The following is a 40465-nucleotide window of genomic DNA, read 5'->3' as shown; positions in this document are numbered from 1 at the left end:
CGCCGGGGTGTTTGTTTGGTTGTTTGTGGGGGGCGCCCCCTTTCATTAGTTGGGGGGGTGGCTCTACTCCGGGGGGGGGGGGGGGGCCCCCCCCCCCCCCCCCCCCCGCCACCGCGCCACCGACGGAAAACCGCCGAGCTGGGTCAGCCGGCCCGCGAGCTTCGCGGCGATCACGTCGGGGTCGAGTTCGCCGTCGACCGGCAGGAAGGCGCCGCCCCCTGGCAGCCGCTTGCCGGTGATCACGGGCGCGTCCGGCTGACCGTAGAGCACGTCCTTGATCGCGATCTCGAGGAACGGCCGCTTCTCCTCGACCACGATGATCTCGTCCAGCCCCTCGGCGAAGCGCCGGACGACGGTCGGTTCCAGCGGGTGGATCATCCCCAGCTTCAACAGGCGGACACCGCGGCCCGCCAGTTCGGCGTCGTCGAGCCCGAGGCCGCGCAGCGCCTGGCGCACGTCGAGGAAGGTCTTGCCCGCCGCGACGATCCCCAACCGGTCACCCACGCCGCTGTGGGTGATCCGGTTGAGGTCGTTCGTCACGGCGTAGCGCCGCGCGATCTCGAGGCGCGCGCCTTCGCGGCTGCGTTCGAGCACGCCGAGCGTCGGCTGCAGCACGTGCGCGGTCACCTCGTGGCGGTAGACCGTCCCGTCGACGGTTCGGTCGGGTTCGACGGGACGGACGCGGTCGGGGTCCAGATCCACCGTGCCCGATCCGTCGGCCACATTCGTCGCGATCTTCATGGCGACCCACAGCCCGCAGGCCCGCGACATCGCCACTCCGTGGAGCCCGAAATCCAGGGCCTCCTGGGGATCGGCCGGGTACAGCGTGGGCAGGCCGAGATCGGCGAGCAGCGCCTCGGACGCCCCGGGCACGGTCGACGACTTCGCCGCGGGGTCGTCGCCCACGAGGGCGAGCACGCCGCCATCGGGGTGGGTGCCCATCATGTTGGCGTGCCGGATGGCGTCGGACGCGCGGTCGAGTCCGGGCGACTTGCCGTACCAGAGGGCCATGACGCCGTCGACGCGCTTGTCGTCCTGCGCCGACGCCAGCTGGGTGCCCTGCACAGCGGTCGCGGCCAGCTCCTCGTTGACGCCGGGCCGGAAGACGATGTCGTGCTCGTCGAGCAGCGCGGCGTTGCGGGCCAGTTCGGTGTCGTAGCCGGCCAGAGGCGAGCCCTCGTATCCGGAGACGAATGCGGCGGTGCGTCTACCCGCGCGCAGGTCGGCGCGCCGCAATTCCAAGGGCAGCCGCGCGAGCGCCTGGATACCGGTGAGATGGACGGCGCCCGTCAGTCGGGTGTATCGGTCCGACAGGGCTACCGGCGCTGGATGTTCGGTCACATCGATGGCTTTCTACGAAGTCGGTCAGGACACGGATTCACGGACACCGCGGGCCCGGCGCAGGGCGAGGGCCAGATCGGCGACCGGCGTTTCGGACGCGTGGTCGGTCAGCCAGGCGATGTGCCCGTCCGGGCGTACCAGGACGGCGCCCGCGGAACCGATACCGAGCCTGCCGGGGTCGAGTTCGAGATCCCGGCCGACGACGAAGGCGCGGACCGGCACCGGCCCCGCCGCCTCGACCGCCGCTGTCGCCCAGGGCGATCCGGCCGCGCCGGCGATCACGGTGAACCACGGGCCGAGCAGGTCGAGGGTGGAGATCGTCGTCTGTTCGCGCACGGCCCACACGTGGGGCAGCCGGGCGCCGATGATCGCGGAGCCGATCGGATCTACGGCGATCTCGTCCTCGCCGTAGACGTAGGCCAGTTCCTGGTCGAGGTCGTCGAAGTGCGCGCGGTGCTGGGGGATCGCGGCCGCCAGCCGGTCGCGTTCCCGCTGTGCCACGGCTGGATCCGGGCTGTCGAGCCGCTGGGCGATCTCGACGGTCAGCGGACCCACTCCGGCATCGACCATGCGCAGGGCATTGGCGACACTGTGTTCGGTGTTGCTCACCGCGACCGCGCGCCGCTCGCTCTCGTAGCTGTCGAGCAGGGAGTCCGGCGCCCAGCCTGCGAGGACGGCGGCGAGCTTCCAAGCCAGGTTGTCGGCGTCGGCGAGGCCGGTGTTCATGCCGAGCCCCCCGGTCGGTGGGAATTGATGGGCGCTGTCGCCGGCCAGCAGGACCCGCCCGGCCCGATAGGTCGCCGCAGTGCGGGCCGCCATCGTCCAGGTCCCCACCGAGCGGATGTCGACGGCGAGATCGGAGCTGCCGACCGCGGTGCGCACCAGCTCGACACAGCGGTCGGCGGTGTAGTCCGTCAGCGATTCCCTGGCGGGGTCGAACGGCCGGTTCAGGGTCCAGCGATGGTCGCCGTCCATCCCGATGAGCACGCCCGGCGACCGCGCGTTGATCAGCCAGATCAGCAGTGCGGGATCGTCGTCGGTCCAGGGCGAGAGGTCCGCGTGGAAATAGATGTTGAGCTGCCTGCCCAGCTCGGGCAGGCCCGCCATCCCGATGCCGAGCTCGTCACGCAGGGTGCCCGCGGCGCCGTCCGACGCCACGACGTAGTCGGCGTGCACGATGCGGTGCCCGTCCGCGGACTCCAGCTCGACCACGACCTCGTCCCCGACGTCGGTGACCGCGCGGACCTCGGTCTCGAAGGCCAGGGTCGCCATCCCCTGAGCGCGCAGTGCGTCGAGCAGTCGCTGCTGCACGCGATCCTGCGCGCACGAGGTGATCATCTCGGGAGACGCGTCGCTGCGGCGCAGGATGCGATCCCGGCCGCCGTCGGCGAGATCGATCCGGCCGAGCACGGAGCCGGCCAGGGTCTGCTTCCAGACGATATTGAGCATCCACTCCGGCGTCACCGCGTCGGCTGTGACGGCGTCGGCGATGCCCCAGGAACGCAGCAGCTCCATCGATCGCGTGTTCACCACGTGCGCGCGCGGGTGCGGGTTGACGCCGCCGAACCGTTCACACACGAGGCTCGGAACTCCGTGTCGCCCGAGGACATACGCTGTCGCCAGGCCAACGGGGCCGGCGCCCACGATGAGCACCGGTGTCCGGTCGGGCGCGCTCACGGCCGCCGCACCAGGTCGGCGAACGGCTCACCGGCGGCGAAGCGGGCGACCAGATCGTCGGGGTCGAACTCGACGCCGATGGGGTTGGCCGCGAAGGCGCCGGAAGCGAAGAAGTCGTCCAGTTCCGCATCGGTGGCGAAATTGTCGATCTGCAATTCGATGTGATTGCCGTCGGGGTCCTCGTAGTACATCGAGGTGGTCGGACCGTGGTTGATGGTCCAGAACGGCTGTATGCCGGCCGGCTTCAGCCGCTCGTAGGTGGCCAGCAGGTCACCGAGCGAGTCGTAGGTGAAGGCCACGTGGTGCAGCCCGGAGTGCGCGTCGGTGGGGCGCTGAGAGGCGCCGGTCGCCAGGAAGGCGACGCGGTGGTGCTCCTCGTCGTAGGTCACGAACGCCAGCAGGTCGGTGCCGAAGACCAGGCGGCCTTCCAGGACCTGCGTGTACCAGTCGACCATCTCCGATAGCCGACCGGTCCGCAGGACGACGTGCGCGAGTTTTGCCGGTGATGCCATGAGCGGACTCTCCTTTGAGCCGGGAACATCTCTTGAATGCGATACAAGAGAAGCTAGGCGCGCTCATGAATGAAAGTCAAGAGACCGCGGTCAACTCGGGCTGACGGCCGCGGCGGCGAGGGCGCTGATCAGCAGCTCGATCAGCTCGTCGGTCGGCCGATCCAGGCGGCGGACGCTGACCAGAAGTCCTTCGAACAGCACATGGGCGAGGTCGGTGATAGAGGCCAGGTCGGCGCTGTCGCCCACGCGCCGCGAGACCGCCGCGAACAGGCGCTGCTCGAGCCAGTCCTGCATCTGTTCGTAGACCGCGCGCAAGGAGGCCGTCTCCGCCATCCGTTCGTAGGCGACGCGATGGAGGGCGCGATAGGGCTCCATGCGCAGCAGCAGCGCGACGAGTTCGGCGCGCGGATCGCCGGCCGTGGTCGCGTCGGCCTCGACCTGTGCGCGCTCGGTCTCGAAGATGGCGGCGATCACGGCGGCGAAGAGGTCGTCCTTGGTGGGGAAGTACCAGTGCACCGCCGCCGGGGCGATACCGGCCGCCCGGCCGACCGCCGCCACGCTGGTGCCGCGATAGCCGTTGTCGATGAAGAGTTCGCGCGCCTGCGCGACCAGTTCGGCCTGGCGTTCGGCCTTGGGGATCTCCTGGCGATTCTTGGGCATGTGGCTACCCTATGCCCGCTCTTGACTGGCGACCAAGACTGCTCTTAACTGGCAATCAAGAGAAACGGGCCGGTGGGTAGCCGGCGAACGAGGAGGTTCGACATGCGTCTCTACGCCACCGACAGCGGGCTTGCCAGGGAAGATCGCCCCGGCGTGCTCGCCGTGCTCGATCTGCCCTACCCGGACGTGGGCGCGCTGCTGCGCGGACCGGGGATCGAGGTTGCCAGGACCGCGCGCGTGCTGCGGGAACTGCCGCTCGATCCGGCGACGCTGCGCTCCCCGGTGTCACGACCGGGCAAGGTGCTGATCGTCGGGTTGAACTACGGCAGCCACGCGGCGGAGGCGCTGGAGATGTTCGCCGCGCTGGGCAAAGCGGACATGACCCTGCCGAGCGAACCGAACCTGCAGGTGTGCGCCGGGTCGGCGGTGACCGGACCGGTCGCGTCGATCGTGCTGCCCGAGGTGGCGGCCGACCAGGTCGACTATGAGGGGGAGGTCGCCGTCGTCATCGGGACGTCGGCGAGTGCCGCGCCCGTCGACGAGGCATGGGGACATGTGGCCGGGCTGACCGTCGTCAACGATGTGTCCGCCCGCGACATCCAACTCCGCGCGATGACCGGGGACCCGACCGCCTCCATCGGTGTCGCCAAGAGCTTCGACACCTTCAAACCGCTCGGGCCCTGTCTGGTCACCGCCGACGAGTTCACCGCCGCCCCCGATCTCGCGCTACGCACCCGGGTGAACGGTGAAGTGCGCCAAGATGATCGGACGAGCGGATTCCTGCACTCCATTCCGGAGCTGATCGCGTATCTGTCCCGCTATCAAACCCTCGAACCCGGTGACGTGATCTGCACCGGCACGCCGCGCGGCGCCGGGGTGTTCGCCGAGCGCTACCTGCGCCCGGGTGATGTGGTCGAGGTCGAGGTCGAGCGGATCGGTGTGCTCACCAACCGCGTGGTGGTCGACGCGTGAGCGCCGCAGCCGTCCCCGGAATCGCCACCGCCGTCGCCGAACTCGCCCGGCTCGAGTCGGTGCCGCTGGCCGCGCGCGCTCTCCCGAACAGCACCTACGACCTGCTCGCGCGCTCCGCGAAGCGTGTCGGCGAGCGACCCGCGCTGCGTCTACTGCCGGGCGGGCAGCGGTGGGATCGGCCCGAGACGTGGTCGTACACCGAACTGTTCGGCCGCGTGACCCGCGCCGCGAACCTGTACGCGGCGCTCGGTCTCGAGCCGGGCGGCGTGGTCGGCCTGCTCCTGCCCAATACCGGCTCGACCTACGCGGCCCTGTTCGGCGCCCAGGCGATCGGGATCGCCAACCCGGTCAACCCGATGCTGGCCACCGAGCACATCATCGACATCTTCCGGCTCACCGAGGCGCGGGTGATCCTGGCTCCCGCACCGGAACTCGACGCCAGGACGTGGCGCACCGCGTGCGAGGTCGTGGCCGCGCTGCCCGGGCAGCGGGTGCTCATCTCGGTCGGCGGCGCCGTGCCCGATCCGCCGCCGGAATGGGTGGGCGATTTCGACGACCTCTGCGCGCGGCAACCGGCCGAGCTGACGTTCGACCGGATGCCGGGGCCGTCGGACATCGCGGCGTACTTCCACACCGGCGGGACGACCGGCACTCCGAAGGTCGCGCCGCACACCCACGCGAACCAGGTCTACCTCGCCTGGGCGCTGGCCCGGCACGGCGTCTTCGCCGAGGACGCGGTGGCGCTCGCCGGATTGCCGCTGTTCCATGTCAACGCGGTGCTTGTCACCGCGCTCGCCCCGTTCTTCGCGGGGCGGACCGTCGTGTCGCTCGGCCCGCTCGGTTACCGGGACCGCGCGGCGATGGCCGACTTCTGGCGGATCGTGGAGCGCTATCGGGTGAGCGTGTTCTCCGGGGTGCCCACCGTGTTCGCCGGTCTGCCGCCGGTGCCGGGCGACGTGGACATCTCCAGCCTTCGGGCCGGAATCGTCGGCGCGGCACCACTTCCCAGCCGCGTCAGGACGACGTTCGAAGCCATGACCGGGGTGCCGTTGCTGGAGGGGTACGGGCTCACCGAAGCCACCTGTGTCAGCGTCCTCGCGCCGATGACCGGCAGCGAGCCGGGCACGGTGGGCCTGCGACTGCCCTACCAGCGGATCAAAGCGGTGCGCGTCGACGACGACGGGCTGCCCATCGGCGACCGCGACCCCGGCGAGGCGGGCGTGCTGGCCATCCAGGGGCCCAGTGTGTTCCCCGGGTATCTGCGCGCCGGTCGGGCGGGCGTGGCGCCGGACCCCACCGGTGTGGTGGTCGACGGCTGGCTGCTCACCGGTGATCTGGGCCGCGTCGACGCCACCGGACTGGTCACGCTGTCGGGACGGGCGCGCGACGTCATCATCCGCGGCGGGCACAACATCGACCCGAGACCGGTCGAGGAATCGCTGCTCGCGCATCCGGATATCGAAGCCGCCGCGGTGGTCGCGCGTCCGGACAGACACGCGGGCGAGGTCCCGGCGGCTTATGTCGTGCTGCGTCCCGGCGCCGGCGCCGAACCGGCGCAGCTGCTGTCCTGGGCCGCCGAAAACGCACCCGAACCGGCCGCCGCCCCGAAGTTCGTCCACCTCATCCCGGAGATCCCCGTCACCGCCGTGGGCAAGGTGCACAAGGTGCCGTTGATCCACGACGCGGTTCGGCGGGTGGTGACGCGGGTGATCGAGGACACCGGGCTTACGGGCACGGTCGAGGTCACGGCGCGCGACGGTCGCGCGCACGCGGTGATCCGGTTGCGGCCCAGCGCTTCCCCCGCGGATGCGGACGAACTGATCGGGCGGTTGAACGCCTACGCCCTCTCCCACTCCGTCGAACGGGACTCGGCTGAGCGCTAGGGCGAGGAAACCGGTGTCGACGGGGTGTCGGAGCCGGTGAGCAGGCGCAGGGCGTCGGCGGAGGACGCGTCGCGCGGGGTGTAGACCTCGAGGCGGTGGTCGGGGCTGTCGGGTTGCAACCACACCTGGTAGTCGACGTCGACGCGGCCGACGGTGGGATGGCGCAGGTCCATCGGGCCGACGGTGCAGTCGGCGACGTCGCCGGTCGCCCACAGGGTGGCGAATTCGCTACTGCGCATGGCCAATTCGCCGATCAGTTCGGCCAGGTGCGCGTCGTTCGGGTAGCGGCCCGCGGTGAGGCGCAGGTAGGCGACGTGGATGCGGGCCAGCTCGGTCCAGTTGCGGTACAGGTCGCGGGTGAGCGGGTCGAGGAAGAACAGGCGCGGGATCGACGGCCTGTGCGCGGGATCCGCCGGCGCCGTGAAGTCGAGATGTTCGGCGACCAGGGCGTGGCCAGGCCGGTTCCAGGCGAGGACGTCACCGCGGCGGCCCAGCACGACGGCGGGCATGGTCTCGCCGAGCGAGGCGAGCAGGGCGATCACCCGCGGATGCGGTTGTTCGGGGTCGTCCCGGACCAGCCGCGCCACGGCGCTGCGGCCCGCGAGATTGCGCAGATGCGTTGTCTCGGCGGGATCGAGCTGCAGCACGCGGGCGAGGGCGTCGATGACCTGCGGCGATGCCGTGCCCGCCTGGTCCTGTTCGAGGCGGGTGTAGTACCCGGGACTCACCCCGGCGAGCTGGGCGAGTTCTTCCCGGCGTAGGCCGGGCACGCGGCGGGTGACCCCGAAGGTCTTCAGACCGATCCGTTCGGGGGTGATCCGATCGCGCCGGTTCTTGAGGAACGTGCCGAGGGTCTCCAACTCCATGCCCTCGATCGTAGGGACCGGCCGCGCGGCCGGGGTATCCCTGTGAGGTATACCCACGACAGGTGTCTGGTTGCCCCTGGCGTGCCGTTCCAGGGTGGGTCCATGAATCGCCTCAAGACGACGTCCACCGAGCCGCGGGCCTGGCTCGGACTGCTGGTCGTGCTCGGCCCCGTCCTACTGGTCGCGATGGACGGCTCGGTGCTGTTCCTCGCCATGCCGGCCGTCACCGACGCGCTCGCCCCCACCGCCGACCAGTCCCTGTGGATCCTGGACAGTTACGGCTTCGCCGTCGGGTCACTGCTCATCGCGTTCGGCACCATCGGCGACCGGTACGGCCGCAAACGACTGCTGCTGATCGGCGCGGCCGTGTTCGGCGTCGGCTCGGTGGGCGCGGCGTTCGCGACGGGTCCCGAACTGCTGATCGCCTTCCGCGTGCTGATGGGGGTGGCGGGCGCCACGCTGCTGCCCTCCGCGCTCGCGGTGCTCGGCACCCTGTTCACCGATCCGCGCCGGCGGGCGCAGGCCATCGGGATCTTCGCGGCGACCTTCGCCGCCGGCTTCGCCATTGGGCCCGTCGTCGCGGGTCAGCTGCTGAGCCGGTTCTGGTGGGGATCGGTGCTGTTGATCAATGTGCCGGTGGTCCTGCTGTTCCTGGTGTTCGCGCCGCTGCTGCTCGGTGAGGTGCGGACCACGGGTGTCGGTCGGGTCGACGTGGCCAGCGTGGTCACCTCGGCGGCGGGTCTGCTCGGGGTGCTGTACGGGGTGAAGCACATCGCGGCGGAAGGGTTCTCGCCGGGCTCGCTGGTGATCGGGCTCGGTGGCGCCGCACTGCTCGGCTGGTTCGGGCGCAGGCAGGGGCGTATCGAGAACCCGCTCGTCGACTTCGGGTTGTTCCGCAATCGGGTGTTCGGCATCGCCATCGTCACCGGGTTCCTGCCGCTGGCCGCGTGGTCGGCAACCGCCTACCTGGCGGGTACGTACCTGCAGTCGGTGCTAGGTCTCTCGGTCGCCGACGCGGCGCTGCTCGCTGTTCCCGGCGCCCTCGTCCTCACCGCGGCCGCTGTGATCACCCCGGCGATCGTGGCACGGATCGGCCGCTCGGCCGCGCTGATCACCGCGCACTTCAGCATCGCCACCGGCCTGTTCCTGCTCCTGCCGACCGGCCAGGACGGCGGGATCGGCTGGTACCTCGCCGCGACCGCCGTGGCGGGAATCGGTTACGGCATCTCGTTCAGCGTGGTCGCCGACATCGCGGTCGCCGCGGTCCCACCGGAACGCGCCGGTTCGGCCGCCGCGCTCGCCGAAACCGGCAACGAACTCGGCAACGCCCTCGGCATCGCCCTGTTCGGTTCCCTCGCCGCACTGCTGTTCCGCCTGCACGGCCCCGACCTCGCCCCGACCCTCGGCGAGACCCTGAGCCGCCCCGGGGTCGTTCCCTCGGTGCTCGCCGACGCGCGCGCCGCGTTCGTCGACGGACTGCATGTGGTCGCGCTGGTGGCGGGCGCCCTGCACGCGATCCTGGGCGTGATCGCGCTGCGCGTTCTGCGGGATGGTGCTGTCGCCGAGAGTGATTCGGCGGGTATCGAGGTAGAGCGCCGATCTCCGCGCGGTGATGATGGCGTCGTCGTGAGCACTTCGGTGAAGGTGGCGAAGACCGCTCCGTCCTCGCCGCGAGGATGAAGTCGCGGCCGGTATCTCCCCTGAGGCGCCGCGGCCTTCGGCGGCGCCGTCGCCGAGGTCTCGGGGATCGGTCTACTCGAGGAACGGTGTTCGTCCGGCGGTGCACGAGGTGTCCGGTGCGGGAACCTCCAGGTCGACGAGGTAGCGCTCGCGGAGGGTGGTGACGCAGTCGCCGGTCGGCTGGTGGCCGTAGCCGTCCGTGACGACCACCAAGCGAGCGGTGCCCATCGCGGATGCGGCGCGGCGGGCCGAATCCACCGGGGTCGCCGGGTCGAAGCGGTTGTTGAACAGCAGGGCCGGGGCGGTGGAGTGCTGGGTCCACGGGCCGGGGTAGCGCTGGGGATAACCGTCGGCGGGCGTGGGCCAGGCGGCGCAGGGCTGGCGCAGGTAGAGCCAGAACGGCCCGAATACCGGTGCGGTAGTAGCGGATTCGCGGGCGAACTCCGGCCAGCGGTGCGGCTCACGCGGGAAGGCGTTGTCCGCGCACGACAGAGCCACGAACGAGGCGAGGAACTCGGGGCTCATCTCGGCGGCCGCGAGAACCTCGCGCACCACCTCGGGCGATCCGGCCGGGCCCCGCTCGAGCTCGGCGAGCAGCGCGGCCAGCGCCGGCCAGCCGCGATCCGGGTCGTACAGCAGGGTGGCGTACGCCTGAACGATCTCGCCGTACGTCACACCCACGGCGCTGACCCCCGCACCGACCCGGATCGGCGCACCCGCGGCCCGTTCCAGCAGCGCGGTGTCACGCGCCACGACCTCTTCGGCCGACGCACCCGCGAAGGCGCAGCGCTGGGGTCCGGCGGCGGCGCACGAGCGGAGGAACTCGGTGCGGACCTCCTCGGTGCCGAGGGCGGTCGTGTCGATGTGTGCGCGGGTGTCGGTGGTGTAGGCGGTGGGGTCGACGATCGAGGACAGGGCCAGTGCGCGGACTCGGTCGGGGAACAGGGAGCCGTAGACGATGGCGAGGTAGCTTGCGTACGAACCGCCCTCGAATGTCAGCTGTTCGGCGCCGACCGCGCGGCGGAGCAGATCGAGATCGCGGGCCGCGTCCACGGTGGTCAGGTGGGCGAGCAGCTCGCCGCTGTGCTCGGTGCATCCCGCCGCGAGTGCTCGGCTGCTGTCCTCGGCTGCCCGGCGCTGCGCGTCGTCGACGGGCGGGACGGTCATACCGCGCCAGAAGTCGTCGGCCGCGGCCGAGTCCGGGAAGCAGCGCACCGGCGCGCTGCGGCCGACACCGCGCTGATCGAAGGTGACCACGTCGAATCGCCTGCTCAGCTCGCCCGGGAACAGCTCGCCGCCGGCGGCCCAGTCGATCCCGGAACCGCCCGGCCCGCCGGCCGCTGTGAACAGGGTCCCGATGCGGCGGGATGGGTCGCCGGCGGGTTGACGAATCACCGCGAGCTCGAGCGTCGGTCCGTCCGGGCGGGCGTAGTCCAGCGGCACCGGCACGCGGGCGCACTCGTAGCGGCGCAGTTCCTCCTCGGCACACGGCGCCCAGGACGCCCGGGGTGTCGGCACGGCGTCGGCCTGCGCGACCAGATCGGCGACCGGCGTCCGCTCGGTCGTCGCGCAGCCGGTCGCGACCAGGCACACCGCCGCGAGGACGGCACCGGCGAGGGACTTCATCGACATGCGAATGATCGTGTCGCCGAACGCGCTCGCTGTCGTCATCCGTTCGGCGGACCCGGCACCCGGAGACGGGTCGGGGTCAACCGAGCTGGGTCATGCCCGCCGCCACGACCTGGGCGACATCGAGCAGGTTTTCGGAGGTGGGGAACGGGACACCGTCGAGTGCGTGCAGCCGGTCGGTGCTGGCGATGGTGAACATGGCCGATACCCAGGCCGCCGCGCAGGCGTGCAGGGTGCTCGGGCGGATCGGGGTCGGCACACTGGCCTGCAGCACGCTGGCGGTGACGTCGAGGAGCTGGTCACGCAGGCCACGCAGCCGGCGCCGCACATCGGGATGGGTGTCGGCCTCGCGCCACATGATCACTCGCAGCACCGAGGAATGGTTGTCGCGGAGGTTGATCGCGGTGTCGAGGTTGACGAGACTGGCGGCCGGATCTCCGGGGGACACCACGGCGTCGAGGTCGTCGATGGGTTGATCCGGCACGCGCTCGCGCATGAGCGCGGACAGGATCGCGTTCTTGGTGGGGAAGTAGTAGAAGACCAGCCCCTTGGGCACCCCGGCGGCCGCGGCCAAGGCCGCGGTGGGGGTGGCGTCGAAACCCTGTGCGGCGAACAGGTTCTCGGCGGCATCCAGAATGAGTTGCCGGGCGTCGCCATCGCGTTTCGCGTCGCGGCGCCCGACGCGTCGGCCCGGCATCAGTGATGCGGAGCCATCTTGTGCAGGCGCTCGTTCATCGCGGGCAGCGCGGCGACCGCCACCACCGCCGTGACGACCCCGACCACCCAGGCGGTCCAGGACGCGCCGCGGAAGGCGGTGAAGTCCATCGCCCACGGCGAGATGAAGAGCAGCACGCCGAACAGGCCCATCGCGTAGTCGGCGCTGGACATGCTCGCCCTGGCCATCTGGATCAACCCGGTCGCGGCGATGAGGACGCCGAGCACGATGAGGCTCCAGCGGGCGTTGTCATTGGTGTCGACCCACAGGGGTGACAACGCGGTGAATGCGCCGAGCACAACGGCGAGTAAGTCCTGTGCGCGGCTGTCGGTGAACATGGGGATGCCTCCTCGATGAGACGAAAATACTTCTGACCTCGGTCTACTCCTGATTGACCGCCCGGTCGATACCGGAACCGCGACGGTTGCGTTGCGACGTGGGTATCACTCGTGACCGGGCGCACTGGTACAAACATCTGGGGGCCGTAGTGGCCACCGACACAGAGACACAGCATGGGCGGACGGTCTCCAGCGGCGATGGCTCGCGCGAGCCGGTCGACCCCGCACATGCCGAGAGGACACACGTATGAGCGCGCCCATCGTGATCGTCGGAGCGGGCCTCGCGGGCCTGCGCACGGCGGAGGAGCTTCGCCGAGCCGGGTACGAAGGCGGCGTCGTGCTGCTGGGCGACGAGTCGCGCCCGCCCTACGACCGCCCGCCGCTGTCGAAGCAGTTCGTCCGCGGCGAGACCGACGACACGACGCTGCGTCCGCCGGAGTTCTTCGCGGAGAAGGACATCGAGCTGCGCCTCGGAACCGCCGTCACCGGGGTCGACACCGCCGCGCGCACGATCACCCTGGCCGACGGTTCCACGCTGGCCTACGACCAGCTGATCATCGCGACCGGCCTGCGTCCGCGCCGGATCCCCGGCCTGCCCGAGGTCGCGGGCCTGCACGTGCTGCGTGCCCACGAGGATGCCGAGACCCTGCGGGCCGAACTGGACGGCGCCGGTCGCGCGCTGATCATCGGCGCCGGTTTCATCGGCTGTGAACTGGCCGCCAGCTTCCGGGCCGCCGGCATCGCGGTCAGCATGGTCGAGCCGCAGCCGACGCCGCTGGCCTCGGTGCTCGGCGAGCGCGTCGGTGGCCTGGTGGCCCGGATGCACCGCGACGAAGGGGTCGACCTGCGCTGCGGCGTCGGCGTCGACACACTGCGCGCCGACGACAGCGGGCATGTGCGCGGTGCGCTGCTCACCGACGGCACCGATATCGACGCCGACCTGGTGGTGCTCGGGGTCGGCTCGGTTCCGGTCACCGATTGGCTGGCCGGTTCCGGCATCGAACTGGCCGAGCCGGCCGCCGGTGGGGGTGTGCTCGCCGACGAGGTCGGCCGTACCTCGGCCGAGGGCGTGTGGGCGGTCGGCGACGTCGCCGCCTGGCAGCACGACAGCGGCGAACGCAAGCGCGTCGAACACTGGACCAGCGCGGGCGAGCAGGCGAAGCTGCTGGTCACCGCGCTGCTCGGCGGTGCGGCCCCGACCGCGGCCAGGGTGCCGTACTTCTGGAGCGACCAGTACGACGTCAAGATCCAGGCGCTCGGCGCCCCGTCGCCCGCCGACGATGTCACCGTGGTCACCGACGACGGCCGCAAGTTCCTGGCCTACTACTCTCGCGACGGCCTGCTCACCGCCGTCCTCGGCGCGGGCCTCACCGGCCAGGTGATGAAGCTGCGCGCCAAACTCGCCACCCCGACCCCGGTCGCCGACCTCCTCGCCGCCGCGGGCTGACAACGCGCAGGGCGCCCCGCACCGGCCGGGCGCCCAGCCGGCTACCTCATGACTCTGGTGGCCGACCTCTTCGTTGCGGTGGGCTGACAACGCGGCAGGGCGCCTCGGATCGGCCGGGCGCCCAGCCGGCTACCTCATGACTTCGGTGGCCGACCGCCTCCTCACCGTGGGCTGACGACGTATCCGGACGTCCGGGCAGGCCTCGCCTGGATCGAGGGCGGGCGGTGCGTCACGTGGCGATGTGGGCGGGGCGGGTGGGTTCGTCGGCCTGTAATACGGTGGACGCGTGATCGTCGCGCTTATCGATTCCGGCCTCGGCCTGCTGCCGACGGCCGCCTGGTTGCGCAAGCTGCGGCCCGACGCGGACCTGCTGCTGCTGCTCGATCCCGATGGCGCGCCGTGGGGGCCCAAGCCGGAAGACTGGGTGGTCGAGCGGGTGCTCGGCGCGGCGCGACAGGCGCTCGAACTCGGCGCCGAAGTGATTGTGCTGCCGTGCAATACGGCCAGCGTGACCGCGCTCGCGCAGGTGCGCGCGGCGGTGGGGGAGTCGGTGCCGGTGATCGGGACCGTGCCCGCGATCAAGCCGGCTGCGGCGCAGTGCCGGTCGGTGGCGGTCTGGGCGACGGCGGCGACCACCGCCAGCCGCTACCAGGCCGACCTGATCGCCCGCTTCGCCGGTGACGCGAAGGTCGTCGGCGTGGCCTGCCACGGACTGGCCGACGCGATCGACCGCGGCGACCTGCCCGCCATCACCGATTCCATCGCGGACGCGGCCGCCCGCACCCCCGCCGACGTCGAAGGCGTCGTTCTCGGCTGCACGCACTATCCGCTGGTCATCGATGCCATCGTCGCGGCACTGCCCGACGGCGTGCGCCTGTTCGACAGCGCCCAGGCGGTCGCCGCCCAGACGATCCGCAAGATGGACGAACTCGGCCGCCCGACCACCGGCACCGGCACGGTCACGGTCCGCACCAGCGGCAGGCCGGGCGACCTGCCGTCCAGCGCCGCGACGTTCGACTCGGGCCGCCTCCTCGGCGCCACCGCCCGATAGCCCCACCGAGGCCGGACACCGCCGAGGCCGGACACCACCGATCGCCGACCGAGGCCAGAACGCCGGGAGTCGTCGACGCAGACCCGCGTGCGGCGGGACCAGGCCGATCCGCTACGTGTCGCACGACCACATCCGCCGCGACCGTCGGTGCCCCGGTGTTGAATGACGAAGGCTGATGCAGCTCGTCGATCGGAGGTAGGTCGTGTCCGGTGAACCCACTGCCGCGCAGGTGCGCGCGGCGCTCGCCGAACAAGCCGACCCGGCCGACGCGATCCATCTGCAACGGTTCTTCAAGACCGGTCCCGGTGAATACGGCGAAGGTGATGTCTTCGTCGGCGTCCGCGTGCCCGCCACGCGCAGGGTGGCCAAGAGGTTCGCCACTCTGCCGCTGACGCAGATCGGCGACCTGCTCGACAGCCCCGTGCACGAGGAGCGGCTGGCCGCGCTGTTCATCCTGAACGCCCGCTTCGCCGCCGCGTCCAAGCCGCGCACCAGGGACGACGAGGCGCGCGCCGAGATGGTCGAGTTCTATCTCGACGCGGTGCGCCGCGGCCGGGTGAACAACTGGGACCTGGTGGACTCCTCGGCCGAGTACATCGTCGGGGCGTGGCTGCTGGACAGAGACCGCGCGCTGCTGTTCGAACTGGCACAGCGGGATTCGCTGTGGGAACGCAGGGTCGCGCTGCTGTCGACCTTCGCCTTCATCAAGGCGGGAGATCCGAGCACGACGCTGGACCTGGCCCTGCTGTTGCTCGACGACCGCCGCGACCTCATCCAGAAGGCGCTCGGCTGGATGCTGCGCGAGATCGGCAAGCGGAACGACCCGACGCTGCTCACCGACTTCCTCGACGCGCACGCGCCCGAGCTTGGCCGCACGGCGCTGAGCTACGCCGTCGAACAGCTGACCCCGGAGCAGCGCACCGCCTACCCGGCGATGCGCTGAACCCCGCTCAGAACTGGATCTTCAGGCGGTCGGTGACCGGCCGCGCCTGGCAGCCGAGGATGTAGCCGTTCTCGATGTCCTCGGGGTCGAGGATCTCGGCGTTCTCCATCTCGACCTTGCCCTCGAGCACGGTGCACGCGCAGGACCCGCACTCGCCCTCCTGGCAGGAGTAGGGCACGTCCAGGCCCTTGTCGAGCATGATGTCGACGAGGGTCTGCTTGCGCGGCCACGACAGCTCGTGCACCTGGCCGTCGAGTTCCACCTCGACGGTGGCGGCGTCGGCGGCCTCCTCGTCACTGATCTCGACGGGGGCGTGATCGGCGAACGGGTCACCGGCCAGCGAGTTGAACACCTCGGCGTGGGTGCGGTTGCGCGGCACCTCGAGGGTGGCCAGCGCGTCGTGCACCAGGTCCATGAACGGCTTGGGCCCGCACATGAACGCCTCGTAGGCGGTGTAGGGCCGGACCAGAGTGGCCAGCATGTCCGCGGTCGGCAGGCCGAGCAACGGTTCGAGCCAGTGGATGACGGTGAGCCGCTGCGGATGCTTGGCCACGAGCTCGCGCAGTTCCTCGGCGAAGATCACCGAACCGGCGTCGCGGTTGGCGTAGACGAGCACGATCTTGCCCGAGCCCTGCGACAACGCCGACTTCAGGATCGACATCACCGGCGTGATCCCGCTACCCGCGCCGAACAGCAGCAGGTCCTCGTCCAGGTTCTTCGGGGTGAACACACCCGACGGCGGCAGCACCTCGATCTGGTCGCCCGCGGAGATGTTGTCGCACAGCCAGTTCGAGCCGTATCCGCCCTCGGTGCGCTTGACGGTCACCTTGGGCAGGTCGTCGGTGAAGGGCGAGCTGGCCAGCGAGTAGCAGCGGGCGACCGAGCCGGTCTGGTCGCTGGGGATGCGCAGGGTCAGGAACTGGCCCGGCGTGTACTTCATGCGTTCGCGGAGGTCGGCGGGCACCTCGAAGACCACGGAGTGGGTGTCGGCCGTTTCGGCGATCACCGCGGCGACCCGCAGCACCACCGAGCGCGAACCGTGCGGAACCTCGACTGTGGTCATGTCGTCCTCTCGAACAAAACTAGAACGTGTTTCAGTTTCATGCTAGGTCGGGACGCGCCTGCAGGGCAAGCTGTGCCTCGAGTCCGGCGACCAGCACCTCCATCCCGAAGTCGTAGGAGTACTTGCCGCGCAGGTCCGCCATGTACTTCGTGGCCCGTGCCACCGCCTCGGGTAACAGCACGTCGGCGGGGGCGGAACGGTCGCGCGGGTTCACCCGGCTGCGTCCGAACAGGTAGGTGTGGATGGTCGCATACGCGGCCAGCACGTTGCGGTCGCTGAACCCCGCGTCGAACAGGATCTCCATCACAGCATCGATCAGGTCGAGCTGTTTGCCGAGCATCTGTTCCAGCAGGATGTCGCCGAGGCCGGGATGCCTGCGCAGTCTATCGTCGATCTGATCGATCAGATCGCGCAGGCGCTGCTGCCACGGTCCCGACTCGCGCGCGGGCTTGCGCACCCCCACCAGCGCGGCGCTCGCGACCAGGTCGAGCAGCTCGCGCTTGTCGGCGACGTAGTAGTACGGCGCCATCGGCGAGACGCCGAGCTCGCGGGAGAGCCGCCGCATCGACAGCTTCTCCACCCCGTCCTCCCGGACGACCCGCAGCGCCGCCTCCACGATCTCCGATTCCGAGAGGGTGGAATTCGCCCCGCTGCCCGCCCCTGCGTGGTTCCGCAACCTATGCCTCACCTCTACTGCCATCAGGCCGTGTCGACCCGGTTCCGTCCTGCTCTGCGCAGTCTAGAGGGGCGGCCGACCCGCGCGGGGCGCTGTGCGCCGCCGGACGCGGGACAGCGAAATTTTCGATTTCCCCCCTTTATGGCAGTCACTGACGTTATGGTCGGAAGTGACCGGCAACACCATGGAGGTAAGTCATGTCAGAGAACCCCAGCCGCGCGACCGTCGACACCGACGAGAACCTGGTCACCGAGACGCTGATCGAAGAGGTCAGCATCGACGGCATGTGCGGCGTGTACTGACGATGGCGGCAGGCGTGCTCGACCTCGACACCCGCTGGGCTCTGCACCCCCGGGTCTCGCTGCGACCGGAATCCTTCGGTGCGCTGCTGTACCACTTCGGCACTCGCAAGCTCTCGTTCCTCAAGAGCCGCGACCTGGTCGACGTGGTGCAGGCGCTGCCGGCCCACACCTCGGTGCGGGAGGCGCTGCGAGCCAAGGGTGTCGGCGTATCCGACGCCCACATCAAGGCGCTGGCCCAGCTGGCCGACACCGACATGATCGTGCCCGCCCCCGGCCCGGTCACCGAGGTGTCTCCGCTGCGCATGCCTGCCGCCACCGACACCACCCAGGGCGGCAGGCTGATCGACCGCTTCGAATCGGGGCTGGCCGCGCCGATCTGCCTGACCTGGGAACTCACCTACGCGTGCAACCTGTCGTGCGTGCACTGCCTGTCCTCGTCGGGCCGACGTGACCCGAACGAACTGACCACCGAGCAGTGCAAGGCGCTCATCGACGAGTTCGAGCGCATGCAGATCTTCTACGTCAACATCGGCGGCGGCGAGCCGACTGTGCGGCCCGACTTCTGGGAGCTGGTCGACTACGCGACGGCGCACCACGTGGGAGTCAAGTTCTCCACCAACGGCGTTCGCATCAACGAGGAGGTCGCCGCCCGGCTGGCCGCCAGCGACTACGTCGACGTGCAGATCTCCCTCGACGGCGCCGACGCCGAGGTCAACGACGCGGTCCGCGGCCCCGGTTCCTACGCCACCGCCATCAAGGCGCTGGAGAACCTCGCGAACGCGGGCTTCAAGGACGCCAAGCTCTCGGTCGTGGCGACCCGCCACAACATCGCGCAGCTGGACGAGTTCAAGGCCATCGCCGACCGCTACGGCGCCACCCTGCGGTTGACCCGCCTCCGTCCGTCCGGCCGCGGCGCCGACGTGTGGGACGAGCTGCACCCGCTGCCCGAACAGCAGCGCGAGCTCTACGAATGGCTGGTCCGCAACGGCGAGGGCGTGCTCACCGGCGACTCCTTCTTCCACCTGTCCGCGTTCGGTTCGGCGCTGCCCGGCCTGAACATGTGTGGCGCGGGCCGGGTCGTGTGCCTGGTCGACCCGGTGGGCGACGTCTACGCCTGCCCGTTCGCCATCCACGACCGGTTCAAGGCCGGAAACATCGTCGCCGACGGCGGATTCGACGCGGTGTGGACGAACTCGGAGCTGTTCGCCGAACTGCGCGAACCGGTCGACGGCGGCGCGTGCACCAAGTGCTCGCACTACGACGCCTGCCGTGGCGGCTGCATGGCGGCCAAGTTCTTCACCGGACTGCCCGCCAACGGCCCCGACCCGGAGTGCGTGCAGGGCTACGGCGAGGCCGCGCTGGCCATGCCGGGCCGCACGATTCCGCGCTCGGCGGTGGACCATTCGCGGCCGGTGCGCGCGCGCAGCCGCGTGTCGCTGCCACTGACCGTGAAGCGGGCACCCGCGAAGGCGTGCAACGAGAGTCCACTCGGGTAGGCCGAGCCGGTTGCCGAAAGTGCGCTGCCGATCTTGTTGACGCGTCCGGTTACCGGTCAGAGCGGCATTTCATGCGGACTTTCCTCCTTTTTTGTGGGGTGATGATGTCTGCGAGCGCGAGTGCGAATAGCATGCGAGGAATGCGCCATGATCGTCTGCCCGACGGCTTCGGGGTACGGATCGATCCACGGGTACGCGCATTTTCCGGGGGCCGGATCCTGATCGGCGGATCCCCCGCGCGGATGCTGCGCCTGGCCCCGGAGGCCGCCGAACTCATCGGCGACGGGTACCTGGAGGTGACCGATACCAAGTCCGCGATCGTCGCGCGGCGCCTGCTGGATTCGGGCGTCGCGAACCCGCGGCCGCGGCTGTTGCCCTCGCTCGACGACGTCACCGTCGTCATCCCGCTCTACAACAACGCCGACGGGCTGATGCGGCTGCTCGCCACTCTGCGCGGGCACAACGTGATCGTCGTCGACGACGGCTCCGACGAGCCGGTGCGGATTCCGCCCCGGCAGGGCCGCGGTCAGGTGACGGTGCTGCGGCACGACACCCCGCTCGGCCCGGCCGCCGCCCGCAATGCCGGATTACGGGCGGCGACAACGGGCTTCGTCGCCTTCCTCGATTCCGACGTGGTGCCGCGCAGCGGCTGGCTCGAGGTGATGCTCGGGCATTTCAGCGACCCGCAGGTCGCGCTGGTCGCGCCGCGCATCGTCGCGCTCGACAAGGAGTCCAACGCGCTGGCCCGCTACGAACACACGCGGTCCTCGCTGGATCTGGGCAGGCGCGAATCGGCCGTGCACGCGCGCGGGGTGGTCTCGTACGTGCCGAGCGCGGCGCTGCTCGCGCGGCGGGCGGCACTGCAGGGCGAGGGCGGTTTCGACGAGTCGATGCAGGTGGCCGAGGACGTCGACCTGTGCTGGCGACTGGAGCGAGCGGGCTGGCGGTTGCGCTACGAGCCCGCGGCGCACGTCGCGCACGATCACCGGGTGGCCTTCCGTGCCTGGTTCGGCCGAAAGCTGTTCTACGGCACCGGCGCCGCGCCGCTGGGCAAGCGGCACGGGGGAATGGTCTCGCCGCTGTCGGTGCCCACCTGGACCGTGCTGGCGAGCCTGTTGTTCGCGACGCTGTCCAAGTGGGGCCTGCTCGGCGGGCTGGTCACTCTGGCGACGGCACTGGTGCGGATGCGGCGGGTGTTCGCCGAACTCGACAATCCGACCCGCATCGCGGCGGTGTATCTCGCGCGCGGCTATTTCGCCGGGATGTGGCGGCTGGCTTCGGCGATGTGCCGGGACTATTGGCCGGTGACACTGCTCGCGGTGCTCGCTTCGCGGCGGATCAGGAAGATCGCCGTCACGATGGCGCTCGCCGACGGGCTGGCCGACTGGTTCACCCACCGCGACTCCGGCGGCCTCGACCCGCTGCGCTACGTCGCCTACAAACGACTCGACGATGTCGCCTACGGCAGCGGCCTGTGGCTGGGCGTGCTCAGGGCGCGCAGTTTCGAAGCGCTCAAGCCGAACGTGCCGCCGCGCTGAGTTCCCGCCGGTGACCAGCACACTCGTCGTCGGCGCCGGGTCGGCCGGGTGTGTGGTCGCGGCCCGGCTCAGCGCCGACCCGGGCCACGCGGTCCTGGTGTTGGAGGCCGGGCCGGTCTGGGCCTCGGCCGCGCGGATCCCGGCCCTGCTGCTCGACCCCGGTCACCTGCCGGTCGGCCCCGAGTCGTCGGTGGTCTGGCGGTATCCGGGAAACCTGGTGCGCGGCAGGTTGATCGGCGGGTCCGGTGCCATCAACGGCAGCTACTTCATCCGCCCGCCCGCCGCCGACTTCGCGGCGTGGAGTGCCGCCGCCGCCAGCCCGCTGTGGTCCTACGAGGCGGTGCTGCCGTTCTTCGCCGCTCTGGAGACCGACCGTGATTTCGGCACCGCGCCCGGCCACGGAGCGCACGGGCCGGTCCCGGTCGAGCGCACGGCCGATCCTGCGCCGGTCAGCCGGGAGTTCGCGGAGGCCTGCGCGGCATCCGGTTTCGCGGAGATCGCCGATCTCAATCGGGCTCCTGGCAGCGGCGGGGCCGAGCGCGCGGACGGTTTCGGTCGGGTGCCACTGGCCGTCGCGGGCGGGCGCCGGGCCGGGCCTGCCCTCACTCATCTCTATCCCGCGATGGCCCGGCCCAACGTGACGGTGAGCGGCGGGACGACGGTGACGCGGCTGCGCCTGCGTGGGTCGCGCGTGGTCGGCGTCGAATGGTCGCGTGGCCGGGAGCGGGGGACGGCCTTCGCCGATCGGGTGATCGTCTGCGCGGGCGCGGTGGAGTCCGCGGCGCTGCTGATCCGGTCCGGGATCGGCCCCGAGCCACTGCTGCGTTCGCTCGGTGTCCCCGTCGTGCTGCCCGCGCCGGTCGGCGCCTGGTGCACCGATCATCCGGAGATCGGCGTCGAATACCCGGGACCCCCACCGGCCCGGTCGACGGTGGCGCTCGAATACGTCCTGGAACTCGACGATCTCGAACTCCGCCCGTACACCCCGATGTTCACGCCCGGCCTGCGCAGGCTCGGCGTCGCGCTGATGACACCGGACGCGCCGGGCAGGCTGACCCTGGCCTCGGCCGACCCGGCGGTTCCGGCCCGGATCGACCAGGGCTACCTGCGTGCCGATCGCGACCGGGCCCGGCTTCGGGCCGGCGTCCGCACCGCCGCCGAACTCCTGGGCCTGCCGCTCGGCGAGATCGACGACGGCTGGCTGCGCGCCCATCTGGGGACCTCCCAACACCTTTCGGGCACCTGCCGGATGGGGCCCGCCGACGACCGGCGGGCCGTGGTCGACGAGTGTGGCCGGGTGCACGGTATCGACGGGCTGACGATCGCCGATCTGTCCGTCCTACCGGTGCCGATCCACCGCGGTCCGCAGGCCACGGTGCTGCTGCTGGCTGCGGTGATAGCCGAGCGGCATGCGGTGTGACGACGTGACATCTGCTATCACAATGTGACCTGCCGGACAAACCCGCACTTCTGGGGAGTCGCCCGATAACTCACCGGTACAGTTTGTAGCGGGAAAGAAAGGCAAATGGTCAGCAATCTTGCAGGTGGGCGGCCCCCACGGCAGGTGACGGAGTCGGGCGCACAGCTCGGTGCTCTGGAATCCTATGCCGCACAGGCCCATGGTTTTCTCAGTGCCGGTGGTGAACAGCTGACCCAGCTGGCCGGGCTGTTACGTCCGCTCGTACTCGAGTCCTGGTTGCGCAGTGTGCGCGGCGGTATCGATCCGGCGGACGTCCTCGACGGTCGCGGCCTCCGCGGCGCCGATCTGGCACGGTATCGCGACGCCCATCCGCTCGCGGTGCTGATGCCGCTGGTCGACAAACTGCTGGTCCAGGACGCGGCGCGGGCGGGACTCATCGTCACCGTCGCCGATCAGTTCGGCCGCGTGCTCTCGGTGCACGGCCATCCCGAACAGGTCGCCGCGGCCGCCGAGATCGGGCTGCGCGAGGGCGACGACCTCAGTGAGCGCCGCATCGGCACCAATGCCGTCGGCCTCGTGGTGCGCACCGGCCGCGCCACCTGGATCCACGGCCCCGAACATTTCCTCCATCGCATGCACCAGATCACGGGCGCGGCGGCGCCGGTGCATGAGCCGGACGGCCGGTTGATCGGCGTTCTGATGATTGCCGGCGGGATGCGGGTGGCCAAGCCGGAGATCCTCGCTCTGGTCAAGGCCGCGGCCACGGCCGCCGAGATGGATCTGGTGCTGCGCGCCATGCGCGCGGGCAACACGGCCGACACGACGCGATCCGATCGCGCCGATGCCGCTGTCGAACCGACCCGGCTCGGACTCGATGTGCTGGGGCTCGGACAGCCGCAGCTGAGTGTGGCGGGAGAGCGGGTATCGCTGTCGCAGCGGCACGCCGAGATCCTGCTGTTGCTCGCCGAACATCCCGAGGGCCTCGGCGCGGACCATCTGGCGCTGCTGCTCGACGACACCGATCTGGACAACGGCACCATCCGTGCGGCGATGTCGCGGCTGCGCGCGGTGGTCGGCGCCGCGGCCGTCGGTTCCCGCCCATACCGTCTCCGGGTCCATGTCGCAACCGATGTGGAGGCCCTGCGGGCCGCCCTCGACTCCGGTGATATCGAATCCGCATTGCGCTTGTACGCGGGTCCGGTGCTGCCACGCTCCTCCGCGCCGGGCATCTGCGACATCCGCGACGAGCTTCGCGTGCGGTTGCGCACCGCGGTGCTCGCCTCCGCCGACCCCGGCGTGCTGCGCCGGTGGACGGCGGGTCCGGAGGGTCGTGACGATGCCGCCGCGTGGGCCGCCTACCGCGCCACCGTCGACCGCGATTCGCCCTTGTATGCGCAGATCGAAGCCAAGATCCGGGTGCTCGATCGCCGCCTCGGCGCCGATGCAACGCAGATGCAACGTTTCGGCTCATAGTCTCCGGTTCTGAAAGTGTGGTAGCTCACACATTCGTCGCTGATGTGGTGTGGCACACACTCATGCCCAGGTCGCGAGTTCCGCTCGGAACATACTGGACGGCCGACTCATTTTTTTAGCGGAAAAAGTTTCTTTTTATTAACCGAGGGCCTAGTGTCTGCATCACATGGACAGCATCCATGTGATGTAACTGACAAAGCCGGGGCGCCGGGTATGCGCCGCGGCCGCGATGTTGGAGGAACGATCACAAGCTAGGCATCGACGGCCCTGCCGGGTCGTCGCTCTCGTCCACATGATCTGTCGGGGATCCTGCGCGAGTGCGGCGTCGCGCCCACTGCGCTCATAGCGAATTTCTCGGACCACGAAGAACTCGAGGTGTCTTCGTGCTGCCCGAAAAACGTTCGCGCTGCTGTTCTTTAGCGATTCGAGGAGGCTCTGGTGCACGGTACGGAGTTGGGTGGGTTCAGCGCGCGACCGCAGGACGCGGAGGTCGTCGACGCGACATCGGTGCCGTTCCCGCTGACCCCCGCCCAGCTGGGTGTCTGGTACGCACAGCTGCTCGACCCTGAGGTCCCGATCACCATCGCGCAGTACGTCGACATCAGCGGCGAGCTGGATGCCGCTGTGCTGCAGCAGGTTACGGCCGAAGCGGCGCATTCCTACGGGTCTCCGCTGGTGCGCATCGGTGAGACCGACGGCGTCCCGTTCCAGATCGTCGACCACAGCATTCCGGTCGAGACCGAGCTGCCGCTGATCGACCTGCGCCACCACGACGACCCGATCGCGGCCGCGCACGAATGGATGCGCGCGGAGTTCGGTGCCCCGCTCGATCTGCTCACCGACCGTCTCGTGGCAGGCGCGGTGCTCCGGGTGGGGGAACGGCGCTGGTTCTGGTACCTACGCGGACATCACATCGTGCTGGACGGCTACGGCGCCTTCGCCAATTCCCAGCGGATCGCCGAGCTCTACACCGCCCGCGTGCTCGGCACGGAGCCGCCCGAGCTCATGCCGGGCGACCTGGCCGAACTGGTCGAGGGGGAGCGGCGATACCGCGAGAGCACCCGCTTCGACAACGACCGCGCGCACTGGGCGCAGCGGATCGCCGGGCTCGACAGCCCGACCGGCCTGGACAGCCGGACCGCGCCGCGCGCCGCGATCAATCTGGTGACCGGCGGCCGGCTCTCCGAACAGCTGGTCGACCGCCTGGAAACCATTGCCGCCAGCGATGATTCGACCATCGCCGCCGTACTGCTCGCCGCCTTCGCGGCCTACCTGGGCAGGCTCACCGACCGGCCGGACGCGGTGCTGAGTCTGCCCGTCACCGCCCGCACCACGGCGGTGATGCGGCGCTCGGCGGGCATGCTGTCCAATATCGTGCCGCTGCGGCTGCCGACCGGCGCGGCCGGCGCGCCGACGACCTGGGGCGAGCTCCTGCGCGCGGCGCGCGTCGAGGTGGCGGGCGCGCTGCGGCACCAGCGGTACCGCGCCGAGGACATCCGCCGCGATGCCGAGGACGACGGCCGTCCGGCCCGCCGCGCGCTGTTCGGCCCGCTCGCCAACTTCATGCTGTTCAAGCGCGATCTGACCCTCGGCACCACCACCGGCCGCTACCGGGTGCTCTCGACCGGGCCGATCGAGGACCTGAGCCTCAACGTCTACTACGGCGACCGCGACCGCGTGCATGTCGACTTCGAGGCCAATCCCAACCTCTACGACGCCGACACCCTGGCCCGTCACCACGCCAGATTCCTCGGCTTCCTGGAGCGGCTCGCGGCCGCCGATCTGAGCACGCCGATCGGCGCGATCGAGGTGGCGACCGAACTGGAGCTGCAGGTCAGCACGAAGATCTGGAACGCCACCGGCTTCGACGTCGCCGCCGCGCTCGCCGAGCGCGACGTGGCGGCGGCCACCCTGCCCGCGCTGTTCGAGGCCCAGCTCGCGCGCACGCCCGATGCCGTCGCGGTGCGGATGGCGGGCGACGACACCGCGACGCTGACCTACCGCGAGCTCGCGCGCCGCGCGCACCGGCTGGCGCGGCGGCTGCGCGCCGACGGCATCGGCCCGGAAACGCTGGTGGCGCTGAGCATTCGGCGCTCGCCGGAGCTGGTCGTCGCCATGTACGCCGTGCTCGCGGCGGGCGCCGCGTACGTGCCGCTCGACCCGGATCATCCGGCCGAGCGCACCGCGCACATCCTCGCCACCGCGGCGCCCGCGGTCGTGCTCACCACCACGGCGGACGGCGCTCCAGGCGCCGAAGCGCTGCCGGTGCTGGCGATCGATGCCGTCGATCTCGCCGAATTCGCCGACACCCCGCTCGCCGACGCCGAGCGCACGGTACCGCTGCGGCCGGGGCATCCCGCCTACGTGATCTTCACCTCCGGCTCGACCGGACTGCCCAAGGGGGTCGCCGTCGAGCACGCCGCGATCGTCAACCGGCTGGTGTGGATGCAGCGGACCTACCGGCTGCACGGGGTCGACGTGGTGCTGCAGAAGACGCCGATGACCTTCGACGTGTCGGTGTGGGAGTTCTTCTGGCCCTTGCAGATCGGCGCCGCGCTGCTGCTCGCGGAACCGGACGGGCATCGCGATCCCGCCTACCTGCGCCGCGTGATCACCGAATACGGCGTCACCGTCGCGCATTTCGTGCCGTCGATGCTGGATTCCTTTCTCGCCCAGCAGGAGATCGCGGAGCGCGGCTCGCTGCGGCTGGTCTTCGCCTCGGGTGAGGCGCTGCCCGCCGCCTCGGCTCAGCGGTTGCGCCTGCTGACCGGCGCCCGCCTGCACAACCTCTACGGCCCCACCGAGGCCGCGGTCGATGTCACCTTCCATGAGGTGACCGACGCGGACCGGACTACAGTGCCGATCGGTGCGCCGGTGTTCAACACCCGGCTCCATGTTCTCGACTCGCGGCTGCGGCCGGTGCCGGTCGGGGCTCCGGGTGAGCTGTATCTGTCGGGGGTACAGCTCGCCCGGGGTTACGTCGCACGGCCCGAACTCACCGCGGGACGTTTCGTCGCCGACCCGGACGACCCGGGCGCGCGCATGTACCGAACCGGTGACCTGGTGCGCTGGTCCACCAACGGTGAGCTGGAATACCTGGGGCGCACCGACTTCCAGGTGAAGCTGCGCGGTCTGCGGATCGAGCTCGGCGAGATCGAGGCGGTGCTCGAGGGCGTCGAGGGCGCGGCGCGCGCCGTGGTCGTCGTCCGCGACGACGCGGGCGTCGGCGAGCAGCTCGTCGCCTATGTCGTGGAGTCCGAGCCGGGCGCGGTCGCGGTGGCGCGGCTGCGGGAAGCGGCGCTGCGCGCCCTGCCCGCCTACATGGTGCCCGCCGCGTTCGTCCTGCTCGACGCGCTGCCGGTGAACGCCTCCGGCAAGCTCGACCGCAGGGCGCTGCCCGCGCCGGCGCGGACCGTGGTCGCCTACGCCGAGCCCGCCGGGCCGGTGGAACAGGCCGTGGCCCGGGTGTTCGGTGAGGTCCTCGGGCTCGATCGGGTCGGCCGCGACGACGACTTCTTCGCCCTCGGCGGCAACAGCCTGGTCGCCACCCAGGTCGCCGCCCGCCTCGGCGCCGACCTCGGCTGCCGGCTCGGGGTACGCGACCTGTTCGGCGCGACGACCCCCGCCCGGTTGGCCGCCGCGATCGCCGACGGCGCAGGCGCGCCCGCCGCGCTGCCGGTGCTCGCCGCCCGGCCGCGGCCCGCGCTCGTTCCGCTTTCGCCCGCGCAGCAACGCATCTGGTTCCTGAACCGGTTCGATCCCACCGCGCCCGGCTACAACATGCCGTTCGTGGTGCGCCTGCCCGGCACCGCCGACGTCGGCGCGCTCATCGCCGCCCTGGCCGCCGTCGTCGACCGCCACGAGGCGTTGCGCACGGTGTTTCCCGCCGTGCACGCGCACGGTGGGGAAGTCGCCGAGCAGATCGTGCGACCCGTCGGCTCGATTCGGATCGGCGACGTGACCGAGATCGATGCCCTCCGCCTCGACTCGGCGCTCGCCGAATTCGCCGGCGCCGGTTTCGATCTCGAACACGAGGTGCCCTTCCGCGCCCGCCTCTTCGCGGTGCGCGACGCGGGACGGATCGACGCGGGCTCGAGTGCGGCGCCGGTAGCGGGCTCGACCGCGCCGGAGCAGACCCCCGATTCGGTTGTGGCGCTCGCGGTTACCCGCCCCGCGGCTGTGGCCGACGTCGCGGACAGTGACGACTCGATGGGCCGGCCGACGACCGCGACCGGTGGATCGCCGGTGCGGGAGTACGCCCTGGCCGTCGTCCTGCATCACATCGCGGCGGACGGGGTGTCGCTGCGGGTGCTGATCCGCGACGTGTTGACCGCCTATCAGGCCGAGACCGCCGGTACCGAACAGCAGTGGGCGCCGCTGAGCGTGCAGTACGCCGATTACGCCCTGTGGCAGCGGGAACTGCTCGGTGCCGACACCGATCCGCGGTCGCTGGCCGCGCGGGAGATCGCGTTCTGGGAGCGGACGCTGGCGGGGCTGCCCGACCAGCTCGACCTGCCGTCGGCGCGACCACGCCCGGTGGTGTCGAGCATGCGGGGCGCGAACGTCGGCTTCGCCGTCGACGCCGTCCTGCACCGGCGGCTGACCGACCTCGCCAACCGGGCGGGCACGTCGCTGTTCATGGTGCTGCACACCGCGCTCGCCGTGCTGCTTGCCCGGCTCAGCGGCACCACCGACATCGCGATCGGCACCGGTGTCGCCGGGCGCGGCGACCGGGCCGTCGACGAGCTGATCGGCATGTTCGTCAACACCCTCGTGTTGCGCACCGAGATCGACCCGGCCGCGAGCTTCGCCGCGACGCTCGAGCACACCCGCGAGGTCGACCTCGCCGCCTTCGCGCACGCCACCGTTCCCTTCGACCGCCTCGTCGAGGTGGTCAACCCGGCGCGTTCGCAGGCCAGGCATCCGCTGTTCCAGGTGGCGCTGAACTTCCAGGCTGCCCTCGACACCACCTTCGATCTCGGCGGTGCGCCGGTGTCGGTGCACGAGCTCGACCTCGACATCGCCAAGTTCGACCTGCAACTCACGCTCGACGAAAAGCGCGGCGCGGCAGGCGAACCGGCGGGCATCGACGCCGTCACCCGCTATGCCACCGATATGTTCGACGCGGCCGAGATGGTCGAGTTCGGCGCGCGCTTCGTGCGCCTGCTCACCGCCGCGGTGGCCGCGCCGGAGACCTCGGTCGGTGACCTGCCCCTGCTGTCCGACGCCGAACACACCCGGCTCACCGGCATGCGCGGTGGGCCCGTCACCGCCACCGGTCTGCTCCCGGACCTGCTCGCCGCCGCCGTCGTCGCCGATCCGGAGCGGGTCGCGGTCACCGACGGTGCGCGGAGCCTGACCTACCGCGAGCTGGACCGCGCGTCCTCGCGGCTGGCGCGGGTACTCATCGACAGCGGCGTCGGCCCCGATGAGATCGTCGCGGTGGGCGTTCCCCGCTCGATCGAGTCGGTGCTCGCGGTCTGGTCCATCGCCAAGGCCGGTGCGGCCTGGCTGCCGATCGATCCGGCCTACCCGCTCGACCGGATCACCCACATGGTGACCGATTCCGGTGCGCGCGTCGGCCTCACGGTGTCCGGCGCCCAGGCGGCGCTGCCGGGACCGACCGAGTGGCTGGTGCTCGACGAGCTGAAGCTGATGGCCGAGTGTGCCGCCCGGTCCAGCGATGCGGTCACCGACGCGGAGCGGAACCGGCCGTTGCGCGCCGAGCACCTGGCCTACGTCATCTACACCTCCGGTTCGACCGGCCTGCCCAAGGGCGTGCTGGTGACCCAGGCGGGTATCGCCGGGTTCGCCGCCGAGGAGTCCGCGCGGATGTTCGGCACGCTCGACGCGCGGGTGCTGCAGGTGGGCTCGCCGTCGTTCGACATCTCGGTGATGGAGACGCTGCTCGCGGTGAACTCCGCGGCGACGCTGGTGATCGCGCCGGACGGCCGCCATGTCGGTGCCGAGCTGGCGCGCCTGCTGGTGGAGGAGAAGGTGACGCACGCGCTGATGACCCCGTCGGGGCTCTCGGTGCTCGATCCCGAACAGCTCACCGACCTGCGGATGGTGATGGTCGGCGGCGAGGCGTGCCCGCCCGATCTGGTCGCCCGGTGGACCGAAGGCTCGGTGCCACGCGCGTTCGTCAATGCCTACGGCCCCTCCGAGACGACGGTCGCCACCAATATCAGCGCCCCGCTCGCCGCCGACGGCCCGTTGACGCTCGGCACCCCGCTGCGCGGCATCGCCCAGTGGGTGCTCGACGCACGCCTGCGGCCGGTACCCGCCGGTGTCGCGGGTGAGCTCTACGTGGCCGGCGCACAGGTCGCCCGTGGCTACCACGGCCGAGCCGAGCTCACCGCGGCTCGCTTCGTCGCCTGCCCGTGGGAGCCGGGCGCGCGCATGTACCGCACGGGTGACCTGGTCCGCTGGACCGCCGAGGGCACCCTGGAATACCTGGGCCGCAACGACGACCAGGTGAAGCTGCGCGGCTTCCGGATCGAACTCGGCGAGATCGAAGCCGCCCTGCTGGCCCAGCCCTCGGTGCGCCGCGCGGTGGTCGTGGTCCGGGCCGACGCGCACCGCGGCGACCAACTCGTCGCCTACGTGGTCCCCGACGCCAGGACACCTCGCCCGGCCGTCGTCTCGGACACGGACCCGGACACCTTCGCCGCCACCGCCCACGCTTCGACTCCTGGCGCCGCCCCCAGCTGCCACGGGCCCGGCCTCGGCGCCGCCGAGCTGAGCGGCTCGCCGGAGCGCGGCGCGGTCGAGATGGATGTCGACGCGCTCGCGGAGAGTCTGCGCGGCTCGCTCGCACCGCACATGGTGCCGTCGGCGTTCGTGGTGCTGGACGCGCTGCCCCTCACGCCGAACGGCAAGCTCGATCGGCGGGCGCTGCCGGAGCCGGTGTTCGCGGCACGGGAGTTCCGCGCGCCCGCCGAAGGCACCGAGGCCGTGGTGGCACGGGTGTTCGGTGAGGTGCTCGGTGTCGAACGGGTCGGCGCCGATGACGACTTCTTCGCACTCGGCGGGAACTCGCTGGTCGCCACGCAGGTGGTCGCCAGGCTCGGTGCCGCGCTCGGGGTGACGGTGTCGCTCAAGACGCTCTTCGACGCGTCGACGGTCGCCGGCCTCGCCGAGTCGCTCGGCGCCGCCGACGGAACCGCTGCCCGTCAGCCGCTGGTGGCAACCGAACGGCCGCAACGCATTCCGCTCTCGTACGCGCAGCAGCGCATGTGGTTCCTGAACCAGTTCGACGGCGATTCGGTGGCCGACAACATCGCCGCGGCCATCCGGTTGACGGGCGCGCTCGACCATGCCGCCCTCACCGCCGCGGTGACCGACGTCTTCGCCAGGCACGAGGCGCTGCGCACCCGCTACCCGGCCGTCGACGGCATTCCGTTCCAGCAGATCCTGTCCGCCGAACAGCTGACGATCACCCTCCGGCCCGAGCCCATCGTCCCGGCCGCGCTCGACGACCGGATCCGCGCCGTCGCCGCCGTTCCCTTCGCCGTCGACCAGGAACCGGCCGGGGGGCGGGCCCAGCGGGGGCCCCGGGGGGGGGGGGCGGCGGGGGGGGGGGGGGGGGGGGGCCACCGCCCCCCCCGCCGGGGGGGGGGGGGGGGCGCCGCTGCCCCGCCACCTATGGGCCCCCTACGCCGCGCATCACGCCGGGACGACGCCGAAGTGGGTCCCGCTGCCCGTGCAGTACGCCGACTTCGCCCTGTGGCAGCGCGCGGTGCTCGGCGCCGAGGACGATCCGGATTCGCCGATGGCGCGCCAGATCGATTTCTGGACAACCGAACTCGCCGACCTCCCCGATCTGCTCACGCTCCCCACGGATCGCCCGCGACCCGCTGTGGCGTCCGGTCGCGGCGCCAGGCATGCCTTCACGGTGCCCGCAGGCGTCTCCGCGCGTCTGCGCGCCCTCGCCGCCGACCACAACGCGTCGCTGTTCATGGTGCTGCACGCCGCCTTCGCGGCGACCCTGGCGAAACTGTCCGCGCAGCAGGACATCTCGGTGGGCACCCCGGTCGCCGGGCGTGGTGATCCGGCGCTGGACGAGCTGGTCGGCATGTTCGTCAACACGCTCGTGCTGCGCGCCGTGGTCGATCCCGGCGCCACCTTCGCCGAGCTCGTCGGCGAGGTCCGCGATCGTGACCTGCGCGCCCTCGCCAACACCGAGGTCACCTTCGACCGGCTGGTCGAGGCCGTCGACCCGGTGCGTTCCACCGCGCGGCACCCGCTGTTCCAGGTGATGCTCGACTTCCAGAACAACACCGGCGCCGAACTCGAACTCGCGGGCCTGACCGCGGCCGAAATCGAGATCGACACCCACACAGCCAAGTTCGACCTGCAGCTGACGGTCCGCGACACCGTCGACGGCCTGCTCGCCCGCATCGAGTACGCCACCGACCTGTTCGACGCGTCGACCATCACGGATTTCGGTACCCGCCTGGTGCGGGTGCTGGATGCGGTGTCCGCCGATCCCAACGTCGTGATCGGCGACATCGACCTGCTCTCCACCGCCGAGCGCACCCGGGTGCTGCGCACCTGGAACGACACCGCCTACCCGGTGGGCGAGACCATGACCCTGGCCTCGCTGTTCGCCGCGCAGGCCGCCCGCACCCCCGACGCCGTCGCGCTCGCCTTCGACGGCGAGTCGCTCACCTACGCCGAGTTCGCCGCTCGGGTGAATCGACTGGCCCGCCTGCTGATCTCGATCGGCGTGCACGCCGATCGCACGGTCGCCCTCGGCATGCGCCGGTCGACCGAGCTGGTCGTGGCCATGTACGCGGTGCAGGCCGCGGGCGGCGCGTACGTGCCGCTCGATCCGGACCATCCGGCCGACCGGCTCACCGAGGTCATCGCGGCCGCGGCGCCGGTCTGCGTGCTCACCCGCGCCGACGACGCCCTGGACCTGCGCACCACGGTGCCGGTGCTCGAACTCGAGCAGCTGGACACCGCCGACTACCCGGCCGACCCGATCACCGACGCCGACCGGCTCGCCACCCTCACTCCGGCGCACGCCGCCTACCTGATCTTCACCTCCGGTTCGACCGGCAAGCCCAAGGGCGTCGTGGTCTCGCACGCCGCGATCGTCAACCGCCTGGTGTGGATGCAGGACGCCTACCGCCTGACCCCCGCCGACACCGTGCTGCAGAAGACCCCCGCCACGTTCGACGTGTCGGTGTGGGAGTTCTTCTGGCCCTTGCAGATCGGTGCCCGCCTGGTGCTCGCGCGCCCGGACGGCCACCGCGACCCGGCCTATCTCGCCGACCTGATCGACGCGGAGTCGGTGACCGTCGCCCACTTCGTGCCGTCGATGCTGGCGGTGTTCGTCGCCGAACTGGACCGCGCCGGCACGGAGCGCGGCACGATGGTGGACGCGCTCGGCGGGAACACGCCGGTCGCCGCCGTCTCGGCGCACGGACGCTGCCGGACACTGCGCATGGTGTTCGCCTCCGGCGAGGCGCTGCCGCCCGCGCCCGCGCACCTGCTGCGCGAACTCACCGGCACGGCTGTGCACAATCTGTACGGTCCCACCGAGGCCGCAGTCGACGTCACCTTCCACGAGGTGAGCGATGCCGATGTGCTGACCGTGCCGATCGGCGCACCCGTGCACAACACCCGCGTCTACGTGCTCGACGGGCGGCTACGCCCTGTGCCGGTCGGTGTCCCCGGTGAGCTGTACCTGGCGGGCGCTCAGCTCGCGCGCGGCTATGTGGGTCGTGCGGACCTGACCGCCGACCGTTTCGTCGCCGACCCGTTCGCGCTCACCGCTGCCGGATATACCGAAGGCACCCATCTCGACCAGTCCGCCGCCGGACGCGGCGGCCTGCCCGACGCGGGTGCCCGCATGTACCGCACGGGCGACCTCGTCGCCTGGACCGCCGAGGGCGAGCTGGAGTACCTGGGCCGCACCGACTTCCAGGTGAAGCTGCGCGGGCTGCGCATCGAGCTCGGCGAGATCGAATCCGCGCTCACCGCACTGCCTTCCGTCGCACAAGCCGTGGTCGTGGTCCGTCCCGACGAGCACCTCGGTGACCAGCTCGTCGGCTACCTGATTCCGGCACGGACCGGCTCGTCGGCGGACGAGCGCGCCACCACGACGCCCGAGCCGGTCGCTGTCGACCTCGACGCGATCCGCGCCGACCTCGCCGGCGCCCTGCCGGGCTACATGGTGCCCACCGCGTTCGTGATCCTGGACGCCTTTCCGCTCAACGCCTCCGGCAAGCTCGACCGGAAGTCGCTGCCCGCACCGGTTTTCGAGGCCGCGGTGTTCCGCGCCCCCGGCACCGAGGTGGAGCGCGCGGTGGCCGCCACCTTCGCGGCGGTCCTCGGCTTCCCCGCCGATCGGGAGGTCGGCCTCGACGACGATTTCTTCGCCCTCGGCGGCAACTCCCTCACGGCCACCCAGGTCGCGGCCCGCCTCGGCGCCGCACTGGACACGCACGTGCCGGTGCGTTCGCTCTTCGACGCTCCGACTGTCGCCGCGCTCGCGGCCCGGTGCGCAGCCCAGCGGGGGAGCGGCCGCGTTGCCCTCACCACGCGCCAACGCCCCCAGCGGATTCCGCTGTCGGCCGCGCAGCGCCGGATGTGGTTCCTCAACCGCTTCCTCGCCGACGCCGACGGCCCCGGCGACGCGGTCGACAACATCCCGATCGCGCTGCGCCTGTCCGGTGACCTCGACCTGACCGCCCTCGAAGCGGCGCTCTCCGACGTGATCGGCAGGCATGAGACCCTGCGCACCAGCTACCCGGACGGGCCCGACGGAGCCGAACAGCTGATCGCCGCCACCGTCGCCGTCAAGCTGCGTCCCGAGCCGGTCACCGCGGCCGAGCTGCCCGCGCGCCTGCTCGCCCGCGCGGCCGTGCGCTTCGATCTCACCGCCGAGATCCCGTTGCGCGCGGCGCTGTTCGCGGTGGACGACGATTACGTCCTCGTCTTGGTCGTCCACCACATCGCCGCCGACGGGTTCTCCCTCGGCCCGCTGGCCGCCGATCTCATGACCGCCTACGCGGCGCGTCGCGACGGCGCCGCCCCCGCGTGGGCACCGCTGCCGGTCCAGTACGCGGACTACACCCTCTGGCAGGACGAGATCCTCGGCGCGGCGGCGGATCCCGCCTCCCTCGCGCACGCGCAGTTGGCCTTCTGGCGTCGCGAATTGGCCGGCCTGCCGGAACAATTGGAGCTGCCGACCGATCGGCCGCGGCCGGACGAGTCCAGCTTCCGCGGTGGCGTGCACCGGTTCCAGATCGACTCCGACCTGCACAGCGAGTTGCGGGAACTGGCGCGCAAGCACGAGGCCACCCTGTTCAGCACCGTGCACGCGGCACTGGCCGTGCTGCTGTCGCGGCTCTCCGGCAGCGGCGACATCGCCATCGGCACCCCGGTCGCCGGCCGCGGCGAGGCCGCCATCGACGGCCTGATCGGTATGTTCGTCAACACACTGGTGCTGCGCACCCAGGTCGACCCGAGGGCCGAATTCGAGACCACCCTCGACGCGGTGCGCGCGGGAGACCTCGACGCCCTCTCACACGCCGACATTCCGTTCGAGCAGGTCGTCGAGGCCGTCGAGCCGGCCCGGGCCCGCAATCGCCACCCCCTGTTCCAGGTGGCGCTGGTCCTGCAGAACTTCACCGTCCCCGCGCTGACTGCGGCCGGACTCACCGCGACGCCAGTCGAATTCGACGCCCCCGTCGCCAAGTTCGACCTGCAGTTCACCGTCCGCGAGGCCGACGACGTGGACGGCCGCGCCGACGGCATGTCCATCGAGATCGCCTACGCCACCGACCTGTTCGACGCGAGCAGTGTCGCCGTCCTGGCCCGGCGGTTCACGCAGGTCCTCGCGGCCGTGGTCGCCGACCCGACGGTTGTCGTGGGTGACATCCAATTGCTCAGCGCCGAGGAACAGCAGCGGACACTGCACGACTGGGCCACCATCGGCGAGTCGGTGGCCGTGGGCGCCGAGACCGTGCTCGACCGCTTCGCCCGCGTCGCGGCCGCCGCACCGGAAGCCGTGGCGGTGACCGTGGACGACTCCGTCCTCACCTACGGCGAACTCGACGCCTGGTCCAACCGGCTGGCCCGGCGCCTCGTCGGCGCCGGTGTCGGCCCGGAGAGCCTGGTCGCGGTCGCCCTGCCGCGCAGGACCGAGCTCGTCGTCGCGCTGCTGGCGGTGCTGAAGGCGGGCGGCGGCTACCTGCCGATCGACCCGAACTACCCGGCCGACCGCATCGAATATCTACTCGACGACGCGCGGCCGCTGTGCGCGATCGCCAACGCCGAGACCGGTCTGCCCCGTGACTGGTTCGGCGGCCCGGTGCTCGACCCCGCCGCCGACAACCTCGACGGATTCGCCGATACCGCACTGACCGCCGCGGATCGGCGCGCGCCGCTGCGTCCCGCGAACACGGCCTATGTCATCTACACCTCCGGCTCCACCGGGCGCCCCAAGGGCGTGGCCGTGCCACACGCGAATGTGCTCGCGCTGCTGGACAACAGCGCCCGCCACTTCGGCTTCGGACCCTCGGACGTGTGGACGCTGTTCCACTCCTACGCCTTCGACTTCTCGGTGTGGGAGCTGTGGGGAGCCCTGCTGCACGGCGGTTCGGTCGTGCTCGTCGACTACTTCACCTCGCGCTCGCCCGAGCAGTTCCGCGAGCTGCTCCGCACCCGGCGGGTGACGGTGCTCAACCAGACGCCCTCGGCCTTCTACCAGCTCGTCGCCGCCGACCTCGCCGCCGAGCCGGCCGCCTACGCCCTCCGCACCGTGATCTTCGGCGGCGAGGCGCTGGAACCACAGCGCCTGGCCGGCTGGTTCGCCCGCTACCCGGACTCGCCCCGGCTGGTGAACATGTACGGCATCACCGAGACCACGGTGCACGCCTCCTACCGGGAGATCACCCCGGCCACCGGCTCGGCCAGCGTGATCGGCGGGCCGCTCGCGGGATTGACCGTGCGCGTGCTGGATTCGCGGCTGCGGCCCGTTCCGGTCGGCGTGCCCGGCGAAATCTATGTCTCCGGTGCGCAATTGGCGCGCGGCTACCTCGGTCGGTCCGACCTGACCGCGAGCCGCTTCGTCGCCGACCCGTACGGCCCGCCCGGCACCCGCACCTACCGTTCCGGTGATCTGGCGCGCTGGACCGCCGACGGCGAACTCGAATACCTGGGCCGCGCCGATCAGCAGGTCAACCTGCGCGGCTTCCGGATCGAACTCGGCGAGATCGAGGCGGCCCTGCTCGCCAGCTCGGTGGCGCCCCGCGAGGCGGCGGTCCTGGTGCGCACCGACCTCGTCGACGAGCCACGCATCGTGGCCTACCTGGTCGCCGGGCCGGACACCGGCCGCGTCGACACCGCGGCGCTGCGTAAGGAACTGGCCCGCACGCTGCCCGAGCACATGCTGCCCGCCGCGGTGGTTTCCGTCGAGCGCATTCCGCTCACCGTCAACGGCAAGCTGGACCGGGCCGCGCTGCCCGCCCCGGTCTTCGAGACCACCACCTACCGCAAGCCCGCCACGGTGACCGAGGAGATCATCGCGGCCGTGTTCGCCGAGGTGCTCGGGGTCGGCGAGCGGCCCGTCGGTGCCGATGACGACTTCTTCGCCCTCGGCGGCAGCTCGCTGCTCGCCGCCAAAGCCGTCGCGCGGATCGGCACCGCACTGGACCGGCAGGTCGGGGTGCGCACCTTGTTCGAGGCGCCGCGCGTCGCCGAGCTGGCCGCTGTCGTCGAGAACACGGCGAAGGCCGATCGGCCGCCGCTGGTCGGCCGGGCCAGGCCCGCACGCCTGCCGCTCTCGCCCGCACAGCAGCGGATGTGGTTCCTCAACCGCTTCGACCGGGAGTCGGTGGCCTACAACATCCCGTTCGCGCTGCGACTCTCCGGTGAGCTCGATGTTCCCGCGTTGCAGGCGGCGGTCGCCGATCTGGTCGCGCGCCACGAATCGCTGCGCACGGTGTACCCGGTGGCCGAGGGGGCCGAGGACGCCCGCGACGTGCCTGCGATCGAGGTCGGGTCGGCGGGCATCAGCTCCGCCGACGACGGCCTGCCCGTGCAGGTGATCTTGCCGGTCGCACAGGCGGTTCCGTCGCTCACCGCGACCGTGGTCACCGAGGCGGAGCTGCCGGGGGCGATCCGGGCGCTGGCCGCGACGACCTTCGACGTCACCACCGAGATCCCGGTGCGGCTGCGGCTGTTCCAGGTGACCGACGGCGCTGCGGCGGCACCCACAGGCACCGGCGACTTCGTGCTCGCCGCGGTGCTGCACCACATCGCCGCCGACGGTTCCTCGGTCGGACCGTTCGTCGCCGACCTTATGCGCGCCTACACGGCGCGCCTGGCCGATACGGCGCCCTGCTGGGCCCCGCCCGCCGTCCAGTTCGCCGACTACGCGCTGTGGCAGCGCGAACTGCTCGGTGACGAAGCCGATCCGGAATCCGTCGCCGCCGAGCAGGTCGCCTACTGGCAGAAGCAGCTGGCCGGCCTGCCCGACCAGCTGACCCTGCCGACCGACCGGCCGCGTCCGGCCCGGCAGAGCCTGCGCGGCGACAAGGTGAGCTTCACCGTCGACGCCGAGCTGCACGCCGCACTGATCGCTCTCGGTCGCGGGGCCGGCGCCACCCTGTTCATGGTGGTGCACGCGGCCTTCGCCGCCCTGCTCGCCCGCCTCTCCGGCACCGCCGACATCGCCGTCGGCACCCCCGTCGCCGGTCGCGGTGAGGCCGAGCTCGACGAGGTCATCGGCATGTTCGTCAACACGCTGGTGCTGCGCACACCGGTCGCGGCCGACGCGCCGTTCACCGAGCTGCTCGGCGCCGCGCGCGCCGTCGATATCGCCGCCCTCTCCCACGCCGACGTGCCGTTCGAGCGGTTGGTCGAGGTACTCAACCCGGCGCGTTCGACCGCCCGGCATCCGCTGTTCCAGGTGGGCTACTCGTTCCAGAACCACGAACGCGCCCAGCTCGCGCTGCCCGGCCTGACCGTGACGGATATCGAATTCGATTCCGGCGTGGCCCAATTCGATCTGCATCTGTTCGCGCTCGACCACTACGACGCCGACGGCGCGCCGGCGGGCATCGAGCTGGCGCTGGGCTACGCGACCGACCTGTTCGACGCGGACACCGCCGAACGGTTCGTCGGGCAGCTGCGGCGCATTCTCGAATCCGTCACCACCGCACCGGAAACCGTGGTCGGTGACCTCGATCTGCTCGGTGCGGAGCGTTCGCTCGTGCTCGAGACCTGGAATGCCACCGCGCAGCCCGTCGCGCCGGCGACACTGTCGGATCTCGGCGCGCGGCAGGCCGCGCTGACCCCGGACGCGCTCGCGCTGGTGGACGCCGAGACCGGCGCCGCCCTCGACTACGCGGCATTCGACGCCCGCGTCAACCGGATCGCCAGGCTGCTGATCGCCGAGGGCGTCGGTCCGGAAACCACCGTCGTGCTGGCCATGCGACGCGGCCTCGACCTCGTCATCGCGATGCACGCGGTGGTGCGGGCCGGCGGCGCCTACGTGCCGATCGACCCGGACCATCCCGTGGACCGGATCGCCTACATCGTGGCGACCGCCGCGCCTCGGTGCGTGCTCACCACGGCCGCGGATGGTCTCCCGATCGCCGTCGACGTGCCGGTGTTCCACCTGGATCACACTGCGCTGGAGGAGCTTTCGAACGAGCCGGTCGCCGATGCGGAACGGCTGGCGCCGCTGCGGCCCGAGCACCCCGCGTACGTGATCTTCACCTCCGGCTCGACCGGTCGGCCCAAGGGCGTCACCGTGCCGCACGCGGCGATCGTCAACCAGCTGGCCTGGCTGACCGAGCGCTTCACCGTGACCGGGGCCGATCGTGTCCTGCTGAAGACCCCCGCGACCTTCGACCTGTCGGTATGGGAATTCTGGTCTCCGCTGACCTCCGGCGGGGCGTTGATCGTCACCAGGCCCGGCGACGAGCGCGACCCGGACCGGCTGCGGGCCACGATGACCCGACACGGTGTCACCGTGCTGCACGCGGTGCCCTCGCTGATCGGCATGCTGCTCGCGTCCGAAGCGACACCGGCACTGCCGGATTCGCTGCGCGCCGTGCTCGCCATCGGCGAGGCGCTACCCGCGGCCACCGCTGCCGAGTTCCTCGCCAGTGGTACCAGCGCCCACCTGCACAACCTGTACGGGCCGACCGAGGCGGCGGTCTCGATCACCGAACACGAAGTCACGCGGGCGCCCGCGCACGTGGTGCCGATCGGCGGCCCAGCCTGGAACAGCGCCGTCTACGTCCTCGACGCCCGACTGCGCCCGGTACCCATCGGTGTGGCCGGCGAGCTGTACCTGGCCGGTGACCAGCTGGCCCGCGGCTACCACGGCCGCCGAGCCCTCACCGCCGACCGCTTCGTCGCCAACCCGTTCGCGGCGGCAGCCGATCGTAGTGGCGCTGTGGTCGGTGCCGAGCGGCCGCACGCTCACGGTTCCCGGATGTACCGCACGGGTGACATCGTGCGCTGGCGAGCCGACGGGACGCTCGAGTATCTGGAGCGCGCCGACTTCCAGGTGAAGATCGGTGGATTCCGGATCGAGCTGGGCGAGGTCGAGACGGCCCTGCTGCGCTGCGCGAATGTGCGGGCAGCGGTGGCGCTCGCCAGGGCCGATGAGCACGCGGGTACACGGCTGATCGCGTACGCGGCCGTCGCCGACCTGGTTCCCGGCGACGAACCGGCGATCGCCGCCGGGCTGCGGGCGGAGCTCGCGGCCGCACTGCCCGCCTACATGGTGCCCGCCGCCGTGGTCGTGCTG

The 40465-nt window shown here is 71.2% G+C and carries 22 protein-coding genes and 1 pseudogene (1 of these 23 running past the window's edge); 13 read left to right on the top strand and 10 right to left on the bottom strand.

Annotated elements, in window-relative coordinates; genetic code table 11:
- Positions 1-63: 63 nt before the first annotated feature.
- The 4 genes from QH270_RS17845 to QH270_RS17830 all read right to left on the bottom strand — a co-directional run bounded on the left by QH270_RS17845 (position 64) and on the right by QH270_RS17830 (position 4190).
- Positions 64-1341, bottom strand: coding sequence for a hypothetical protein (locus QH270_RS17845; protein WP_280343649.1), 1278 nt, complete (start codon positions 1339-1341; stop codon positions 64-66).
- Positions 1342-1365: 24 nt separating this feature from the next.
- Positions 1366-2994 carry an FAD-dependent monooxygenase gene (locus QH270_RS17840; RefSeq protein ID WP_280343656.1) on the bottom strand — a complete coding sequence of 543 codons (1629 nt, stop codon included), beginning with the start codon at positions 2992-2994 and terminating at the stop codon, positions 1366-1368.
- 20 nt (positions 2995-3014) lie between these two features.
- Positions 3015-3530, bottom strand: a complete 516-nt coding sequence (locus QH270_RS17835; protein ID WP_280343646.1) for a VOC family protein — start codon at positions 3528-3530, stop codon at positions 3015-3017.
- Between the two features lie 90 nt (positions 3531-3620).
- The gene (locus QH270_RS17830; RefSeq protein ID WP_280343642.1) at positions 3621-4190 is read right to left on the bottom strand and encodes a TetR/AcrR family transcriptional regulator; all 570 of its coding nucleotides are present in this window, start codon (positions 4188-4190) and stop codon (positions 3621-3623) included.
- 102 nt (positions 4191-4292) lie between these two features.
- Between QH270_RS17830 and QH270_RS17825 the strand changes: the two genes are divergently transcribed.
- Together QH270_RS17825 and QH270_RS17820 are read left to right on the top strand one after the other, a co-directional pair.
- On the top strand, positions 4293-5162 hold the full coding sequence (locus QH270_RS17825) for a fumarylacetoacetate hydrolase family protein (RefSeq protein ID WP_280343639.1): 870 nt from the start codon (positions 4293-4295) through the stop codon (positions 5160-5162).
- Entirely contained in the window at positions 5159-7045 is a 1887-nt protein-coding gene (locus tag QH270_RS17820) for an acyl-CoA synthetase (protein ID WP_280343636.1), read from the top strand. The genes QH270_RS17825 and QH270_RS17820 overlap by 4 nt, the downstream gene beginning before the upstream one ends.
- Here QH270_RS17820 and QH270_RS17815 read toward each other — a convergent pair.
- Entirely contained in the window at positions 7042-7911 is an 870-nt protein-coding gene (locus QH270_RS17815; protein WP_280343633.1) for a helix-turn-helix transcriptional regulator, read from the bottom strand. The two genes, QH270_RS17820 and QH270_RS17815, sit on opposite strands and share 4 nt — an antisense overlap.
- Positions 7912-8013: 102 nt before the next feature.
- Here QH270_RS17815 and QH270_RS17810 point away from each other — a divergent pair, with 102 nt between their 5' ends.
- Positions 8014-9591, top strand: coding sequence for an MFS transporter (locus QH270_RS17810; RefSeq protein WP_280343630.1), 1578 nt, complete (start codon positions 8014-8016; stop codon positions 9589-9591).
- A gap of 72 nt (positions 9592-9663) precedes the next feature.
- On the opposite strand, the gene QH270_RS17805 is transcribed toward QH270_RS17810, so the two are convergent.
- From QH270_RS17805 to QH270_RS17795, 3 genes are all read right to left on the bottom strand, one after another.
- Positions 9664-11223, bottom strand: coding sequence for an alpha/beta hydrolase (locus QH270_RS17805; RefSeq protein ID WP_280343625.1), 1560 nt, complete (start codon positions 11221-11223; stop codon positions 9664-9666).
- A 76-nt stretch (positions 11224-11299) separates the two neighbouring features.
- The gene (locus QH270_RS17800) at positions 11300-11917 is read right to left on the bottom strand and encodes a TetR/AcrR family transcriptional regulator (RefSeq protein WP_280343622.1); all 618 of its coding nucleotides are present in this window, start codon (positions 11915-11917) and stop codon (positions 11300-11302) included.
- The gene (locus QH270_RS17795) at positions 11917-12273 is read right to left on the bottom strand and encodes an SPW repeat domain-containing protein (protein ID WP_110039301.1); all 357 of its coding nucleotides are present in this window, start codon (positions 12271-12273) and stop codon (positions 11917-11919) included. Before QH270_RS17795 ends, QH270_RS17800 begins: the two co-directional genes overlap by 1 nt.
- Before the next feature lie 247 nt (positions 12274-12520).
- Here QH270_RS17795 and QH270_RS17790 point away from each other — a divergent pair, with 247 nt between their 5' ends.
- The 3 genes from QH270_RS17790 to QH270_RS17780 all read left to right on the top strand — a co-directional run bounded on the left by QH270_RS17790 (position 12521) and on the right by QH270_RS17780 (position 15714).
- On the top strand, positions 12521-13720 hold the full coding sequence (locus tag QH270_RS17790; RefSeq protein WP_280343620.1) for an NAD(P)/FAD-dependent oxidoreductase: 1200 nt from the start codon (positions 12521-12523) through the stop codon (positions 13718-13720).
- A gap of 286 nt (positions 13721-14006) precedes the next feature.
- Positions 14007-14771, top strand: a complete 765-nt coding sequence (locus tag QH270_RS17785; RefSeq protein WP_280343617.1) for a glutamate racemase — start codon at positions 14007-14009, stop codon at positions 14769-14771.
- A gap of 202 nt (positions 14772-14973) precedes the next feature.
- On the top strand, positions 14974-15714 hold the full coding sequence (locus tag QH270_RS17780; protein ID WP_280343613.1) for a DNA alkylation repair protein: 741 nt from the start codon (positions 14974-14976) through the stop codon (positions 15712-15714).
- A gap of 7 nt (positions 15715-15721) precedes the next feature.
- On the opposite strand, the gene QH270_RS17775 is transcribed toward QH270_RS17780, so the two are convergent.
- The gene (locus tag QH270_RS17775) at positions 15722-16777 is read right to left on the bottom strand and encodes a ferredoxin--NADP reductase (protein ID WP_280343610.1); all 1056 of its coding nucleotides are present in this window, start codon (positions 16775-16777) and stop codon (positions 15722-15724) included.
- Positions 16778-16814: 37 nt separating this feature from the next.
- Positions 16815-17453 carry a mycofactocin system transcriptional regulator MftR2 gene (gene mftR2, locus QH270_RS17770; protein ID WP_233000858.1) on the bottom strand — a complete coding sequence of 213 codons (639 nt, stop codon included), beginning with the start codon at positions 17451-17453 and terminating at the stop codon, positions 16815-16817.
- A 197-nt stretch (positions 17454-17650) separates the two neighbouring features.
- Here mftR2 and mftA point away from each other — a divergent pair, with 197 nt between their 5' ends.
- From mftA to QH270_RS17735, 7 genes and pseudogenes are all read left to right on the top strand, one after another.
- Positions 17651-17755 carry a mycofactocin precursor MftA gene (mftA, locus tag QH270_RS17765; protein WP_280343607.1) on the top strand — a complete coding sequence of 35 codons (105 nt, stop codon included), beginning with the start codon at positions 17651-17653 and terminating at the stop codon, positions 17753-17755.
- Positions 17756-17757: 2 nt separating this feature from the next.
- Positions 17758-19251 (top strand): mycofactocin radical SAM maturase, encoded by a 1494-nt coding sequence (gene mftC, locus QH270_RS17760; RefSeq protein WP_280343653.1) that lies wholly within the window; start codon positions 17758-17760, stop codon positions 19249-19251.
- Between the two features lie 140 nt (positions 19252-19391).
- Positions 19392-20789 carry a mycofactocin biosynthesis glycosyltransferase MftF gene (gene mftF / locus QH270_RS17755; RefSeq protein WP_280343604.1) on the top strand — a complete coding sequence of 466 codons (1398 nt, stop codon included), beginning with the start codon at positions 19392-19394 and terminating at the stop codon, positions 20787-20789.
- Between the two features lie 10 nt (positions 20790-20799).
- Positions 20800-22209 (top strand): mycofactocin dehydrogenase MftG, encoded by a 1410-nt coding sequence (gene mftG / locus QH270_RS17750; RefSeq protein ID WP_280343601.1) that lies wholly within the window; start codon positions 20800-20802, stop codon positions 22207-22209.
- A 105-nt stretch (positions 22210-22314) separates the two neighbouring features.
- Positions 22315-23682 carry a GAF domain-containing protein gene (locus QH270_RS17745; RefSeq protein WP_280343598.1) on the top strand — a complete coding sequence of 456 codons (1368 nt, stop codon included), beginning with the start codon at positions 22315-22317 and terminating at the stop codon, positions 23680-23682.
- Positions 23683-24120: 438 nt separating this feature from the next.
- Positions 24121-31080, top strand: a pseudogene (locus QH270_RS17740) (amino acid adenylation domain-containing protein); the annotation flags it as partial.
- A gap of 307 nt (positions 31081-31387) precedes the next feature.
- Positions 31388-40465: the 5' portion of a non-ribosomal peptide synthetase gene (locus tag QH270_RS17735; RefSeq protein ID WP_280343595.1), read on the top strand. The gene runs 2058 nt beyond the window's last position; 9078 of the gene's 11136 nt are visible here — the first part of the coding sequence; the start codon lies at positions 31388-31390; its stop codon lies beyond the right edge, outside the window.

It is taken from the genome of Nocardia neocaledoniensis (assembly GCF_029868625.1).
Lineage (GTDB): Bacteria > Actinomycetota > Actinomycetes > Mycobacteriales > Mycobacteriaceae > Nocardia > Nocardia neocaledoniensis_A.
The sequence above is the reverse complement of the archived record's forward strand: the minus strand, read 5'-3'. Positions and strand labels throughout refer to the sequence as shown.

Coding starts and splice junctions, on each gene's coding strand:
- QH270_RS17835 (WP_280343646.1), bottom strand. CDS start 3,530: ATGGCATCACCGGCAAAACTCGCGCACGTCGTCCTGCGGACCGGTCGG.
- QH270_RS17830 (WP_280343642.1), bottom strand. CDS start 4,190: ATGCCCAAGAATCGCCAGGAGATCCCCAAGGCCGAACGCCAGGCCGAA.
- QH270_RS17825 (WP_280343639.1), top strand. CDS start 4,293: ATGCGTCTCTACGCCACCGACAGCGGGCTTGCCAGGGAAGATCGCCCC.
- QH270_RS17815 (WP_280343633.1), bottom strand. CDS start 7,911: ATGGAGTTGGAGACCCTCGGCACGTTCCTCAAGAACCGGCGCGATCGG.
- QH270_RS17810 (WP_280343630.1), top strand. CDS start 8,014: ATGAATCGCCTCAAGACGACGTCCACCGAGCCGCGGGCCTGGCTCGGA.
- QH270_RS17805 (WP_280343625.1), bottom strand. CDS start 11,223: ATGTCGATGAAGTCCCTCGCCGGTGCCGTCCTCGCGGCGGTGTGCCTG.
- QH270_RS17800 (WP_280343622.1), bottom strand. CDS start 11,917: ATGCCGGGCCGACGCGTCGGGCGCCGCGACGCGAAACGCGATGGCGAC.
- QH270_RS17795 (WP_110039301.1), bottom strand. CDS start 12,273: ATGTTCACCGACAGCCGCGCACAGGACTTACTCGCCGTTGTGCTCGGC.
- QH270_RS17790 (WP_280343620.1), top strand. CDS start 12,521: ATGAGCGCGCCCATCGTGATCGTCGGAGCGGGCCTCGCGGGCCTGCGC.
- QH270_RS17775 (WP_280343610.1), bottom strand. CDS start 16,777: ATGACCACAGTCGAGGTTCCGCACGGTTCGCGCTCGGTGGTGCTGCGG.
- mftA (WP_280343607.1), top strand. CDS start 17,651: ATGTCAGAGAACCCCAGCCGCGCGACCGTCGACACCGACGAGAACCTG.
- mftC (WP_280343653.1), top strand. CDS start 17,758: ATGGCGGCAGGCGTGCTCGACCTCGACACCCGCTGGGCTCTGCACCCC.
- mftF (WP_280343604.1), top strand. CDS start 19,392: ATGCGCCATGATCGTCTGCCCGACGGCTTCGGGGTACGGATCGATCCA.
- QH270_RS17745 (WP_280343598.1), top strand. CDS start 22,315: ATGGTCAGCAATCTTGCAGGTGGGCGGCCCCCACGGCAGGTGACGGAG.